Genomic DNA, 57,671 nt, shown 5'->3' on the forward strand with positions numbered 1-57,671 from the left:
TTCTTTTTGCAAAGGCTGCAACTCTTTTTCTTGTGTTAATCCAGTGTACACCTGGCGTATATAAAAGTTTGTAGTGTTGTACATATTCTTAGCGTTATGACAACATTCTTGAAAATAAGAATACATACGATGCCCTTTTTTAATCAAAATTTGAAGAGTTTTATAGTTTGATGAATTTTCCTTTGTCATTTTATTCACCTCCTTGTTAAGGATATTATAGCAAAAGAGAACATACGTTTCTTCTTTTTTCTTGAAAATAAAATATGTCTTTCGATTCACCTCACCACCTTCACTTACGTTTAGAGGTGGGAGTCCTCTCGAAAGACATGATAGAAAAAGGCATGATTTCTCATGCCTTTTCCTTGAAATGAAACGAATTTTTATCTTGTAAACTTTGAACAAATCGAAAACATTGCACCATCGATAATAGAAGGATAACGATCATAATTATACTAACTACTACTATTGCATATATTGTAATCGGTGCACTATTTATCCCTTGTATTCCTGCTATTTTCATAAAGATAATCGTAAATAATTTTAAAAATAACATCCCATTAACTAATCCAAAAACAAACGCCGTTCCATAAATAAATAATTGCTCCTGACATAATAAACATAGCACTTCATTTCTCTTCCTATTCACTGCTACATAAGATTTAACTTCTTCTTTCCTCACTTGCAGAAGAGAATAAGTCATTTTATATGTAATAAACATACATATGAAAATGACTACGATAAACAGCGTGTAAAAACACATTTGAAATACAAGTGTATCCCCTAATTCCCCAACGGCTACTTCATTAAATTGTAGCGATACCATAAAAAATAAAATTATAGTACTCATAGCAATCCACATAAATTGCTTCATCCTTTTGGCAGCAAATGTTCTTATATTTTTTCTCGCTAACCGATATAAAGACATAAATTTCTTCCCCTACCTTATAACATACGCATTCTATACTACTAGTGTATAAAAATATGACATTTTAAACATCGCACTACAATCTGAATCTTTTCTAAGCCTTTAGTCCTAGAAAATAAAATGGTTAAAATTCCATTTATATACTACAATTGTAAAAAGGAGGGGTTATATGCGTGTGAAATTGCTGTTTATTCTTTCTTTATTACTTTTCACTAGTTGTAATCCATTAAAAAATAGTGAAGGTTCCACTGTTAAACCACATAAGTTAACAAAAGAGCAATCTGACATTTTACAAATGACTCCTATAGGTGAAGGAAATAGAATGTTTTATGATGTTACAATCAAAAATAATAAAGATGAACTTCAGGCTAAAATTGAATATTATCAAAATGGTAAAAAAGTAAAAGAAATCGCGAACATAGCTGCATCATATTTTGTAGAAAAGAAAATAAAACTTTCTTTCATAGCACCAAATCTCCAATTGAATAACAATATACATGTAAAAGGTCAATGGTATATTAATATTGACGGTGGTTCCACGCTTGTTCCTGAAGATGAGCCACCAAACGTAAATAGTTCTGCAACTACTACAATTCAATCTGCAAAAAGTTTAAGATACAATCAAAAAACAATTTTAGCTGCTGTAATCCAATCAAGTAAAGAAACTGTAAGCGTAAATGCAATTGATGAAGAAACAGGTATTGACGCACTCTTAAAAGAAAATGAGCACGTTTATCTATTTAGTATTGAGCTAAAAAAAGTACAATAAAGCGGAAATGCAATTTAGTGCATTTCCGCTTTATTGTTTAACAAGGTGTACTTTTATATATCTGAATTAAACCGTTACTGTTATTACGCATCTTCTACTTCTATTCTTTTCTTCTCTCTTGCAATTTTTAAAAACTCTAAAAGCTCTGGATTGCTATTCATTTTTTTGTAAGCCACTGACATTTCTGCCACAAAATTAGAATCATATAGCTCTTTATATACAACTTCTGTTTTATATAATTTATTTGCCGATACAGGTATGACTGTAATTCCAATCCCTGCTGCTACAAGCCCCATAACAGTTTGGTATTCTGTTGCTTCTTGTACAATGCGTGGACTAAATCCAACTTCTCTGCAAAGAGATAAAATTGTATCGTACAATGCTGGCCAGACTGGTCTTGTAATAAATACAAATGGCTCATCTCGTAAATCTTCTATATGTATTTCATCTTTCTCTGCAAGCGGATGTGCCTTTGGTAAACATAAAGTACAAGACAACTTTTGAATTGGTTCTAATTCTAGTAATTGCGTTGAAATTGGTGGACGTAAAAAGCCAATATCAATACGATTATCATGAAGTGCATGAACTTGATCTGGCGTAGACAATTCATGTAATGCAACAGATACTCTCGGAAATTTCTTTCTATACTCCCTAACGATAGATGGTAAAATATCATATATCGCCGCTCCTACAAAACCAATTGAAAGTGATCCTACTTCGCCCCTTTGTGCACTTTGTGCAACTTCTACTGCTTTTTCAATTTGTTCAAACGCTTTTTTCACTTCTTTTAAAAACATTTCTCCTGCTTCTGTTAATTCAACTTTTCTCTTTGTTCTTGAAAATAACATAACTCCCATTTCTTTTTCTAATTGCTGAATTTGCTGACTAAGCGGTGGTTGTGTCATTTGTAAACGAGCAGCCGCTCGTCCAAAGTGCAACTCTTCTGCCACTACAACAAAATATTGCAAATGCCGTAATTCCATTTTGGACACCCTTTTCACTTTCGATTAATACATCTAATATATTAATAACACATAATTTATATATTAGACAAATTTTTTGAATGAACGTATAGTAGAAATTGTTAATTCTTTTTTGCAATTTTTATGTAAAAAAAGAAAGAGGTGGTTACTGTATGAAATGGTGGAAGTTAAGCGGACAAATTTTATTACTATTTTGTTTCGCTTGGACAGGTGAATGGATTGCAAAACAGGCACACCTCCCAGTTCCAGGAAGTATAATCGGGATTTTTCTATTATTAATCTCATTAAAATTTAACATAGTTAAAAAAGAGTGGATACAAGACGGTGCTGATTTTTTATTAAAAGAACTTATTTTATTTTTCATTCCTTCTGCAGTCGCTGTCATACGCTACAAAGATACATTATCACAATATGGAATCGATCTCATTTTGATTATTATGATTAGTACACTTTGCGTTACTCTCGTTACAGGACTTTTAACAGAATTGCTACTTAAGCGGAAAGGATCAACACAATGATCGGCTTTCTTTGTTTACTATTAACACTATTCACATATTGGATATCAAAAAAATTATATCAGCGCTGGAATTGGAGTTTACTTTCTCCTCTTCTTGTTTGTCCCATTATTTTAATTGCTTTATTGCTTGGATTAGATACACCTTATGAAACATATGAATCTGGTGGTCAATGGCTAACAGAATTATTAAAACCTGCAACAGTTGCTTTTGCATGGCCAATCTATAAATACTTTGATTTACTAAAGAAACATGGCGTAGCCATCTTACTTAATGTCATTGTCGGTTCATTTTTATCAGTTATTACTTCAGCACTACTAGCGAATTTTTTTCAAATCGATGCAACACTAGAACATAGTTTAGCCCCACACATTGTAACGACACCGATCGCAATGGCAATCTCAGAAATGATTGGTGGTATGTCACAATTAACAGCAGTATTTGTCGTTTTAACTGCGTTAACAGGAGCATTGCTTGGTCCATCTCTTATACGTATATGCCGCATTAAAACTGCGCTCGCAAAAGGCATTATGTTAGGTACAAGCGCAAATGGAACAGGTACATCAAAAGCGTTTGAAATCGGTCCTGTTGAAGGAACAATTGCCAGTTTATCCATGCTTTTAACAGCAGGAGCTAGTTTAGTTATCGTTCCGCTTTTCTTATCGTGGATACATTAAAAAGCAAGTATTTAAATACTTGCTTTTTTATTTATATATTGGCATATTAACTCATAATCCTCTGGAAAAGCTAACGATAATGTTTCAACTTCACGTATTCCTTTCCAAGCAATTTCATGTATTAACTCATCAGGGTCTTGTATGTTCATATTACCACCTGTTTTTTCTACAAAGTAATAATGAACATAGACGGGAATTCCATATGTAATACCTTCTTTTTCGTATATTTTATTTACAACTTCCACACTATAACCTGTTTCCTCCCAAACTTCTCGGATACAACATTCTTCTAGTGTTTCTCCTTTTTCAAGTCCTCCACTTGGGACAGACCACCTTTTTTCTTCTCCCTTTTGTCCTTGCAATACCATTAAAACTTCATTTCTTTCATTTACACATATAGCTGCTGCACCTATCCATCTCTCCATGTACATCCCTCCCCTACAAAAATTCGCCTTCTTTATCTTTTTCTCCTTGAAAAAAGAGGAAAAAAGTAAACTAATGACGAAAAATCACATTAACTTCATAGACAATCCCTTCTTAGAAATTAAAAACGGAAGGATGAAAATATGATTTCTAAATATGTTGTGGAATGTGTCTTTTGTGAAGAAAATCGAAAACCTCGACAAGCTATCGTCACAGTTCCCGCCACTACTCAGCTACTAGCCATTGAAAAAGTGCGTGCGGAATGTAAACGTCGTTTCGGAAAAGCTTTATTATTGCAAACAGAAATTAAAGAAGAAATAATTTTTGAACAAAAAGAAAGCTGACCATCAACTGGTCAGCTTTCATATCCGATCATATTTTCACATGAAGATTAGGGGCATCCTCTTTAAGGATCGGGATTTTTCCATTATGTACGTTCCATAATGGTCATCGAACAATATATTTCTATACAATTAAATATTGAATAGAATAGGGCAAAACTTGTTCGCATTTTTAGAAAAGGGATAGGGATATAATTCAAGTAGTACTTCGAATACTCGAACTTTACACTCATTATATTAAAGCAAATCTTTTCATATGGGAAATATGAATTACTTACATAATTCAGTCGTAAAACATATTAGTTTGCTATATTATTTTTATTCCATCAATAACATACATCCAGCTAAAACTGGTGTCATAACCATTGATAACTTCAAAAGCATGTGTGGTGCATAATTCGTAAACTTCGCACCGATATACGCTCCTAACATCGTCCCAATTAATACTTGCAATAACAATATAAAATCTAAATACCCTTCTGAACTATATCCAAGCCCGCCTCCAATCGCAATCGGCAATATAACAAGCATAGTCGTTCCTACAGATTGCTGAATCGTTAATCCTAATAGAACCATTAATCCAAGTTGAATAAATGGTGCAGAACCAATCCCGAATGAACCAGCCAGTATTCCAGTGACTAATCCAAGACATATACATTTCATTATGTATTCTTTCGAAAAATCTTTAATTTCTGCTAAAAGTAATTCTTCCCTATTTTGAAACTTAATTAATTTAATACACATAAAAATTGCAGATAAAAATAACATCCCAGCTGTAAACCAATGAAGAAGGTGTGCTGGTATAAGTGAACCAAACTTAGAACCAATATAAGAACCAAACGCCCCAAATCCACCAACAATCCCGCCTATAATAAATACAACATTTCCTTCACGATAATGACTTATAACCCCAGATAATGTCGTAAATGCCATAGCTGTTAAAGATGTTGCAAGAGCAACGTGGATAGGAATATGGAATACTAAAGTGAGTATCGCGATAATAAAACCGGCTCCCCCAGCCCCAACGAACCCTAATAAAATCCCCATCACTAACATCGTTATAATAATTGCCACATGCTCCCCCTCCAGTACCCCAATTATCTACTATACGCTCTCTTGCACACAAATAAAAAGCATCCTAGCCGGATGCTTTTTATACATTTCTATATTGATAGTATGTACTTAATCTTGATTAATCAAAATAACAGCAGGACCCGCTACTACTACTCCAGCTACTTCTATCTTTTCAAATTCCTTTACGGTAATAGATATAACTCCTTCTCTTTCCATCAATTCTTTACTCAGGACATCAGTCGGTATTGCTTTCACCGTCTTACCTCCTTTTCATTTTATAAAGTGCTACAAAAAATAACCCAATGCATCTATATATATGCATCACCTCCGCTTTCATTCCTTATTCCCCTCAAAATTCACATTCCCTTTCTATAGCATATTGAAAAATAAAAAAGAAGTTATACAATTTATAACTTCTTCCTCTCACTATATTAATCTCGCTGCACCTTATATTCTATAACATTCCCATCATTATCAAATTGTAAAACAAGACGTTCACTATCTATTGAAATGAAGCCACGCTCATTTCCAAGATAATACGAAGTGGTAGCTCCCACTTCCTCATTTCTTGTTTCAGTAGGATCTCCTAACAATTTTATAATTTCTTCGTTTGATTTTCCTATTAATTTGTATTTTTGTAATAAGTCATCTACCATATGTACCCGCTTATCCGCATCATTTAACCATCGATTTTGATTAAACTTTGATGTATATTCATTTACACCTAATTGTACGGTACACACTATTAATGGAATAAGCGCTATTATCATTACACTTAACACTTGCTTCTTTTCTTTATTACGATTTACTGAAACATGTATAATAGCCCACTGAATCATAACTAATAAAACAAATGGCATGACTACTACAAGAATACTATTTACGCTTAATGACATATGAACTATATCCATAACAAAAATAAATATAAGATACATTACTACATACAAACAAAAATAAACATACAGAATGCCGCGTAATATAGCGTTCAGAAAAATTTCTCCTTTTAATTCATTTTATAACTCATCCGGCTAATCATTTCTCGAATCATTTCTAATTCTTGTTCTGTATATACTACTTTCCCTGTTAAAATTTCATTTCTGAAGAACGTTACAATTTGCTCCCTATCTTTTAATCTCGGCGTTTCTTCTTCAGAAAGATCTATCAATTCTTTGCCACTTTCATTGTAAAAATATACAACTGGCTTTACATTTTCTTTTACAATATCAACTTGTATTTCTTTCAATCGATTGTATAAAATGTGAGATAATTCCTTCGCTCTACATACTGGATTCCCTTCATTTTTCACTTGTAGCGTTAATGAATCTGCACCTGTAATCCATTCAAACGTCTCTTCTTTCTCAACATCTTGTTGATACTTACCAATTTCATCAATCATAAATGAATATATATTAGCATTTTCTTTCGTTAAACCATGAATTAACTTCCCTGTCCATTCTTTCGTCTCAAGTAGATATATGCCCGTTTTACTTAAGACAAGATGATGAATTCGAAAATCATTTCCTCCACGCTGATTTCTAACAAAAATGTTCGGTATAATATGAAATTCATTATCTACTATTATTCCTTGCTCTACGAATCCTCGTTTCATATAATATAATGTTTCGTGTGTATTCACTTCAGCACCATTTTTAGTATACTCTCGTAAATCCGCAATTAGCTTTTGAAACATATGTATTTCATTACTATGTTTATCTTGCATTTCACTACGTTCTTTACTATGTTGTATAGCTAACTGATTTTTCATCATACGCATATTTTCAAGTTCTCTATTTGCACTTACTTGTAAATCATTGTATTTCTTCTGTTCCATATTTTTCAATGTATTTTGTTGTTCTTTATGTTCTGTAACCGTAGCTGCAATTTCATTTTCATACGTTTCAATTGCTTGCTTCTTTTCAAATTCCACTTGCTGACTCTCTGATTCTAACTGTTTATTTTTATAAAACAGTACGAACACTCCAGCTAATAATAATAAAATTATACCTATTAGCACATAATCCATAGTTCGACTCCTTTTATATACATATTTCTACTATATTATACTATGTTATCGATATATATTTTGTAGAAATTTCACGTGCAATCAAAAGACCTTGTAACTCTACAAGGCCTTTTGTAAACTTCCTTTATTTTGTAGTAAATACATATTATAATACAACCCTTGTTCACTCAGTAACTCTTGATGTGTTCCTCTCTCCACTATCTCTCCATCATGCATAACAAAAATTTGATCCGCATCTTGAATTGTAGATAATCTGTGCGCAATTGCTATCGTCGTTCTCCCTTTTCGCATTTGCTGCAACGCTGTTTGGATAGCCTCTTCTGTTTCTGTATCAATATTAGCTGTTGCCTCATCTAATACTAATACTTTCGGATTCGTTGCTATCGTTCTAGCAAAAGCGATTAATTGTCGTTGCCCACTAGAAAATGCAGCTCCTCTTTCTACTACTTCTGTTTCATACTGCTCTGGTAATTTTTCAATAAACATATTGGCTTGCACAAATCGCGCAGCTTCTTTTACTTCTTCATCCGTAATCTCTTCATTGTACATACGAATATTTTGCTTAATATTTCCCGCAAATAAAAATGCATCTTGCAATACGAGTCCTATTTTCTTTCTAATTTCTTGTTCTCCAAAATTCTCTAAATCCACACCATCTATTACAATATTTCCTGATTTAATATTATAAAATCGCATTAATAAATTCATAATCGTACTTTTCCCGCTACCAGTATGCCCAACAAAAGCAACCGTTTGCCCTTGTTTCACGTGAAAAGAGACATTTTTTAAAACATCACGCTTTCCATCATACGAAAAAGTAACATTTTTAAATTCAATATCCCCATCAACTACTTGAGGGTTCCCATTCCCTTTTTGAACGGGCGCTAAATCTGTCTCATCCATTAAATGAAATACACGTGACGATGAAACAAGTGCCTGTTGGAAAAATGACAATTTCATCATCATCTCATTTACAGGCTGGAAGAAACGATGAATATAATTAACAAAGGCATATAAAACCCCTACTTCAACTGGACTTTTTAAAGCATCAATTCCAAATAAACCAAGTACTAACGCAATTGCTATAATATGAACTAAATCTGTAGCTGGACGTAAAAGTAATGCGTCTAACTTTAACGTACGTCGTCCTGCACTATAATGTTTATTATTCACTTCTTCAAATTCTTTTCTCATCCGCTTTTCTTGCCTAAACACTTGAACAATATTCATTCCTTGAATGGATTCATTTAACTTTGCATTTAAAACACTCAATTGATTACGTACTTCTAAATAAAAAGCAGCACTTTTCCGGCGATATAATACCATAATCGCAAACATTATTGGAATTAACACAAGAGAAAATAGCGCTAGTTTTACATTTAATAAAAACATCGCTACTAAAATACCAATTAAAAAGACTACATTTTTGACAAATGTGGATAATACACTGACATAAAAATCTTTAATTGCTTCCGTATCATTCGTTATGCGCGATACGAGTGTACCGATTGGCGTACGATCAAAGAAACTTAATGACAACTTTTGAACATGTTCGTATACTTCAACACGCATATCTTGAACAATTTTAAAAGCAATATTTTGAAAATATAATAAATCCAAATACGTAAATAATACTTTTAATAAATGGGCAACTATGTATACTACAAATAAAGTAACGAGCGCTGATTGTTCAAAATTCCCCGGTACTAAGTGTTCATCAAGAAATTGTTTAATTAAAAAAGGTCCCATCATTTCAGTTACAGTTGCTCCAACTAGAAATAAAAATGCTAATGCTAATAACCCTTTATATGGTCTCATATAAGAAAGCAATCTTCTTAAATCACTCTGTTTGTTCTTAGCCATCATACGCCTCCTTTCTCGACTAATGCTTCTAACTGCTGGCTTTCATACATCTCTTTATACCAACCGTTTTCCTCCATTAATTGCTCATGTGTACCTCGTTGTACAATTCTACCTTCATCCACAACTAGAATAAGATCGGCATGTTGAATTGCACTTAAACGATGAGCAGTAATAATCGTCGTTTTCCCTGCTCTTTCTCTCTTTAATGCATTTAAAATCGTTTCTTCTGTTTTTGCATCTACCGCAGATAAACAGTCGTCCAAAATCAAAATTTCAGCATTCGTTAATAAAGCACGCGCGATTGAGATTCTCTGTTTTTGACCTCCAGATAAAGAAACGCCTCTTTCCCCTACTACTGTTTCATATCCTTCTGAAAATTGGAGTATGTCATTATGGATACAGGCAATCTCTGCAGCACGATTAATTTCATTATATGTAGCATCCGCCTTTCCGAAGGCAATATTCTCCCCAATACTCGCTGAAAATAAAAAATGATCTTGCGGTACGTATGAAATGGCAGAACGTACACCGTAAAGTGTTACATCTCGAATATCTCGCTCTCCAACCTTTAATTCACCATTAAAATGATCATATTCACGGATTAAACATTTTAATAAAGTCGTTTTTCCTGCACCTGTACGTCCTACAACTCCTAACGTTTCACCCTTCTTCAAATCAAAATGAATATCTGTTAAATGTAACCGTTCATTTTTCTTATATGAAAATGAATCAACCGCAAACGAAACATCACCGCTTGCTATTGTATGTACAGCGTTTTCTCTATTTACTACATCTGATTTTTGAGAAAGGATTTTCTCTACACGGTCATACGAAGCGCGTCCACGCTCCATAATATTAAACAACCATCCAAATGCTAACATCGGCCAAACAAGAGTACCTAAATATGTTGTAAATGTAACTAATTCACCGACTGTCAATTCACCTCTCACAACTAATACTGACCCGTAACATACCGCAATTAAAAAAGAAAAACCAACGATAAGAGCGATTGTTGGATCAAACAACGAATCAATACGTGCGACTAACATATTTTTATGTACGACATCTTCTGACTTTTTTCGGAACGCTTGTAAATCTTCTTTCTCTTGTCCAAGTGAGCGAATTACCTTCATCCCACTCATACTCTCTTGCACCTTGTCATTGATTTCCGAAAACGATTGCTGCGCTTTATGAAACCTTTTATGTAATAAAGTTCCATAATAATTTGTCGAAATTGCTACAATTGGCATAGGAATTAAGCTTAACAATGTTAACTTCCAACTAATTGTAAAGCCCATCGCTACAAGTACACATCCCCCAACCGCTAGTGAATCAACTAATGTTAATACACCCGCTCCAGCAGTTTGCTGAATCGCTTGAATATCATTCGTTGCATGTGCCATTAAATTACCTGTGCGATTTGACTGATAGAAAGATGGACTCATCTTTGTAAAATGTTCATATAAATTTTTTCGTAATTGACGGGCTAGTTTTAAAGAAGATCCAAAAATCATAATACGCCATAAGTAACGCAATACGTACATAGTAATCCCAACAGCTACTAACAAAATAACCCACTTCAACAATTTTTCAGATGTTAATGTTTCATTATTAATTTCATCTACTACAATACCTAGTACTTTCGGAGCTACAAGTTCAAGAAGTGCGACACCAAATAACATAATAATTCCGATTATGTACGCTCGTTTTTCTTGTTTAAAAAACCACGCTAAATTAATAAATACCTTCATTTTTATCCTCCTCCCTTAAAATGAGCGATGTTTTCAGTTTACCAAAAATGCAGAATTTTTAAAAGTTTTAAACTCTATAATCATAAAAAGAAAAGACACTCTTAGCGAGTGTCTTTTAGCGCTTATTTCGTTTGTTGCTTGCTCATCGCGCTCATCATTTGATTGATTTTCTTTTGGGAAGGTTTTTGTCCCATCTGCATCATCATCATTTTTAACATTTGTTCATTAATTGGTGGATTTTTTTCTAAGTAGTTCATCATGTATTTGCGGGCAATGAAAAATCCTAACGCTACGCCTGCTACTAGTGCTACTACGCCCACTAGAATACCTAACCAAATCGGCATATATTTTCCTCCTTCATGTTGTCTACCTTACAGTGTACTAAAACCTTTTCAATAAGACAAGATACAATTCGACATTTTTTACACATATGTTCGTACTTGTTTTAGAGGATTCAGCCATCCATACTTTGTATTTTCATAATCCATAGCTAAAAATGTTAATTCACACTTTCGAAGCACCTCAAAAAACGTCGTTTCCATAGAGACATTTCCAGAAGTGTTCATACGAATATAGTGTGGTTTCACGATTATTTCGCCGTATTCCGCTCCTGTAAAAAGTGTATGTGTATGATGTGTTCTATCATATTTACCAAGAGCACGTAAAGCTTGCTCTAATTTATGATGAATTTTCATTACTTGTAATGGCATCGTTATATACATCATTTGTTTGTATAACACTTTTTTCTCCGAAAGGGACCCAGATTCTGAAAATCGAGCAAATAAATCAAAAAACAAATATTCACGACCAAAATAAGCTTTCGCAATATCCTCTTGAATTAAATACAATTCATACGTTTTCATTTTCAGCCTCCCAATCTGGACAACCTTTTCTCTTCATTATATAGAAGAAAATTTGCAATGATTGTCTGACTGCGGAGAGATAAAAAACTTTTTCTGTCGAAAAAACTCATTTACATAGAAAAATCTCTCCATGCCGGAGAGATTTTTCTAAAATCATTAAAGCATTTCTTTTACTTTACGAACAACGTTCTCTACAGTAAATCCATACTCTTCCATAATCTTCTCACCAGGAGCAGAAGCACCGAATGTATCGATACCTAACACATCTCCTTCAAGACCTACGTAACGGTGCCATCCGAATGTAGCACCCATTTCGATTGCGAAACGTTTCGTTACTGCTTTTGGTAATACAGATTCTTTGTACTCAGCAGTTTGAGCTTCAAAGCGATCCATAGATGGCATGCTGACAACAGCTGCGTCAACGCCGTCTACTGCTAATGCTTTTTGTGCTTCAACAGCTAGGCTTACTTCAGATCCAGTTGCAAGTAAGATAACATCAGCTGTTTCTTTCTTGCTTGCAGAAACTACATATGCACCTTTTGCTACTTTTTCATACGTATCGTCTTTCGCGCCTTCTAATGTTGGAAGGTCTTGACGAGTTAATACTAAAGCAGTTGGTTTGTTTGTAGATTCTAAAGCTAATCTCCAAGCTGCAACAGATTCGTTACCGTCAGCTGGACGAATAACAGAAACGTTTGGCATTGCACGAAGCGCTGCTAATTGCTCAACTGGTTCATGTGTTGGACCATCTTCGCCAACAGCGATACTGTCGTGCGTGAATACATACGTTACTGGCAATTGCATTAATGCTGCAAGACGAATTGCTGGACGTAAGTAGTCAGAGAATACGAAGAACGTACCACCGTAAGTTTTTAAACCGCCATGTAGTGCAATACCGTTCATTGCTGCACCCATTGCGAACTCACGTACACCGTACCAAATGTTTTTACCGCTGTAGTCATCTCTTGTAAAGTCTTTTTCGTTATTCATATATGTTTTGTTAGAACCAGCAAGGTCAGCAGATCCACCGAAGAATGATGGTACAGACTCTGCAATTGCATTAATTACAGCACCTGAAGAATTACGAGTTGCTGCTTTTGATCCTAATTCATAAGTTGGTAAGTTTTGCTCCCAACCTTCTGGAAGAAGACCATTCATTGCTGCTTGCAATTCGTTTGCTAATTCTGGATATGCTTGTGCATATTCGCCTAACATTGTGTTCCAAGCTGCTTGCGCAGTTTCACCAGCATCTTGTACTGTTTTACGGAAGTTGTCATATACTTCTTCTGCAACATGGAAGTCTTGCTCAGCAGTCCAAGCGTATGCTTCTTTCGTTAATTTTGTTTCGTCTACGCCAAGTGGAGAACCATGTGAAGCTGATTTTCCTGATTTGTTTGGAGAACCGAAACCAATTGTCGTTCTTACTTCAATTAGCGTTGGGCGTTTTTCGTCAGCTTTCGCTTCTTCAATTGCTTTCGCGATAGCTTCAATATCGTTTCCATCCTCAACACGGATTACTTGCCATCCGTATGCTTTGTAACGATCTTCTACACTTTCAGAGAATGAACGATTTAAATCGCCATCTAATGAAATATCATTTGAATCGTATAACACAACAAGACGACCTAATTGTAAATGAGCAGCTAATGAAGATGCTTCAGCAGAAACGCCTTCCATTAAATCTCCATCACCACAAATAGCGTATGTATGATGATCTACTACATTATACGCATCACGATTATATTTAGCCGCTAAATGTCTTTCAGCCATTGCCATACCTACAGCTGTTGCAATACCTTGTCCAAGTGGACCAGTAGTTGCATCTACACCTGCTGTATGACCATACTCAGGATGTCCTGGAGTTCTGCTTCCCCATTGACGGAAGTTCTTTAAGTCATCCATTGTTACATCATAACCAGATAGGTGAAGTAGGCTGTATAATAACATTGAACCATGACCTGCAGATAATACGAAACGATCACGGTTAAACCACGTTGGGTTATTTGGATTGTGTTTCATAAATTGAGTCCATAATGTATAAGCCATTGGTGCTGCACCCATTGGCATTCCTGGGTGACCAGAGTTTGCTTTTTCAATCGCATCGATGGATAATGTGCGAATCGTGTTGATAGAAAGTTGTTCGATTGAATGTGACATGCTATTCTTCCCTTCGCTTATATTAGTAAACGTTTTATACATTTATATGATAGCTTCCCACGCAAGATTATACAACATGTATCGACAAATATGTTGATGTTTTTTTGATTTTTTATAAAAAAATCAATGATTTCGGGAATGTATGGGTATTCAATATGACATACTTTTTCATTATTTTTATTTTAAAAAGAAAGGGAATTATCTGTATATTTATACATCATTTTCAAATTCCATAATGTAAGACATATCCTTCCCTATTTTTCACTCTACGAAGCAAACGAATAAAAGACTTTAAATCTTGACATAATTTATCTCGATCAAATACATATCTTTCATATTCTCCATCAATATTAGTATCATTTCCCCATTGACACCGTCCTGTCAGTTCGATTGTTTCTGGACCTAAAGAAAACATACTAACTAGCGAACAAAATAACTGTTCTGCTATCTCTGCCCCTTTCTGTTCAATTTTTGTAATACCATAATAATGAATCCCAAATCCTTCTGCTCTTTTAGCAGGATAATAAACCGGAATCCAATGGATAAAATCTAATAGATACACAATGAGCTCATCACTTAATACGACATATTCCTCTATCATCGCCTCTTCTTTATACAAGAAACAACCCTCAATCCAATTCACACCTTCAAAATCCAATCCCTCTTTTTCAAATGAAACAAATACAAATTCATGCTGTAAAGCCAAAAGACCCCTCCTATTATCCAATAATATCCACATTTTTTATTCTCATTATATAAAAAAAGCACCTTTTATAGGTGCTTCTTTCATAAATCATACAATTTTCTTCCTTATCGAACTTGAAATAAAGTCAATGATAATTACCATTAATATGATGCCTAATAAAATAATTCCTACGCGAGACCAATTCCGTGAGCTTAAAGCAAAAATTAGCGGCGTCCCAATACCACCCGCTCCAATAACACCTAAAATAGCAGCGGATCGTACATTAATTTCAAACCTATATAACGTATAAGATAAAAAGTCCGGTAACACTTGTGGTAATACCGCATACCAAAGAATTTGAAAACGATTTGCTCCTGTAGCAATTAGCGCTTCGGTCGGTCCCTTATCAATATTTTCAATTCCTTCCGAATACAGTTTTCCTAGCATCCCGATAGAATGTAACCCTAAAGCTAGTACGCCCGCGAAAGAACCTGGACCGACAGCTTTTATAAATAAAAGTGCCATTACTAATTCGGGAAATGTACGGACAAAACTAAGTACAAATTTCCCGGTTCCTGAAGTTAATTTTCCACTACTCATATTTGTTGCTGCCCAAAAAGCAAATGGTATAGATAAAAAGGCGGAAATAAATGTGCCTAATACTGCAATAGCCAACGTATCAATTAAACCATGTAATAGATCTTCTCCATCTGGCAAGGATACATACGACCAATCTGGATTAAATACCCCTGTCATAATTGCTTTTGTAATTTCTCCCGCGGTATTCTTTATTCCTTCTAACGGGACTCCTGAAAAGGCCCATACATATATACCTGCAAGTGCTATAAAAATAATCCAGCGATATACACTTGGTTTCTTTCGTTTTGGCATGATCATCGTCGATTCACTCATTATAATTTCTCCCGCAACAACGTACTTATATAATCAATTAACAATACAACAACAAGAGTATAAATAATAATAGAAGCAGTTTGTTGATATTGTAAAAATCCAAGTGTACGATCATAATACAATCCAATGCCACCTGCTCCTACTAACCCTAAAACAGCTGCTGCACGTACATTCACCTCAAATGTATAAAGTACATAGGAGACAAAATGCGCTTTCACTTGTGGTATTACCCCATAAACAATCCACTGCACCTTATTAGCTCCTACAGCAGTCATCGCTTCTAACGGACCAGGGTCAATGGATTCAATGGACTCATATAACAATTTCGCTACGAGCCCAACCGAAAAACAAGTAAGAGCCAAAATACCTGGAAGCGGCCCTATTCCAAAAATCGCCACAAAAATAGCAGCTAATAGTAAATCTGGTATCGTCCGTATAAAATTTAAAATCAAACGAGCTGGACTGTACAAAAACACATTAGTAAATACATTACTTGCCGCAAATAGCGCAAGTGGAATGGCTAAAATGGCCCCTAAAGTCGTCCCAATAATCGCCATACGTATCGTATCTAACATCGCTGTTGTAATAACTTCAAAATAACTCCAATCGGGCGGCACCATTTCCTTCAATAAATCCATCATATTAGGAAAACCAACTACTAGTTTTGCAAATGATGCGTCGACCTGTACACTACTGCCCCATAACAGTACAATAACGAGAATAACCGTTAACATATGTCTCAATTTACTTGGTGGCTTCGGTATCGATTTCGAGTACATCGTCACGTCGTTCATTTAGCTGCCACCTCTAATAATTCACTTTTTCGAGCTACTTCCCCATATATTTCAGCAAACTTTTCATCCGTTGCCTCTTCTACCAATCCATCAAAGACAATTTCACCTGCATGTAATCCAATAATACGAGTAGCATATTGCCTAGCTAAATCAATAGAATGCAAGTTTACAATTGTCGTAATTCCAAAATCTTCATTAATTTTTTTCAAATCATCGAGCACTTGCTTTGTTGTGAGTGGGTCTAACGATGCAACAGGTTCATCCGCCAATATAATTTTCGCTTCTTGCGCCAATGCTCTCGCTATCGATACACGTTGCTGTTGTCCTCCTGATAATTCATCAGCTCGTGCATATGCTTTCTCTAAAATATTCACTCTTTTTAACGCCTGAAATGCAAGCTCCAAATCTTCTTTTGGAAACAACCCTAACGTTGTACGCAGTGTCGAATGATATCCAACACGGCCAGCTAATACATTTTTCAATACCGTTGATCGTTTTACAAGGTTAAAACTTTGAAAAATCATACCTATATCTCGGCGCATGCGTCGTAATCCTTTTCCTTTTGCAGCAGTAATAGACTCGCCTTCAATAATAATTTCACCTTCTGTAATCTCATGAAGACGATTTACTGATCTGAGAAGAGTGGATTTTCCAGCCCCGGATAATCCGACCATTACAACAAACTCACCTTTTTCAATCTTTAAATTTATATTATTCAATCCTTTTGTACCATTCGGATACACTTTGGAGACGTTTTGAAACTCTATCACTCATCTTACCTACCTTCAATGTATTATCAATAACCTAAAAACGGCAAACTAACCGAAATCACACGCCTTCCAGTTAGTCGCCATTTCCATATGTATTATTGTGTTTTTACTTTCTTTCCATATTCACGAACGATATCAAATTTACTATCATCAGATTTAACATATCCTTCATGCGAGTATACTTCTTTAATAATTTTGTGGCCTTCCTCATTCTTTCCAATTTCAATGAAAGCATCTTGTAATTTCTTACTCCACTCTGCATCTAAATCAGAGCGTACCGAAATTGTATCGTTTGGAATTTTCTCTGTAAATTTCACTATTTTCGTTTGATCAAATATATTCGGATAATCTTTTTTTACAATATTGCGCGCATCTTGAAATACAACAGCTGCATCTACGTCACCATTTAAAAGAGCGATAAGAGACTGATCGTGACCTTTTAATGTAACAGGTTTCACATCTTTCAATGGATCAATTCCCTCTTTTAACAACACCGCTGCCGGCCATACATAACCTGCTGATGATGTAACATCTTGATAGCCAATTTTTTTATCTTTTAAATCTTTTACACTATTAATGTTAGAATCTTTCTTAACAACAAATTCAGATTTATAAAAATCTACTAACTCTTTTGTAGGAGCCCCTGTTTCATCCTCTACTCCAAAACGTTGCGCCTGTAAAATTACATTTGCAGCCTTTTTCTCATGCGCTAACACATACGCAGTTGGAGGTAAGAAACCTACATCCACTTGCTTAGATGCCATCGCTTCTACAATTGTATTGTAATTCGTTGAAATACTAACTTTTACCGGGATGTTTAATTTATCACTTAATAACTTTTCCAACGGTTTTGCCTTAGCTTCTAACGTATCTGCATTTTGAGAAGGAACAAATTGAACATTTAACGTCTTCGGTACATACCCTTTTTTTGTATCTTCATTTTTACTTGCACTTGATTCCTTCGTTCCACAGCCACTTAATAATCCCGCTGCTAGTACAACTGTTGTACTCATTGCAAAAACTTTTTTCAACATGTTAATGCCTCCATTTTTTGTTGTTATAAAATAACCTTCCGTAAACATGAAGAAATATATCACACATTTTCACAAATAATTGTCTATTTACAGAATCTTTACACACTCTATACATTCACATTAAAATTCCCTTCATATTTTTGATATGATTAACATGAAGATAACAATAGAAAAGGTGAATGATGTTGAATCAAAATCAAATTGTAACTTTAAACATCTTATTAACAAGTGATATACATGGTACTGTTTATCCAATTCACTACCAAGATAATTCCAAAGCAGAAATTGGTTTAGCTAAAATTTCTACCCTTATAAAAAAAGAACGTTCCAAAAATAAAAACGTTCTTTTAATCGATAATGGGGACTTCATTCAAGGAACACCATTTACTTATCATTACGCTACATACGAAAAAGATAAGAAAAATCCAATGTCCTTATTAGCCAACTATATAAGTTACGATGCTGCAATTATCGGAAATCATGAATTTAATTATGGAATGGATATATTAAATCATGCTGTAGAAACTGCAAACTTCCCGTACTTATCAGCAAACATTTTAGATAAAAACATAAAAGAACCCTATTTCGGGAAACCTTACATCATCAAACATATTGAAGAGAATATAAAAATTGCTATTTTAGGAGTAACAACACATTACATCCCAAACTGGGAACAACCCCTTCATATTCAAGACTTACATTTTGAAGATGCACTGGAAACTACAAAAAAATGGGTTGCTTACATCCACGAACACGAAAAACCAGATTTACTAGTCGTAGCCTATCACGGAGGTTTTGAACGTGATTTACAGACCGGAGTACCAACTGAAGTGTTAACAGGCGAGAACCAAGGATATGCAATATGTCATGAAATTGAAGGTATAGATATTTTATTAACAGGACACCAACACCGAGAAATTTCTCGCACAATGGCTAACGGTGTAACAATTTTACAGACTGGATGTAATGGGCAATCAGTTGGAAAAATAACCGTAACCTTCGAAGGAATGGAACAGAAGTGGATTAAAAAAGAAAGTTATTCAGAGTTGTTGACGGTGCAAGGAATTGAGGCAGATCCAGATGTTCTTTCCTTAGCATCTGATTATGAAGAGAATACACAAAAATGGCTTGATCAACCTATCGGAATCATTCATGGGGACATGCAAATTTCAGATGTTATGCAAACTCGTTTGCAAGATCATCCATTTATTGAATTTATAAATAAAATACAAATGGATATAGCTAACGTTTCCATTTCTTGTACAAGCTTATTCCATAATACATCTCCAGGTTTCCCGAAATATGTAACAATGCGTGACATCGTTTCTAATTATATTTATCCAAATACATTAAAAGTAATTAGAATAACTGGAGCGGATATAAAAGATGCCCTTGAACTCTCTGCTTCTTATTTCACATTAAATGTAGATGGAACCATCATCGTAAATCCTACCTACATAGAACCAAAGCCGCAACACTATAATTACGATATGTGGGAAGGAATTTCGTACGTATTAAACATTTCCAAACCAATTGGCGAGAGAGTAGAATCTTTACAGTATAAAGGCGCTCCTCTAAATATGACGGAAGAATATGACGTCGTTATGAATAATTATCGCGCAAGTGGCGGAGGAAACTTTTTTATGTTTCAAAATAAGCCAGTAATAAAAGACATACCAACAGATATGTCTGAACTTATCGCTAACTATATATTGAAACATAAAAGGATAGAAGCAACGCAAAATAATAACTGGAAAGTTATTAAATAACGAAATTAACAATAAAAAAGATGGGCAGCTACGCCCATCTTTTAGTTTAATTTTGCATTATCTTGCTTTTTTAAAGCTTTTAATTTCGTCGGTGTAACATCTGTACCTTCTTCGTTAACAACTTTAATCCCTTTAAGTTCGTTTAACATATTTTGACGAAATCCTTTTAAATATTGTTCACGTAGCGATTGACGCTCACGTTGTTCTTCTTCAGTTAAACCTTCAGCTTTTGCTTTTTTCGCTAAGAAGTTAATGCGTTCAACGAGTTCGTGATTAATCATCTCGAATCCCCCTTCTAATCAAAACTGATTATTATCATACAATAGTTACTCTTCTTTATCAAGCAATTGCTTTGTATACTCTACATATCTACGATGTACAGTCGCTTTTGAAACATTATGACCAAATCCACGAAGCGTTGCCGCAATTTCCTCGAAAGTAAGTTCACTTTTGCGTAAGCGTACAATTTCTTCAATTGGCACCTCTTTTTTCTCTCGGCCTACGCTTAAATTACGATTTTTTAAATTATTTTCTGGACGATAGCCATTTTCTACTGCGCGTTGCATGCCACGTTTAATTTTCAAGTTATGAATCTTTCTTTGATACTCTTCAACAATCCCAATTATATCTAACACCATCGAATCAGAATCCGAAAGCTGTAATTCACCATTATGAGTATGTGTATACACTTTGATTCCCTCTTTATGTAAACAGTGCATTAATGCAATTTTCGCATTCCCCCTACCGAGGCGCGTTTCATCTTGTATAAGTAGCACATCAATTTGTTCGTCTCGAATTGTATCCAACACTTCTAATATACCGTCACGTTCAATTGTATAACCACTAGCCTGCTCTTCAATTACTTTTATAACATTCATTTGATAGCGCTCAGCTAAATGCAATAATTCATCTTTTTGACGTAATAATGATGTTTCCTGTGCTTCTTTTGTTGTACTCACACGTGCATAAATAATTGCATTCATTATGAACCCCTCTTTCTCACTATTATTTCCCTTCAGTGTAACATAAATTCGCCTTTTGTTCGAACTTATGTTTGTAGAATGTTTTTTCGCATGTTATACTAATTAATAAGAAAAATGAAAGAAAACGAGGTGTTAGAAAACATGGAAAAGTTAACGAAACGCCAGCAAGACATTCTCGACTTTATTAAGCTAAAAGTACAAGAAAAAGGATATCCACCTTCCGTACGTGAAATCGGTCAAGCAGTCGGCCTCGCTTCTAGTTCTACAGTGCACGGACATTTATCACGACTAGAAGAAAAAGGATATATTCGACGCGATCCAACAAAACCACGAGCAATTGAAATTTTAGGTGACGATCGAATGGATGCAGAAACACAATCTGTTATTCAAGTTCCTATCATCGGAAAAGTTACTGCTGGATTACCGATTACAGCAGTTGAGAGTGTAGAAGATCACTTCCCACTTCCAGCTAGCATTGTTGCTGGAGCAGATCAAGTGTTCATGTTACGTATTTCTGGAGATAGTATGATTGACGCTGGTATATTTGATGGTGATTTAGTTGTTGTTCGCCAACAACAGTCTGCATACAACGGTGAAATTGTAGTAGCTTTAACAGAAGACAACGAAGCAACGGTTAAACGCTTTTATAAAGAAAAAGACCACTTCCGTCTACAGCCGGAAAACTCTTCATTAGAGCCTATCATTTTAAAACAAGTATCAGTTATCGGAAAAGTAATTGGTGTATATCGTGATTTACATTAAAAAATAATAAAAAGAAGATAATCACCTTATTTATATAGGTGACTATCTTCTTTTTATATTTTGATAGAATCTAATTCCAAAACGCACATATTATCTATCCTGCATTAACGCACTTCTATAGTCACATCTCCAGCAGCGGTTTTACCATTAATCTTTTTACTGCCATTACCAATCGTTACGTTTTGATTTTCTTCATTAAAAATTGTTACATCTCCGGCAGCGCTTTGCCCACTTATAATTGCATCTTGTGGTTTTTCCAATAAAGTAATCTCTACATCTCCAGCAGTTGAACTTGCCTCTACATCATATTTAGGATCATGATCCATAATATGCACTTCCCCACTAGCCGTTTTCGCCGTTACTTTCCCTATTACCTTTTTAAAACTCAGCTCACCAGCTTTCGTGGATCCTTCCACACTCTTAGCTGTGACATGTTTCAAATCTACTTCTCCAGCAAATGTCTCGACACTTACACGGTCACTTTTCACATCACTGATTTCTATTTGTCCAGCGGATGATTTTACTTTTATTTCTTCATAAAAACGTTCAGGTACAAATAGAGTCAATGTAGGTGTTTGAAATCCGAAGTTGTAAAATGAAAAATCAAACGAATCGCCCTTTTCCCTTCCCCCTATAATTTTTAATGCGTCACCCTCTTCAGCAATACGAATCTCCTGTTTCCGCAAATCCCCTGTTTGCTTCACATAAAAAGAGGAATCCGGAGATTTTTGGATAACAATATCTCCAGCATCTAAATCAACTTCTACGTTTTTTAACGCTTCGTTTTTAATAACCTCTTCCTTATTTCCTTTCTCTACATTTGCTACTGCTTTTTTATATGTTTGCGAAATCCCTATTACTCCAACAACGATACAAGCGATAGCTACGAACAATATTTTTTTCATCATCTACTCCCCTTTTATCATTTTGAAGTTCCACATTACATATCGTACGCATAATCTCTTAAACCACTTCGTACTATAATAAGCGATAATACATAACAACAAACCTACTCCAACAAATGTTATACTAACGAAAAGATCTAACCATATAAAAGTGCCCATAAATACTTTTATAATAACGAAAAATGGCGTCACTACACTCGCAATACCACCGATCCAAAAGGAAAATATAAAAGCAACAATTGCAATTAATGGTCCTAAAACAATAATAAAATTAAACAAACTAAGTCCAATCGCTGCCATAACAGCTCTTGTCACATTTGAAGTTGAGGGATCTTTTTTCATCTCATCAAATCGATACATTGCAAGTAAATCTTTTGCAATTGTTTTCGGAGAACCTAACCCTTTTATTATTTCCGATTCAGTTTTACCTTCTTCTATTCCAAACTGAAAATGCTCTTCATAATCAAACAAAATATCCTGCCGTTCTTCTTCTGGTAGTTTTCTAAGCTGATTCGATAATTCCCTGAGAAACTGTTCTTTATTCATCCCAATTCACCCCTTCAATAATTTCTTGTACACCTCTCGCAAAATCTCGCCACTCTGTTACCAATAACTTAAGTTGCATCTCCCCTTGCTCTGTTAACTGATAATATTTACGAGGCGGTCCCTCGGTAGACTCTTTTAAATACGTTTGAAAATATCCCTCTTTCGTTAAACGACGCAATAATGGATACACAGACCCTTCCGATATTAAAAATTTATTTGAGATTTGCTGAACAAGTTCATAGCCATAACTATCTTTACGTTTCACAAGTGCCAAAACACATAGTTCTAACACACCTTTTTTAAACTGAACGTTCAAGTATAGTCCTCCTTTCTTACCTTAGTACTGTTTAATACACGGTAGCCTCTTTATCCATAATATACCACTAGGTACTGTTTATTGCAAGGTACTCATTTATGTTTATTCCCTAAATTTAGAAAACGCACAAATAAAAGCCCGAATAAAGTCATGATATAACTGAGCATTATTCGGGCTTTTATTCGATTTGAACTGTAAGAATACAAAACTCCCCCCACTCTTTCTCCTCTATGAACCAACTTCCATTTGTGACCCTAATAAATTTCGAAATACACCTTTTCTCTCTTTAGCCAATTGATTAAATTCACCTTTTTGTACAATTTCACCTTTCCCTAACACAATAACTTGATCTACATTGCGTATAGTAGATAAGCGATGTGCAATAACAACGATAGTCATCGTTCCTTTCAATCTTTCTATTGCTGATTGAATTTTCACTTCATTCTCAGTATCTAACGCACTCGTGGCCTCATCTAATACTAAAATCGACGGTTTTCTTAAAATAGCCCGAGCTAATACAAGTCGCTGACGTTCACCACCTGAAAGCCTCACCCCGCGATCTCCAATCAACGTATCAAGCCCATTTGGAAGCATTCGTACAAATTCAGTTGCTGCCGCAAATTCTAATGCAGACCAAATTTGTTCTTCACTTGCATTCGAATCAATCATCAATAAATTTTCTCTTATACTAGCATTAAATAAGAATGGATCTTGTGGTACATAGCTAATAGCCCGCCTTAATGACAATAAATTATCAGTTGTAAGAGGAGTACCATCTATTAATACTTGACCTTTTTCTGGTTGAATTAATCCCATTAACACATCAATTAATGTACTTTTTCCAGCACCAGAATGCCCCACAATGGCCGTCATACTATTTATCGGAATTTGCACATTAATATTTTGAAGTGCATATAAAGATTCTTGCTTATTATAACGAAAGTAAACATCCTTACACTCAATACCTTGTTTTATACAAATCGGCTCTATATGTTTTTGTTGATGTATATCCTGCATTTCAATCGCTTCCTTACATTCCTCTTGCAACTCCCATAATGACTTAAAAGCAGGAATACTTGCAGCCAGTTGTTCTAAATTTGATTGAATTGTCATGAATCTCGGCCATAGTCTGGAAAAGATGAGTATGATTAATAGCAATTGGGTGGATTGCGCTTGAAACATACTTACTGATAATAATAAAAAAAATACAATTAATATAGCCATTGAAACTTTATAAAACAATTGAGAGTTCGATCTTATTCTCATATACTCCATTTGCTCATTACTCATCTTTTCTGTTATAGATTGTAACCAATCTAAACGTGATGATTCCAAAGTATTACTCTTTATATCTTTAATTCCATTAAAATGATCTGTTATACCAGAAAGATAGTCTTTTGCCAATTCTGAGGTCTTACCGCCTAATATTCGTGCTTTTTTTATAAAAACACGAGAAGCTACCAAGAATAATAAGCCAAAGACCAAAACAAATATAGTTATTTGAGGTGATAATAAAAACGCAATCCCCACCTGTATAAATGTAAACAGAATAGCAGCTAACAATTGTAAAATTAAATTAACCCCATAACTTACACGAGCTAATTCTGTAGTTAATATATTTATTAGGTTTGTTTTCCTTTTCTCTAAAAAAAAACTCCACTTTGCTTTTAAAATCATACTATATGTTTCTATTCTTAATTCTCGTACAAAAGCTTGTTGCGTTCTCGCATCCCTTAGCGTTATATTTCTTTGTAGTAAATTTTGACCTAACACTATTAGTATATATATACCTAAAATAGAAGCTAGACTTGTTGTTTTAGGAAAATCCTGCAAAAATCTAGAGACAGGTGCAATAAAAGTAGTCTCCTCGCCTATATTAATTATTCCAGTCATACTTATCATAGGAATTAATAAAATAATACCTATCCCTTCAAGTAAACTTATTAAAACCATACCAAATAGATTCACATACAGTATGTTTCCCGCTGAAGAATATAATTTCTTCATAAAATACATAATATGATTCATCGATGTTCCCCCTATAACAAAGCCAGCTTCTTTGTTTTCCTCCAAAGACATAAAAACGGACGTAAAGGAAAATATAAAAAATGAAGAAATTTAGGTAACGGTAATGTTTTTGCATCAATTGGATAAGGATATAGTTGGCTCATAATATATAAAATTTTTTGCTGATTAGACATTAGTGAAAATAAATATCGACTATGATAGATAAATACTTCTTCAGGGACAGGATCGGTATGCAAGTTTATCATTTGCTTGAAATAAAACAGTGCCTCTTGAGCTAACTGCTTTGAATGTTTTTTCGCTACTAATTCCATCATCCTTTCATCTAGTCGTACACCTAGCAATTGAGCTGCTAAAATTAATGCTTGTCCTCCTAAATGAAGCATTTGATATTTTCTCATTAACTTATGGATCTCACTCCAATTAAGTTCTTGATCGACAATTTTTTTTATATCTACTAACCAGCGTAATCTGGACCAACCATGTCTAGCACCATGAGATACCAAAAATAAAAATAAATCTTCCTTTCCTAACATATATACAGAATTACTCGTAAGGGTACTTTTTCTCTTTCTCCCCCAAAGCTCTTCAAACCCAGGTTCCTTACCCGGTCCGGGGTTTAACCTCCAATGAATTTCAACTTTGATCCGCTTTATTGGATGAAAAAATGTTATATGATGATGCCTCCATTTCCAATCATTTAATATCGTTTGAATATAATCGTCTTTTACATACCCCTGCTCTAAAAGTAGCATTTCTACTTTTTCTAAATTTTGCATCGGAATTAGAACGTCCAAATCACAGGATGTTCGTAAAGAAATATCCCCATATAAGTCCTGAGATAGTACAGGTCCTTTTAGAAAAATCATACGAATCTCATTTTCATTACATAGTTTATTTATTCGTTCCATTTCAGCACTTAAATAAAGCATTTGAAATGTATTTTTTTTATATTTTCTATTCAAGGTTTGTACAATATGTGAAGGAATTAGTTCCTCATCCACCTGTTTAAGTTTTTGATATATCACCGGATAAACGCGATGATGCACAGCTTGCTCAAGAAATACCTTCCAATCAATATCCGAAAACCATTCATTACTGTAAGTTTGTACTGTTTCTTCATCTTGTAACTTCAAAATTGCCAAAAGAAGTTTCAATTCCTTAGACATGAACTCTACATTCAGACCAAAATCTTTCTCCATTTTATTCTCCTTTAATAGTGTCCTCACTTAGCCTCTTTGCAAATGATCCAACGACAGTAAATTTCTCCATTCCTTCTGATCCAGTAACATAAAAAGAACCGCTCCGTAGCCATGCATGCGCAATTAATTCCCCATGACTATCCTTAGCAGTTCCTAAATAAAGAGTACTCTCAATATGACGTTTTTCGAGCATTTTCATCCCAGCTATAGCTTTAACAAGACACTGACTTTCCCAAAAAGTATAACGACTCATAATAGAGATAGCTTCAGACACCTTCTTTAGTGTATCCCCGTGTGGCTGAATTTGGGAAACTGATGTTTCGTTCATGTAATCCCCTAAAGAAGGTGCAACTTTGGAAAAGGTAATACTTTTTAGTACACGCGCCCACCCTAAAAAAATAAAAGCCTCTAAAAATAAAAGCTTTGTTTCCATGTTCAGCGATAAAAATACTCTTAACCTTTTCACAATATTCATTAATCCCTTCCTAACAGTTCTCTTGAAATTACGAATTTATCTATTAGATTGATCTTCTATTTGAATTAAACCTTCTTGAAATAAACACTCTAAAAAGGAAAGAACTTGCTCTTCACAATCGCCCCGTTCAATGTTGTACTTTGACAACAATGTACTGACGAGTTCAGTAACCATAATTGGAGTTTTTATTAGTTCCCAAATTTCTCCCCCTGTTTCTCCCAAATTATAATATTTCCCTTTTTGAACATTTAGCATTACTTTTTCCCCATCCATATCACTCACAATATTCTCTTCACTTTGCACAATCTGACACTCTAGAGAAATTCTCTCTGTATACATCATCTATTACTCACCCTCCGTGTATAGTTTTTAATATAATTGATACAAGTTCATGCGCTGTAAACCTATTATTTGGACGTTTCAAATGAAACATATCTACCTTGTTTATCACACTTGTAGAAGTAGTGAAATGCCACTCTGTCAATTTTAATTGCGTAATTAAAAACTTACGAAATGTGTGAAAGAACAATGCACGCAATCGTTCAAGTCCTTCAATTCGAATCAACTCAACACTCTCATCCTCTGTTTTCGTTAACTCAATAACACCAGCAAGAGGTAATGGTTCAGAGAAAAAATGAGATTGTACAGGCACAGCATACTTTGTTTCTCGCTCAAACAATGGATTATAACTTGCCGTTCCCATTCCAAAAGCATTCAAACTCTCCGCCCATAATTTTTGTTGCGGATAAGATGGAATCACAATTGGAGTCTTATCTGATGAAACTGTCACAGCAATTACATCATCACTCAAAAGTGTATATCCTCTACTTAAAAAGGCTGCTGCTAGTGTTGATTTCCCAGCCCCTGAATTACCTAAAATAGCATACACTTTCCCATCAATATTTATTGCACTTCCGTGCAACGGCAATATTCCTCTCTGCATTAATAAGGCTCCCATGCAAGTTCCAAGTATATAAAGTCGTATCTTATCTTCACATGTGTTCCCCATAGGCGAAACAATGATTTGCTTTCCTTCTTGTATAGAAAATATAGCTGTATCAGGAATACGAATCATAACTACGTTTTTATCAACTACAAAATTTTGTTCTGTGTTAGTAAATTCACTCCATTTCTGAAATAAATCAGCAGTTCGTATTATTACTTCTATCGTTTCTTCTTGTTCATTAATTCTAGGTAATTCTGGCAATTGAATTTCACTCAACACCCTTAGCCCAAAAACTTTATACATATTTTTTTTTGTAGTTTTAATCAACTCTCTCACTCCAAATAATTATCAACGTTGTTTTACAAATACCCCTTATACTCTTAGTGTATAAGGGGGATAGGAAACATGAGATCTAATTGCTACTCGATAAATTAACTATAGTGCACTACTTCATCAATATCTGGTTGAATAGCATCCGGCGTTTTAAGTCCCGGTCCAGCCATTGTCATATTAATATCAAGTACTTCCAGTGTAGGAATGGTCCAATCTTTTTTCATGATGTCACCTCCCTTCAAATAATTTTCTTCATAAATCGATATACTATTAAACTACGCATTAAAATTCGAAAATCCAAATCAAATGCATATTCTGGATGGGGTTCTTCTTTAATCTTAGAAATCGCAGTTCTAATAACATCTATATCCAAGAATTCTGAAATTATAGGATCCTTACTAAGCTGCTCAAGCTCTTCAATAAATCCACTCCATTGATGCGTCATACGATAAACACCATCAGAACCTTGAACACCTCGAGTAAGTTGATTTAATCTTACTTTATCAGGCAAATAATTTTTGGTTGCTCTTCGAATTAGTGCCCGATCTACACCATTTTGAACGTATTGTTCTTCTGGAACAGCTAAACAAAATTGAACAACCCGTAAATCATTCGTTGGATCTCGATCCCATAAAGAATAGCGCAAAGATAATTTAGATCCATATGTACCAGTTATGCTCCAATAATATAACTGTTCAAATTGCCTTTTTTTTATTTCATATACATCTGTTATAGAGGTTCCTGTTATATCAACATCATGCTCTAGAAGCTTATCGAACACATTCATTCTATTTGCAAATTCTGGATTAATAAATCTCGGGAAAACAATTTGATTTTTTGATGAAGATATTCGATTCAAAAACGGAAATGCCTTTTTTTTCACTACTGAAAATACTCGCGATTTCTTTACACCAATACTTTTACTATACGAATATAGCTCTTGCAAAAAGCGACGTAAATTCATCTTTTTCAAAAGCATAGCTTGATAGTCCAATGCCGGGCCCCATGAAACCGTCCAGTTTCCTCTCTGTCCGTTTAAGAGTACTCCAATTCCTTGTAACCGTGCCTCCTCATAGATTCCCCTAAGCCAAAAAGTATTCTCGAAGAATTTATACGGCATCTCTAGAATTTCAAGCCACTCATCTATTTCTGATAGAGGACTTCTTCCTTCAAAATCCAAATAATGCTCCTTAATATTTCCTACATGCTGTACAGTCGATTGAATAAAAGGTCTTTCATCAGCTACTCTACTTCTATGTGTCCAATCTACAAAACCCTTTACTGGGACATAACTATATGTATGTAGAAGTTTATTTGCTGCACTTAAATCTCGTGCAGCAAAGCTGGCTACAGAACCCGAATCAAGTCCTCCACTCAAATGAGCCCCTACTTGATGATGGGTACGTAAACGTGATTTTATCGCATTTTGATACACTTCCAAAAACGCTTCTTCATACTCTTCGTTTGATTTGAGTTGAAGCCTTTCTCCGGCGATTAGTGTATTGTATCTCGATAATTTCACCTTTCCATTTTTCACAGTAACAGAATGGGAAGGTGGAATTTGTTCAACAGTTTTATATACCGTTGAAGAAGGGTCTATTGATTCAAAATTCACAGGTATAGCTAAAAATTCAGCAAGCCACTGCTCATTCAATTTTTTCTCAACATATGGTAGAGTAAATAACGGCTTTATACTAGTACAAAAAGAAAAGTTGTTCTCACTACGATAAAAATAAAGTGTTCGGCTCCCAGAAAAATCTCTAGCTCCAAACAATATTTGTTTTTTCTCATCCCAAATCATAAAGGAAAAATCGCCCACCAAATATTTCGGTGTTGCCTCTCCCCATTTCTCATAAGAGAGTAAAATCAACTCACTATCTGTCATGTTTTTTCTATCCGCATAATCTACTTGTAATTTTTCAAACAACTCATCACGATTATCAATAATAGCATCTGCTGTAATTGCCAGTTGTTTTTCATAATTATAGAAGGGTAATTGTTCACCAACTGACTCTGGTGTAATCCATTGTGCGTGACACCCTAGGAAAACGCTTTCTTTATGCCACATTTGAATATCATCAGCAGGGTACTTTTGTAAGTCACTCATTAATCGTGTGCCATGTTCAATTGATACAGGTTCATTATTAAAGTGAATAATACCAGTTATAGCGCTCATTTTTCCCTCCTAATATATGAAAAGTTAATACAAATACTATTTATATATTAAATTCGTTAAACGTACCCCTTTATCATTCTTTTTAACGAACAAAATCACTTGTTTTATTACCTTCTCAATTATTTACTTTAATTCGCTTGTAGATTAAGGTTTAGATACTTAAAACCTAGCATTATATCCTTTTTATGTCAATTCGAACTGAATACTCTCAAACAACTTTCACAAAAAATTCATTATAAAGAACAGGAAGTGGTACGTATACAAATCTAATTCCACTTTTACTTACTTTTTATTTCTTTCATTTTAGAGCTTTTAACACGCCTTGAATGACCCTTTGTTGATCTTCAACTAACATATTAGATCCTGAAGGCAAACAAATCCCCCTTTGAAATAGATGCTGCGACACATCTTCATTTTTGCTGTGTGGATAATACTTCTTCCTTTTAAAAAGTGACTGTATATGAAGTGGCTTCCACATAGGACGTGCCTCAATATTCTCTTCTGCTAAAGTGCTCAACACTTTTCCAATAGAGATCCCGGATTCCTTTTCATCAATTGTCAATGTAGTGAGCCAACGATTTGAACGAGTATTTTCTAATTCACGCATAAAATAAAATCCTGGTATGAAAGATAGTGCTTCGTAATACCGTTTATATATAGATCTTCTAGCTTTCACCCGGTCTTCTAACACTTCTAGTTGTCCTCTTCCAATACCAGCTAATATATTACTCATTCGATAATTATACCCTACTTCACTATGCTCATAATGCGGTGCTGGATCCTTTGCTTGTGTCGCTAAAAATCTCGCTCTTTCTAATGCTTCCACATCATCAGAAACAAGCATTCCACCGCCCGAAGTTGTAATAATTTTATTTCCATTAAATGAATAAACACCAAACTTTCCGAATGCACCACTTGCTTTACCTTTATATGTAGAACCTAAAGATTCTGCTGCATCCTCAATTATGGGAACATCATAGTAATTACACAGCGAAAGAATTTCATCTAATTTCGCACTCTGACCATATAAATGAACAAGAATGACAGCCTTAGGTAATTTCCCTGCTTTATCAGCATCATGCAACGCAACTGCTAGAGCTTGTGGTGACATGTTCCATGTTTCCGGTTCTGAATCAATAAATACTGGTTCAGCCCCCAAATAAACAATCGGATTTGCACTCGCTATAAAAGTGAGACTTGAACAAAACACAGTATCCCCCTTTTGAACGTTTAATAATCGTAAAGCTAAATGAATGGCCGCAGTACCTGAACTCACCGCAGCCCCACCTTTAACTCCTACAAAAGAAGCAAGTTCTCTTTCAAATTCATCTACATTTGGACCAAGGGGTGCAATCCAATTTGAGTCAAAGGCATCTTTTATATATTTCTGTTCATTTCCACTCATGTGTGGAGAGGAAAGATAGATTCGTTTTTTGTGTTGAACGGTTTGCATGTAAACACATCCTCTATACATATTTAAAATATTATGTATCTAAAAACATATGTTTTAATACAGGTATATCAGGAAGTCTTCTTAAATTATTTATTGTATAATGCGCTTTATAATCTTGCTCAACTATAAGATTACGGTAAATTCCATCTTCTCTATTAATATGAATTGTTATCCAATTTAGTTTCTTCGCAGTTATAAAATCCTTGCTTAAATTATCTCCTATATAAACACATTGCTGATGTGGAACCTGTAGTTCCTTACTTATTTTTTCATAAGGAATTTGGCTCGGCTTCCAATATTCTCTTCCAAGCTTATCAGTAAGAATAATCGAATGAAATCTCTCTTTTAACTTTAATGCATTTACTTTTCTTTCTTGGGCAACTAAATACCCGTCGGAAATTAGTCCTATTTTCACGTTATTAATTAAATTATTTAGCACCCAATCCGCTTCCTCTAATAATTGAATATCCGGTTTATGGCTCCTATACTGTTCTATCAAATTACTAATCAATTTTTCATCATAATCAATATTTAACTTTTCAAGTGTTTTATTAAACACAAACTTTCTTTCCCCCGAATCGAATAATTGAATTGCTATATTATAAAATCCAATTTTCTTATAGTTCTCTTTAATCCAATCATCCACCGCTTTAAAGCCACTTACGACATAATCTTTTTCTTTATACAAAGTATCATCCATGTCAAAAACAATTGCTTTGATCACCATGTTAAATACTCTCCGTAAAAACTGCTTCATCATATCTAAGCATTGTTAAATCTTCTCTCCAATTGAAATCTTGCTCCGTAAACATTTCTCCTTGACACATTTCAATTGTCCATAGTGGAAAGTTCGCTCCCGCTTCAATCGATAACGGAATCCCTCCACCAAAACGAGGATTTATTTCAATAAACGTAATTTGCCCATCTTCCTTTTTAAAACATTGTAAAGTGATGCAACCAATAGGATTAGGGAGGGCTTTTATTACAGTTTCTGCTGCTTTGATAATATCAATATCCTTCTTGGTCATACCTTTACTTACCTCACCTGCTCGTGTCTCTATACGCAATCTAGGAACAATCGTCTTTATATTTCCATAAAAATCTACCATGACATCTATAGTATATTCCTCTCCTGAAACATACTCTTGTATCATAGCGTTAGGTATATATTCCTTAAAGAATTCCAATTCCTTTTCATTCATTATTTTTGTTACACCTTTACTAGAACTGCCATCATAAGGTTTAATTAATAATGGAAATTGATATTCTTTTCTTTCAATCTCCTCATCACTATATACTTTAGGTGTGGGGATATTATTAGAAACAAAGAAGTTATATGTGTATTTTTTGTTATGGGCAATTTTATTTAATTCCATACTAGAAACTAGTACTTTTACACCAATACCCTCAAAAACCTTCGAATTATTAGCCAAAAGGACTAATTCCGTATCAATTAACGGAATTATTAGATTTATCATTTCAGATCTACATATTTTTAATAATTCATCTATATATCCCTTTTCATTTACATGCGGAACAATAAAATGCTTATGGCTAAAGTAAATAGTAGGAGCAGTTTCTTTTAAATCTGCAGTAAAGATGTTACCTTTGATTCCTTCTTGTTTAAGTACATCCTTAAATTGTTTAATTAAGGAAACCCTCCTACCAGAGCTAGTAAACAAAATATTCACTTTATTCTCCCCCATGCTCGATTTCCCCCTTAAAAATTGGCATAGTCACATGCTTATTATTTGTGATCCCTTCCGACTTTAAAACCTTACTAAAAGTTAGATATAATATTTTCAAATCTAAAAGAAAACTTTGATTCTCAACATACCATACATCTAATTTAAATTTCTCTTCCCATGAGATACTATTTCTTCCATTAATTTGAGCCCATCCCGTAATTCCAGGTCTAACATTATGCCTTTTAGCTTGCTCTTGCGAATATAAAGGCAAATATTCCATTAATAATGGTCGAGGACCAACCAAACTTAATTGACCTTTTAGTACATTTATTAATTGTGGTAATTCATCTAAACTATATTTCCGAAGAAATTTTCCAACTTTAGTTAATCTAGCGTAATCAGATAGCAGCTTGCCATTACTATCTCTATCATCAGTCATCGTGCGAAACTTATAAAGATAAAAAGGCTGTCCGTGTATACCTGGGCGTTGTTGTTTAAATAGTATCGGTGAACCTATTTTAAACTTAACTAGAACGGCTACTAAAAGAATAACATAGAAAAAACACACTAATAATAATAAAGAAATAAGTATATCAAAGAGTCTCTTCATTAATAATCATACTCCTTGCTAATATTTTTACGGATGCCTTTTTCAAAGATAAATAAACCAAAAGACATTCGTTACAAACTTACCTCATTTCACTATACATCTTAGAAAAAATTTAAACCTCGTATTTTTTAGTTCCTTTTTATTTATACATTTAGTTTTTCTTTAATTTATTATCAATTTCACCTTTCGAAATTATTTATTCCAGCCACTTATTTATAATTCAATTCATAACAAACAACTACTTCTATTAAATAGATAATTACCCCATTTATTTCAACGAAAAAACTATCCAATCGCTCTTTGATTATCACGTGTAATAAAACTCTTGTTGTCAATCATTCGCGCTATAGGTTTGTATATACAATTGATTACATAAGATGAAGCAATACATAACGTTATCAACCAAATAAAAATTATGATTGGATATCTAGGTGCAAATATAAGCCCTGGAAAAATTGACATATAAAAAAACATATGAGTCAACCATATGTTTGTCGAATGCTCCCCCAAAAAGGATAATGTATGTTGTATAACACTACTCTTATTCATAAGAATAAAGAAACTTATAAATGCAATAGCCGTAAAAGGGGCGATAATCATAGATTCATAAAAAGCATGTAAAACTATTAACATAATAATCCCTATAGCACAAAGTATATTCTTATAGGGCATGTAATAGCATTTATTATATATTTTTGAATAAATTTTTTCTTTCGCAAAAATAGTACCCACAATAAATGGAAGTAAAGATGTACCAACCAATACCACGGCATTTACTGACATACCCAGCATTGTATGATGCCCAACATCCAAAACATTTTTTATACGTTGAATATAACTCACTAAATATATAGCACCAAAAAGCAGTAACAAACTTATTGAATTATATTTTCTCACCAATTTAGTCAATAACGGTGCTAAAAAGACCAGAATAATATATGTCTGTAAAAACCACCATGCACCATTATATGAAGATGATAGTACAAAGACATTGAGAAAAAAACTTATTATACCACCTGAGAAAACCTCTGATTTACCTGCAAAAAAGCCAACAATAATAAATAGAACAAGCACTACCCAATAATTCATTAATAGTTTTAATATACGCATACAATTTCTACTTACATCTAATCTTTGTTCTTTATAAAAAAATACATATAAGCCATAACCACTTACAAAACAATATATAGGTACACACGCATCTCCAAATAATGCCAAATAGTAAATTAACGGTGTCCCATTGATTGTTAAAAAGGTTTCATACATCCCGTTAACTTCTTTCCTACCAAACAGGTGAAGTAACAACATAAGTAATATAGCCGCCCCTTTTAACATTTTTGTATCACTTTTTGAAATTTCCATAAATCCAATCTCCTCCTTTCATATCTGCTGTTTTCTTGTTATACATTCCACATCAGTTATTTTATTTAAATCGCATATATTTAATTTTAGCTGTCGTTATATGACACTTCTTCCTAAAGTTCTAAAAACTCAGCATAAATAAAAAGCCACTATGCTTTGAAAACATGGTAGCCTTTCTTTTTTATATTAATAATTAAGCACATTACGCATTCATTTGTCCGAACATTACAAACATGGCCAATGGACCGATTTCCTTCCATACAATATCGTTATCAGTAATAGTACCGCTGGAAATTGTAGAAAAAGTGGGTGAGATTGTATGTGACGTACCATTATTTAATGCTTCATATACATGGTTATCAAAATTAATTCTACTTCCTTTCACATAACTTTTAGACGCTGTCCACGTTTGATTATTTGCATATCCAGTTCTAGAACAAATCCAACCAATATATCCTCCTGCAATCGGATTTGAATTTCTTATTTCTTGTCCTAATCTATAATATCCTGTTGTTGGGATAGTTGGTATTCGATAGTATGGATCTATCACACCGTTAACAACATTTCCTTGTAGAAATTCTTTTCCTGTAATCATCATTGTTGCATTATTTAACATGTTATTTTGCATTACAACTTGAAGTGTATTACTTGCTGTCCTATTGTCTATTCCAACTTGCGTTAAATTTACTGCGGTTATAGTATTATTTTGGATCACTGCTTGCTTACCTGCAAATTCTCCATCTAAAATAACAATCGTTCTTTGAAGAGTATCATTTGTAATTTTTATAGCATTTCCACTTAACACTATATCATCAGATACATTTTGAACATTTAAGACTGTTCCATTCGGTTTTTCAATATGACAATTAATCATCTTGAATGATTTGAGGTTATTTACTGTAAGTAACGTATTGTATCTATCCTTACTAATGAACTTACAATCTCTTAACTCTAAAGAGGTTGTTTTACTTGTTACACCCAACAAATCAATTTCCTTAAAAAAACAATTCGTATATGTTCCTGCAAATAAGGTTGGGTTTTTAACATTATTAAATAGTGTATTTTCAAATATCCATCCTGGTTTAAATGTTCCTGCTGTTACATAATTTAAATACAACACATCTTGCCCTTCAAACACGCAGTTCGAAATTATTTGCGGCTCATTTTTAACCTCTAAAGTCCATTGATACAATGATGATAAGGAAGATAGTTTATCCGCATCATTAAAAAAACGACAAGAATCAACTTTAACTACATATGGAAAAGGTGTATCAATAATCATCTTACTATTACAAAAAACATTACTTACTATGTTAATAGACCTGTTCGCATATACACCCTGCGTGTTTATTTGTGTTCCATATACGTAATTATTAGAGAAAATAACATCGCCTGACAAAGAGATTTTTGTTAATCGAATATTATTTCCTGCCACTATTATCCTATCGGCGCCACCATTAACTGCTAGCCCAGCATAAGCATTTGATACTGTATTCATAATAGAATTGTCCAATATATAGATGAATTTTCCATTTACAACAATAATATTGTAATTTTTATTATCATGAAAATTATTTCTTTCAATATAGATATATTGGTTTAAGTCATATCCATCTTCAACATCAATTCCACTTTGTGGATTAGTACCTGCAATATGATGAATATTATTATCTCGAATGTATACATTCTTTGCACCACATACACTAATTCCTTGTCTACGGCAGTCATGTAAATTACATTTCTCAATATACGTATATTGAGGGAACGAAGGCACTCGAACATTTATTAAGCAATTTGTAGGAGCAGGAACATTACCTTGATGCAGAACGATCTTAGCGTAACTTGCTCCTTTAGGAACCTCTACTTCATCAAAAAATTGCACATTATTTTTTGATGATATAAATACATCACTTAAAGTATAAAAAATCACATCATAATAATCGCATTTTATATCAGAACCCAATGCTCCGTATCCATTTCCATACAAACCGAAGTAACCATACTTTACAATAGCCACTTGAGTCATATCAATTCGCAAATTGGACCGTATCTTTGTTGTACTACTTACTAATGAACCATCTGTTGTATTAATTGCTCCCTGTTCAAATGAACTTGCTAATGATGTAGGAAAAGGTGAAATCTGACCAAAAGTACTGTTCAGTGTAATGGCATCTCCTGTACAATCTAAAATATCTAGATTATCTAAAGATATAAACCTTGTATTGTTCCCCCCATCAGCAGGTGGAGTAAAACTCCCCACTGCAATTCCGTACCCTCCCTCATGTGTTCCTCCGCTTGAATAATCATGTGTATCTCTATCCCCTTGGATAATACCATTTGTAATCCTAGAGTAGATCTGATTTTTCCGAAAACTTACAATTGCATATCCTGTCAATTTATTCGTTTCCATTTTTAAGATTGAACCATTTAAATTCAGTGTAAGATAGCTTTGAGGTTCAATAGGATTTTGTTTATCAATTAAATATATACCTTTTGGTAACACAACTTCTGTATACCCTTGTTGCGATGCCCAAACTAAAGCATTATTAATCCCTTGAGAAGTATTAACAGCATCAGTTCCATCATTCTTAACATTCCACCTATCTAATTCTAATGTATATATACTTAAAGAATTTGTAATCCCTAATGATTTTGGAATCCATTTTGATTGATTACTATCATAAGCCAAAATATCGTCATTAGAAGGGGGCTTGCTTACAAAATTCAAATCACTCAAACTTCCAAGGCTAGCCTTTCTAATCCACATCAATTTACACCTCTTTTTCACTTTTCTATATATTATGTACAACATGGTAAATTGATTGGATATAGTAGAATTAATTGCACTTTATAAATATCAATGCAGGAATTCACTATTTAGAAAGAAATTTTATAAGCCCTTTCTTCTTTCCTGAAAGATTTTCTCCTACTCATTATTTTTGGTCCACTTACCAAATAGTTGGAGTAGACGATATAATTTTGAAAAGTAGTTTGGTCCAAAGGTAATTTTTATTGAAATCCCTTTTGTATTTTCATAACTAATCACAATAAGTTAGATTACAGGAAACTTAGCAATAATATTTTTAATACCCCTTTTAATTTTCCCCTTTCTATACACTTTTTCACCAAGTACGTACAAATATTCTATATTTTTAGATTTGATAGCCTCTAAATATTCCTTTGAAAAATAGTCCCTAGAACCTTCGTTATGCAAACATTCTATTACCTTTTCATTCGAAACATACTCTTCTATTAATTCTCTAATGTGCACTTCACTCAGGTTACTATTAAACAAATTATATAGACATGTTTTAAATGTATTTAGCAACATTATACTAATTCCATTGTATTGCTTTTGTTTAGTATCTAAATAATATTTATTAATAACTTCTTTTTGTATTTGATAACCATTGACCATATCCTCAAATAGATACGGCATATATTTACTTGTTAGTCCGCCCATCCTATAATAATATAAAGTCTCATCAATAATTGTTACCCTATTTGATTTCACGAACATTTCCAAATTATAAAAAAGATCATCCCCTAAAAAATGTATTTCTTCTAAATATCCCCCACAACTTTCGAGTATCTTCCTTTTATATAACTTTGCACATAACGAAGATGGGAATGGGTGCCCCCAAAAGTATGCTACTACTAATTCTTGTCTTATTTCCTCCTTATCATAAATTCTATTATTATCGAAGTATTCACTTTTATTTTTTTTCTTAATCAACATACCATTACCTAGAACTTTATACGTATTACAAACTGTAATATCCGCAGAACTTTCAATAGAGTGTTTATATAGTATTTCAACCATTCTCCTGTCAATCCAGTCATCTGCATCAACGAACATGACATAATCAGAACTCGAAACTTCTATTCCTTTTTTTCGAGTTGGAATACTTCCCTCATTATTCTTATTTATTACAATGATTCTTCTATCTAGCTTTTCATATTTCCTACATATATTCAAACTACCATCTGAGGATCCATCATTCACTAAAATCAATTCCAAATCCTCAAATGTCTGGTTAAGAATAGAATTTATACATTTATCAAGTTTTTTCTCTGCATTATAGATAGGTACTACTACACTTATCCGACTCATACACTTCACCGTCCTTTATACAAATAGTCATAGTAAACTGAATCCTATCGTTATTTTTAGATTTTATGGTATATCATTTAAACTCACAATGCTCTAACTGTTAAACATCTAGATGTATATAATTAAAAGCCGCTATGCTTTTATACATAACGCCCTTTCTCTTCTAGAATAATATCATTCTTAATATATTTACTTATAATACACCTTCTCTTCATTTTATTGTGCACATCAGAATCTTTATCTTCTTATTCTAAGCATAACTTCTATCGATTGAATTAACACAACATATAACATTTTTAGAGTTCTATTCGTTCTCCCCACTTATGATCTGTTCGAATAATCTAATGTTTTTTTTATAGGAAAAAAACTCCTTTCGTTCTTTACTTTTTAATTTATAATACTCTATTAATTTAGGAGACGAGAGTATCTTTTTTAACCCTTCATAGATACCATCTTCACTATTTTCAACTAATAATCCGTACTCTCCATTATCTAATATCTCAACAGGTCCATTGCAATACGTGCTTAAAACTGGTAACTCCAAAATAATCGCTTCTGCTACAGCTAAAGAAAATCCCTCGGTTAATGAGGATGAGACATATATACTACACCTACTCATATATTTATATGGATTATCCTTAAACCCCAAAATATCTACTTTCCTACTTAAAATGGGGGTATGAAAAATCATTTCATTTAATTTCTCTCTTTCAGGACCATCTCCTAAAATTATCAAATTAAAATCATAACCTTCACTTAATAATCTTTTACATGAACGTATTAACCTATCAATACCCTTTTCAGCACTTAATCTACAAGAACATACGATGTTTATACCATCCTTGAATTCATAGTCCAATACCGCTTCATGAGATAGTTTCATTATCTCATTATTATTAATCGGATTAAACAACACTTGACATCGTTCGTTCAAGTCATATTTATTACCAAATCGTTTTCGTGCAGCATTTGTTAACGTAATTATTGTATCGAATTTTCTGTAAGCTCGTCTTTGAATCCATCTTTTATAATTAACAAATGTAGTTGATTCCTCAGTTTCAAGATGTTCCAACCCTCCATGAATCCACATAACTTTATAACACTTGTTAATACTAATTGGGTATGAAAAAAAATCTTTAGTAGTTACAATAATGTCATAATTTTCTTTAACTATGAATTTATTCACAAATATATGAGGAAAAAATATAAATAAGTAATACAATAATCTTTTATAAATACCTTTAACAGGTTTATAAAAAAGATATTGTATTCTAACATTTTTCGGGATTTTTTTAATATTCTCCTTCTCTCCTTCAGTTCTATACATAATAAGCAGAGTCACATCAAATTTAGTATAATCCACCCCATTCAAAGTATTTACTATAACTTTTTCAACCCCACCTATTGACATTACATCCGTGACTAGCAAAAGTTTTTTTTCAATCAAAAACACCCCCTCAGAAAATGACATAAATAGTATTTTAATTACTATATTATGCGACTTGGTGAAATTCAAAAACTTATTCATAGATAGGTTTTACTTGAATTTTTATATGCTAATCGTCTAGATATTATTTTATTGGTTAATGTTTTAAACAAATTGATTAAATATTCAAATTCTTCACTTTTCCTAAACACCACTAAGAAGATTGTATTTGGAATAACTAAGCATAAGATGCTACGTATTACCATGTTACTAACAATAGAATTATTAAAGAGATTGCCCAGAATATCCGTTATAATAACAGCGACTAAAACCAGCACTACATACAATCCATATTTAGCAAAATATAATTTCACTGATTTTTCAAAAACTAAATTAAATATAATATAAGGATCGTACCAGAAGTAAGTGCACAATCTACTGATAATAGTCCCCAAAAATACACCTGCAATCCCTATATATTTCGCGAGAATTATAGAAACTACAATGTTGATGACAGCCGCTATAATAGGCCTATACTTTCCTTTTTTAAATAAACCAGTGGTTTCTCTAAAAGTTGTGGCCGTATTTTGCATTCCAGCAGTAAAAAAATTCAGGATTATAGCAAATATTATGTATTTATTAAACACATAATCCTCACCTAACCATAGAGTTATAAATGGATTCATTAAATTCCAAAGACAAACAGTACAAAAACCATATATCCAAAAATTAGCGAAATTTAGCACACGAAAAATAAAATACTTTTTTTCCGCATCTTCTTTAGCATTTAAATTCCCGACACTGGCAGTAACAGAATAAAAAAAATACCCCAACAAGGTATTCAATGTATTTAAAATCAATAAATAGTTCGAATACACACCAACCCAAATAATTCCAATGAATTTAGAGATAACAATATTATCAGTTCCGTTAATTACTACACCACTAATTTTATATAATAATAAAGCATACAAATTTTCAAAAAATAGCTTTCTATCTTCTTTGGATAGTTTTGCATTATTTTTCCCTTGTAGATATGGATATAATTTATTTGCCGTATTTGCAATATATATATTTTCAATTACTCTCAATGCTAATTGAACTATTAGTACCAAAATATAATTACTTATAACTACCAATAAAAAAATTTGTAACGAATGGGATATGATTGTGAATATACTATGTATTTTGGAAATAACATGATTACGTTGATCAGCAATAATAATTGATTGCTTATACACAAAATAATATGATGAAACTGAACTTACTAAAAATAAGAGATAAATCATGTTAATATTTTCAATTGTATTATGGGCACTCGTTATATAAGGAAGAAATGGTAATAGTAATAACCCTAGTAACAAAACTATTAATCCTATTAATCTGTATGCTTTTTGATATAAGTTCATTAATGCCTGTATTTTATAAATATCATTTTCAGCTAAAGGCTTATATAAACTATAAATTATAGCAGTATCAAAACCCAAATTAGCTAGTGAAAACATAATTAATATACTTGTAAAAAGTCCATCCACACCTAAATATTCTATGCCTAGTGTATAAATAAAAACCGTTCTAACAACAAAGCCCATACCGATACTAAGTAATTGTCCAGACAAACCAAATAATATATTTTTCAGGGAATTTTGTATTCTCATAATAATACCCTCTATTTTTAATTATTTTGTTTAAGTATTGCATTTACTTTAATACTAATTTTCCTTTTTAAAATCGGAAAAAATTTCATTATTCTGTATTTTAGTAATGCTTTTCTTCGCTGCGCTTTAAAATCATAATTCAAAAACCACTCTAGTAATTCTTTATCTAATATATAGGCGTAGTTCTGCTTCATCCGAATTTGAATTAAATTCCAATACATAACAATGAACGTATTTGTAAAAAACTTCACCTCATTATTTAAAGATTTTTTGACGTACTGAAAAAGATTATTCGGGATATTGAATCCATAATCCCGAGGATCTTTCCCTTCAGCAATAATTCCCATAATAGTTCTTAAACATTTTTCACATTTACAACAATTTTCTTCATTTTTAAAACATACCCTGATATTAACCGATTCCTTATTAATTGAATAATGGTCAACAACCACTTTAACCTTATCCTGCCTAGTAAGCTCATATCCATCATGATAAACTTCACCCGATGCATATTTTATTTCATTGTCCACTGTTGGATCAGATGCACAAGTAACTTGAAATAAAGGAGAATTAGAACTTGCAATATATATGCATTTTATCTTAAGTTTGAAAGCTATAGGAATAGCTGCGGATATTATTGCTAGTCCATGATGCAATCCATGCCACCATGTATCGTCTAATTTGTCTCTAAAGTCATGATCAACATTCCCTGCAATTATAAAAGTCCCATAATTAGATTGAATAAGAATATTTTCTAATCCATTCTCTTTTGCAAAACTTATAACATTTTCTTTATCTGCTTCCCAAACATTACTATCCTCTATATCATCTTCATGCCATCCATATTCCGTAACCAATAATGGCTTTTTATCCTTTATTCTTATAAAAGTAGTAAGTGCATCAAGCCCCCCACTAAATAGAGATGCTGCTTCAAGTTTAGGAATGTAAGAATTATCAACAATTTCATCTACTACAATAGAACCCATAAATTTAACACTAGGAAACATATTTTGATATGCACTCTTTATATTATTTAGACAGACATAAAAGGATTTATCTAATTCTTTTATCACTATTGTTGAATCAGTAATCCATATAAGAGGGACTACATTCGCAACAAATGGAATAGCTAAAATGCTATTGGGAATATCCGATACATTATAGTTGTATTCAAGAAACATATGATTACTTGGTTTAAAATACTTTTGTAAATCCCCCTTGATACTAAAAAAGTAATCCACCCTGTTATTTTTTATAATAATTTTATCGAGAATTATACTATTCATTTTTACCTCCTAATAAATCGCCTCATTTATCACATTCACATTGTTCTGGTTAATTGGCGAATTGTCTTAACCATTGATTTACCACATCAAAATCCACCTTAACATCTGTGATTATTTCTGAATTAATCATTTTTTCAAGATTATTAAAATCACTTCTATCGATTAAATTTAAATTATATGTCTCACCCATTCCCTTGGCTCTTTCATCTATAGATATAATTATTGTACGTTTTTTATTTCGCATCGCAAATATACCGCCATGTAAACGTGTTCCAATATAATCTACTTCTCTATGCAATATTTTTTCGTACTCTTCTATAGTAGGGGGTACAATTTTTATTTCTTGTACACCTTTTAATTCTTTCAAATATTCAAGATCTCCCGCATCTTGTATCCAAAAATAAACATTTTTATAATTTTTATTAAGTATATCTATTAATAATTGGTCCTTTATACGGTCCTTAGAATGATGAGTAAGTGTAAAAACAACTGATTCTGATTTTTCAGTCGGAATTCCCTTACAAAACTCCGGTGTAAGGGACCACAATGTTGCACAACCTGTATTTAAAGCTTTAAACCCCATTTCTTCTAAAAATTTTTTTGTCCTTTCGTCTCTAACACTATGTATATATTCATGTGATAAAACTTTTTTATATAACAACTTTGTATACATATTTATCTTATTACCTTTCCCTGCACCAACACCAACTAGAATACTCCCTTTTAAAGGACCACAATTAAACATATTAATATTCCATTGAGGAAAATGGGTAAACATGTCCATCGCTAGCAAGTTTGAACCACCTACAAACTTATATTTAGCATTACTATAAATCTGTACTCGATGTGATTTTCTTGCCACTTGATACCAATGAAACGGCGAAACATGAGTGGGTAATGTTAAAACATATGCATTTTTAGTTATATCAGATAGCTGGTACTTTACACATTGCATTATTATGTCATCACCCTTATTTAGAGAACCTACCGACGTATCTAACACTAAAACATTATCCATGAAAGCAATTCCTCCAAGTATCTTTTATAAATAATAAAAGATTTTTTAGTTTTATACCTTAATCAATTATCACTCAATTAATCTATATATCTTTTCCACTTCTGTTTCATTACCATAATTCCGTTGACTAATATTTTTCACGATTTCATTTCTGAATTCAACCTTATCAATCAGTTTTTTTATTCCCCCTATAATTCCCTCAACACCCATTGGACAAATCCATCCATCTACACCATTCTCTAACTGGCTTTTTGCAGTTGGAAAATTAGTTATAAGTACTGGTTTCTTTAGGATTTGTGCCTCACGTACTGTCACAGCTTTTCCTTCATATCTGGATGGTTGCACATATATATCACACGCTTTTATATATGGATAGGGATTAATCTTCTTGCCTAGCAGAATAAATTTATCTTGAATCTCTAGTTTATCTATCAATTTTTTAAGTTCACTCTCTTGAGGTCCATATCCAACAATGTACCACTCAATATCATATCCTTGATCCAATAGTTTCCGAAAGGCATGTACAGCGTCATCAATTCCCTTAGCATGTGAAAGTCTACCTACAGTAACTAGTTTTATCCGCCCAAGATTAACTGGTATTTCATGAGTAACATCCTGATTAGATTGCTCACGTATAAACTCAGGAGATATTATATTTTCAATAACCTGTACTTTTTTATTAAGATAAGGAATGCTACTAATAAATGTATCTCTACAACTTTCAGAAACAGCCACGATATCATCTATTTCTTTCCACATTTTATACTCCATACCTTTATTAAGTTGTATGTTAGAATAATCTGTATGAATCCATCCGATTTTTCTTTTCGCCCTAACTTTATTACCTATGAAATAATGCGGCCACAAAAAACTAATCGCAACATCGTAATCTTTTTCTAGCCTCGGAAGAAATGGAAGAGACATTCTCCATCCATATTGAATGACAAAGTATCCTGGTTCTTCACTCTTCATATACCCTCCATGCACAGTTCCCATAACTTTTCCTATCAACCTTGTTATCCCAATAGAAATATGTCCTTCTTGTATTATTTGTTTAATTGATTTCCTAAATGTAGTGTATTGTTTCAATTCTTGTAACAAATTCGGTTCTTTAGGTAATAAAGAAAAGAACTCTCCCTCATGTTTAAATAACATTAAATCTATATCATATTTACTGTAATCAATTGTATTTAACAAACCAATTAAGCTTCGTTCTACTCCACCAATTGCCAAATCAAAAGATGCAATCAATATTTTTTTCTTTTTCATCATCAAATCCCTCACAAAATCTATCATGGGTTTCTTTTATTTCATATGGTGATTTTGTGCTATCTTCTACCAAAAAAATCACCATATGACTCAAGTATGCAAATTGATAATAAACTAAATTTCACCTTATAGATTCCTTACACTCTATTCCATATAACGTTAACCACTCAAGAATGTTATTATTGATATCAAAACCTAATCTTGAAATGTTGTTAATTATAATTCCTTTTTCAGGTCTTTCTTTTAATAGAGCTTTATAAATTTCTGTGGACCATAGTTCAATTTTTTCATCTAAGCCAACAAACGAAACAATACCTAATCCCATATCAGTATTTTTAGGTATTGTATCCGCTACAACACAAGGTACACCTGCACATTGTGCTTCCAGTGTTACAATACCAAAACCCTCAAATAAAGAAGGAAATATAAAAACATCGATAATATTCATAATTATCGGAATGTCATTTCTCACTCCCAAAAATCTAATATTTTCATAAATACCTAGTTCTTTTGCTTTCAATTCAATAGAAGCTTTTAACGGACCATCCCCTGCTAAAATGGCGATAAAATTTGTATCCTTCTTTAAAATCTCCTTTAAAACTTGTAGTATAAAAATATGATTCTTTGATTCTGAAAAACGACCTATATGTCCAATTAATTTCGCAGCATCCGGTATACAAAGTTCTTTTCTTACACTAGAAATCTCCTCTATATCCACATCAATAAATTGTTTTACATCTATTCCATTTTTAATCAATTCCACCTTATTATTGTGAAGCATCTTTTCACCAAATAAAAAACGCGCCGCTTCAGAACTGCACGCACAATAGTCTGTTCCAGCATATTTAATAATAGATCGCAGAATCTTTAGGGTAACTCTTGCTGTGACTCCAGATCCTTGTGGCCAATTGTTACTGTGAGAATGGCAAATTCGCTTTTTTATACCAGCCTTTTTTGCAGCCACAGCTACAAAACCACCTTGATAATCCGTATGCGCATGTACAGCTACATATTGACTACCAGACATTATTTTTGTAAGTTCTTTAATATATGCCAAAGGCCCTACTTGTCCTAGACTTGGTATTCTATATACTCTCCCTCCTAATGCTGTTATTTCATCATCGTAATCACACTTCCCGCTTCCATGAGATACAAAATCAAATTGGATTTTCTTTCTATTTATTTTTCTGTATATATTCATTAACAAAGTCTCGGCACCGCCCCGATTCATCGCACTAACAATGTGCAAAATTCTTTTGGTTTTTTTCGTCTTAAGCATTGAAATCTACCCCAATCTTACAATCAGTCCCCTATATTTAACCCTTTATTATCCAAGTAAATTGCTCTTATAGATAATCCCCAGAGTAATGATATGTTCATAAACAAAATAGATAAAATAGCATACCAGGATACTATAATAAATCAATTTCTGATCCTTCTTTGTAAATAGCTTTACAACCCAAGAAATTAATATTAATTGATATAATCCAAAATAAATCGAAAACCTTGCAAAAATCCAATTTTGAGTTGAAATAATCATAAAAACTAGACCTAATAATGCCATGTTTACTATATAATCACTTTGTGGAAACAGTTCTCTTAATTTATGCCTTCCAATAAAAGCAAGAACGAGCGGCGTTGCATCCACAGCAACCCGAAGAATATTAGCTCCACCTTCTTGAAAATCCTTATAGTGACCATATTGTGTATCCCCTATAGTTGCGAAGAAAATTTCTGCAAACTGATTAAATCCTATTACTATAAGTACCGCAATAAAGAGTAATATAAATGTTATGGCCGACCAAGCTCTTCTTCGAATTACAAAATAAATTGGAATCAATACAAGGGCGCTTTGATGAAAAGTAGATGCAAACAAAACTATTAAAAAATATTTTTTCCAATTCCCATCTAAAATATATTTTGTGGCAGCAAAAATAATAGCTGCCGTTAAATACTGTCTCACTCCATTCATTGAAACTAAGTACATACCGGATGCTATATATACATATAAACTTAACTCAATCATTCGTGAGTATTTATATAGAACTGCTACTATTAATATATTTGTTATTAGCGCTGTTATAAAAATTAGAACTTGAGGATCATTCGTATACATTTTTAAAATCATTTGCAAAATACTAAACCCAATATTCTTGCTATCTTGAACATTCTCCCAGCTAAAATCCGTAACTTTATAAGCATGCATATAAAAATACGTATCACCAATATTATTTCTAAAACCAGATACTAGTACAAGAGAGGTCGCTGCCATTAAAATCAATAGTCGATTCGGCTTTAACATCACAATTTCTGAAGTTACTGGTATAGCAAAATACCTTGCAAAAAACGCTAGTATGAACACTATAAAGAAATTCATCCAAAGTATAGTCATTATTCTTCCCTCTTATCAGTCCTAAGTAAATCCCTATATATTTATTTTTATTCTTGTTTTCAATGTAATGTAACTATATAGAATAGCCCCAAATGGCACTGCGCAAAGGGTAAGCACTTTGCAGGGTGACTCTTTTATAAATCTTTTATTTTTCGCTATAAAGCTACTTGATACATAATGTACAGCTTGTCTATATTTAAATAACCTATTTGCAAATGGTAGCTTCATCAATTCCTTACGATAAAAAGCAAAACCTTTTGGATTTTTATGATACTGGCTTAACATATTCATCGAAGAACCATCAGGCATATATTCAACATAACAAAGGGCTTCGTTCATGAGTAACATCTCATATTTTTGATCCAACATATAATATTTATATGCCAAACCTACATACTTTTCATTTTGAAAAATCGGATAAGGATACTTCCTAGTTAGTTCTGTGCGATATACTAATTTCTTATCTCCAGTTACACCATGTTTATTGTAAAGATTAAAAAGTGTAGAACGTTTAAGATTCAATGGTAACTTTGAACCAATTACTGTCCCATCTTTATATAAATCAAGAGCAATGATTCCACTTACTTGATCACTTCCATTTTCATTCCAAAATGAAATAATTTTCTCTACGGCATCACTAGGCATTGAATCATCTGAATCAATACAAACATTGAGTTCTGTATCAATCATCTCGTAAGCTGTATTATGAGCACCATGCATCCCTTGATTCTCTTGCCAATAATACCGTATACTTATGCAATCTTCAGAAATCCAAGATTGTACTAATTCCTTTGTACAATCATCAGACCCATCATCTATAATTAACCATATAAATTCTTTACACGTTTGCTGCTTCAAACTTTCATAACACCCCTGAAGACAATATGCTCTATTATATGTAGGGGTAAAAATCGTTAGCTTTTTCAATACGCTCACCTCGATACTGCTACATACAAATTTTGGGCAAATCCTGTAATTTTTTTTATATCATATCCCTTTTCAGCTAGTACATATTGTGTAACGTTTCTTGATACCTGCTTATCCGCTATATTTTGCAATTCCTCTACCCATTTTCTTACATCTAACAAAGGACACTGTTCAACTAAATTCAAACCTAAATCCACGTCTTGTGTAATAGTTTCCGATATAATACACGGTAAACCCGCCCCTTGTGCTTCAATAAGAGTGACTGGCAAACCTTCATAAATAGATGGAAATATAAATGTATCAAATGCTTGTAATAAACGATTAATATCACCACGTATTCCTAAAAATTTAACCTTATCTGTTAGATTCAGTTTCTCTACTTTTTTCTCCATGTCTAATCGAAGCGGTCCATCTCCAACTAATAGAAGAATAGAGTTCGGCCTATACTCTATTAATTGAGCAAAAATATCAATTAAAAAAGTATGATTTTTGGGATATGCAAATCTGCCTACATGTCCAAGCACAAAAACACCCTCATGAAGTTTCAGTTCTTTTCTTACCTGCTCTCTAATATCTGAATTAAATGTAAATTCATCGCATTCTATTCCATTTTTTAATATTTTTGTTGCACTTTCTCTATTAGCAAACAACCATTGCGCTGCAGCTATTGAACACGCTAAAAAATGTGTAGCACACGGCGTAATAAATGCTCCTGCATACCATTTATATATTTTTGCTATAGCCCCACCCTCACTGCTTGTACTATGACTATGTGCAATCCTAACTGGAACCCTTGCTTTTTTAGCTGAACGAAGTACAAATCCACTCATTTTATCCATATGTGAATGAACGATTTTATATTGTGGATGAGAGTTAAAGAAGGTATCTAGTGCCTTTATATATCCCCTATGACCAACATCTGTAACGTATGGAATTCGATGAATTTTTCCGCCTAATTTTACTACCTCTTCATCAAATACCCCTTCTTTACAAGTTAAAAAATCAAATTGTACTTTTGAGCGGTCTATATTACGATACAAATTCATAATTAAAGTTTCGGCTCCGCCTCTATTCATATTTACGACTACATGTAATACTCTTAATGGAGTGCCCACTTTAAATCCTCCATTTCATCCATATATGCTGTATAAATTTCTTGTTTCTCTTTCAACACTTCATTAACTGAATATTCATTTGTAATAATAGTACGTCCATATTGTCCAAACTGAGCTTGTAATTTAATATTTTTAGAAATAGAATTTATTCTTTCATACATCGTCTTAATGTCATCTCGATCTATAATCCAGCCATTATTATTATTAACAATTAATTCTCTATGCCCCCGGTTATCAGTAGCTACAACAGGAAGTCCACAAGCCATAGCTTCCATAATATTAACTGGCAAGCCTTCCCGGTGACTGGATGCAACTGCAAGATCACACATTTGTAGTAAAGAGGCTATATCATTTCTATAACCAAGAAAGTGCACCATATTACTCACCCCAAGTTGAGTAGCTAGTTTTTTGCATTCTTCCATTAACGCCCCTTCACCAGCAAGTAAAAGCTTCGCATGCGGAATTTCATTTTTCAATTGTGCTAATACACGAATTAAAAAACTTTGGTTTTTATTCTTATTAAATTCAGCAGCATAAAACATTAAAAAATCTTGTGGATTATAGTTAAATTTTAGCTTTAATGCTTGTTTTTCCGTTTCAGTTACTGGGGTAAATCTTTCTATATCTACTCCTACACCATGAACGTGTTTAATATCTTTCGCTTGAAACCGATGTTTAACTGCTAAATTGTAATCTTCTTGGTTAATTGTTATAAGACAATCTGTATTAATTGCCAAACTTCTTTCAATTGGATAATATAAAAGCCAATTTATAAACGGTGATCCTTTACAAAAATGAAATCCATGTGCCGTATAGATGACCTTCGTCCCTTCCCTCCGTGCTTTCCGAGCAGCTAGACGAGCAATTGCTCCTCCCATAGGCGTATGACAATGAATGATTTTATATTTATTTTGATGAATAATTGATTTTAGTTTTTTATATGCATGAAGGTTTTGTATGCTAAGAGGTGATCTTTGAATAGGAATATTATATTTTTGAGTAACGTACGGAAGATGTATATTTCCATTCGCTGCAACATGTACTTCCCATCCTTGGTCTGCAAACCATTTCAAATATGGTAAATGAAAAGCCTTAAAATGATAATCTACAGTTGCACAAAACAGAACTTTTTTAGACACCATCCCACGCACCCGTCTTATAATAATTTTTTGTTATTAACCTGATACTGGTATTAATAATTTTAAAGTTTTACGCTGATTCACTAAATGTAACAATCGCTTTCTTAACTCTAATTCACTTAATTCTGTATATTCAGAAATCATTTTCTCTATTTCTTCTATACGAACATTCATTTCTTTCCCTACATAAATTCTCGGGTGAACTTGTTTCTCATTCATTTCATCTTCTTTTAGTAATTCTTCAAAAAGTTTTTCTCCTGGGCGTATACCAGTAAATTCTATCCCTATTTCATCCACAGAGTTTCCTGATAATCGAATGAGATTTTTAGCAAGATCAACTATTTTTACTGGTTCTCCCATGTCCAGTACAAAAATTTCTCCACCTTTAGCTAATGCACCAGCTTGTACTACAAGTCTAGATGCCTCCGGAATTGTCATAAAATAACGAACCATATCTGGATGCGTAACTGTAACTGGTCCACCCTTTTGAATTTGCTTCTTAAATAACGGGATAACACTCCCTCTACTTCCTAACACGTTTCCAAATCGTACAGTAACAAACTTTGTATGACTTGTTTTATCTTTATGCTGTATTACCATCTCAGCTATTTTCTTTGTCGCCCCCATAACACTCGTCGGATTCACTGCTTTATCCGACGAAATCATAACAAACGTTCCTACTCCATTTGTTCTCGCTGCCTCTGCTATATTCATAGTCCCAATTACATTATTTTTAACAGCCTCTTCAGGATTGTTTTCCATTAATGGTACATGTTTATGTGCAGCTGCATGATATACAACATCCGGACGATGTTTATTCATTATTAAAAACATCTTCTTTTTATCTTGAATATCTGCGATTTCTGGAATAAATACACCTTTTCTATCATTGTATTTCTCATTTAATTCCATTTCTATTGAATAAATACTGTTTTCTCCATGTCCTAATAAAACCAATTTTTTTGGCTTAAATTTCGCAACTTGTCTACAAATTTCAGAGCCAATTGATCCTCCTGCACCAGTAACTAAAATGACTTTATCCGTTATATAATCTGAAATGATATCCACATTTAGCTCTACAGGGTCTCGTCCTAATAAATCTTCTACTTGAACATCTCTGAATTCATTTACTGAAACTTTACCTGTTACTAAGTCTTCTAACATTGGAAGAATTTGAGTTTTCACATTTGTTTTTAAACAATCTTTCAAAATAACATTTCTATCTCTCTTATTTAACGAAGGAATCGCTAAAATTATCATTTCAATATTCAGTTTTTTTATAGCGTAATCAATTTGATTCATACCACCAATTACCGGAATCCCCCATATATCAAGATTATGTTTTTTAACATTATCATCAATAAACGCAACCGGCATTAATTCTGTGGCACTATTCTTCAACAACTGTCTTGCAACCATTGTCCCAGCTGATCCAGCACCAACAATTAACGTTCGTTTCTTATCACCCTTTTTCACATAATAAATATCTCTGTACATTCTCCAAATAAAGCGAGAACCACCAATTAATAAAATATGAATCATCCAAGTTACAACTAGCAATCGAAAATACATTTTTTGCATAATCAGTTGTTGCACAACTGCGGTGGTAAGTATAGAAAATGTAACGACCTTGCATATAATTAACAACTCTCCTACACTCGCATATTCCAAAGCTTTTTTATACAGTTTATAAATAAAAGCAAACAGATGATGACTAACTAATAAAGTGATAGAGCTAACAACTGATGATAAAGTGATAACACTGAAGCTAGCATTTACAAAAAAATAACTAAAAAAAATAGCACTTAATACAATCAGTGAATCCATTAAAAGCAATAACGATATCCTCCGACGATACGTCATATAACTTCCTCCTTTAATCAATTCCTTACTTAACTCTTTCAAATTTAAAGTTTCTAACTATGTTCTCTTTATTAAAAACACATAGTTAGAAACTTTAATAAAACATGGGCATCTAACCCTCCCTCACATTACACTTTTGATGACTGGCATCTAAGGTTGTTTTCACAACCCACAGCATAATCGAGTGCCTCCATTGATAGCGGTTAGGAGACATCACCACATCACAGTTCTATCACTATTCTTTATAACGAACATTTATATGTACAACCGTTAAATCAAATACTCTAAATTACGTTTATACTTTCCCATTCAAAATCGCACCCAATATTCTACTCTTCGTAAAACTTAGTGCTCTTTTCGTTTCAAGCGCATCTTCGTTCACAGTACGATTATATCGGATCACCAATAATACTCCTTCACACTTATCGGCTAATACACTCGTGTCCGTCACTTCTAATACAGGTGAAGAATCAAATAATACAATATCATACCGTCCCATAGCCTTTTGAATTAACATATCCATCGCATCGGAACTAAGTATTTCAGATGGATTAAACGGTACTGGACCGCTAGTTAATACATCCAGACTTTCCATCTCTGTTTTTTTCACAACACCTTCTAGATTTGTTGTTCCGTTCAATATATCAGTTAGTCCAATTGTATTTTCTACTCCAAACATTTCATGAATCGTTGGTGTTCGTAAATTCGCATCTATTACCAATACTTTTTCACCTTTTTGCGCTATTGAGACTGCTAAATTTACTGTAATCGTTGATTTTCCTTCACCGTACCTCGGAGAAGTAACAACTATCGTTCTGCTTTTGTGATTAGATGAAGATAATTGAATGTTTGTTCGAAGCGAACGATACTGCTCCGAAATTTTCGATCTTGGGGCGGTATACGAAATTATACTTTCTCCTTTAACTTCATTTGTTTTTCGTCTATTTTTGTATGCCACTCCGTTCCCTCCCTCAATAACACTGTATTTTTCCCACTAAATTTATCTCTCGTATTCTTCTTATTCATTTTAGAAATCCCACCCAAAACAGGGATATCTAACAATTGTTCAATGCGTCGTTCTGATTTGATTCTTTCATCAAGTGAATCCAATAAAAAAATAAAACCGATACTGAGCACCATACCTAACGTGAATGCAATTAGTATCGTCTTAAAGTGATTTATATTTATAGGCATAGAATATTTTTGAACTGGATCCTCTGGTAATATACTCACATTATTAAAATTCAGTATATTTGCTACTTCTTGTTTATAAACAGCCGCTGTGGTATTTGCAATTTTATGTGCAAGCACAGGATCCACATCCACTACATTTATCCTCATAATCTGAGAGCCTTGTACACTTTCTGTACTTATTTGTCCACTTAATGCACCTGCTGATCTATTTATATTCAATTCAGCAGCTACTTTTTCTAATATTACAGGCTCATTTACCATCGCTTTCAATGTATTCATCGTTTCGGCGTTAGCTTGAACAATAATCCTTGCTGAGGAGGAATACAAAGGCGTTTTCATATACATACTATACATGGCTCCTCCTACCGTCGTAAGAGTCGTAAACAATAGTAGTATCCACAACCTTTTCCATATTACATTAAATAGATTTTTCAAATTTATTTCCTTATTCATTACTTCTCCTCCTCATTTAATACCAATGAGATTTCAGTTAAAATTCCCATAAAAACCATAAATAAAACTCATGTTTTTTATTTTTCAAATATATAAACATTACTAATTACTGTCATTTTAGTTCTTTATATAGAACGAGTCAATATAAATTATTTTTGTTTAATCGCTTCTTAATTTCGCCTCAAAAATTACGACAATATTCTTCATATTTCACTGTAGATAAATGACGAAAACACCCTATTATTGCAGTATCAGGGTGTTTTTCTTTGTATTGAAACGGATTTCAGCAAGAGATTTTACCCCATATTAAATAGGGCTATATATTAAATAACTCACTTTTTCAAATAATATTCATTTCGCATAGGTATTAACAAGTACATTTTTGAATTTGTTCGCCCCTTTATATTCCTCCTATAAAAATACCCGATAAATAAAAAACCCTCAACACATTATGTGTCAAGGGTTTAAGTCTCTTAGTATAGAGACATATATTGATCGCGTTCCCATTGGTGAACTTGCGTACGGAAGATATCCCACTCAATCTCTTTCGCTTCGATGAAGTGCTCAAGTAAATGATCTCCTAGTGCACCACATACTACTTCGTTAGATTGTAATGTAACTAATGCTTGCGCTAATGTTGCTGGTAAGTCAACGATACCTGCTTCTTCGCGCTCTTCTTTTGTCATTACGTAGATGTTACGGTCTACTGCAGCTGGTGGAGTTAATTTGTTTTTAATTCCGTCAAGACCTGCCGCTAATAATGTAGCCATTACTAAATATGGGTTTGCAGCCGGGTCAACACTACGTACTTCTACGCGTGTACTAATACCACGAGATGCAGGAATACGTACTAATGGGCTACGGTTTTGTGCAGACCATGCTACGTAACAAGGAGCTTCGTATCCAGGTACTAAACGCTTGTAAGAGTTTACAGTTGGGTTTGCTACCGCTGTAAATGCTGGTGCGTGTTTTAAAATACCTGCGATGAAGTGACGAGCATCATCACTTAATTGTAAATCACCGTTTTGATCAAAGAATACGTTCTCACCATTTTTGAATAGTGATAAGTTACAGTGCATACCTGAACCGTTCACACCGTATAATGGTTTCGGCATAAATGTTGCGTGTAAACCGTGTTTACGAGCAATTGTTTTTACAACAAGTTTGAATGTTTGAATGTCATCACATGAGCGAATTGCATTTGCATATTTGAAATCAATTTCGTGTTGCCCTGGAGCAACCTCATGGTGAGATGCTTCAATTTCAAAGCCCATTTCTTCAAGTTCAAGAACGATATCACGACGACAGTTTTCCCCTAGATCCATCGGCGCAAGGTCGAAGTATCCACCGTTATCGTTTAATTCTAATGTTGGATTTCCTTTTTCATCTACTTTGAATAGGAAGAATTCTGGCTCTGGTCCAAGATTGAAATCTGAGAATCCTAAAGCTTCCATTTCTTTTAATACACGTTTTAAATTGTTACGTGGATCTCCTTCAAATGGAGCACCATCTGCAGTGTAGATATCACAGATTAAACGAGCTACTTTACCTTTTTCAGCTGTCCAAGGGAAAATTACCCAAGTGTCTAAGTCTGGATATAAATACATATCAGATTCTTCAATACGTACGAAACCTTCAATAGAAGATCCATCAAACATCATTTTGTTATCAAGAGCTTTTGTTAATTGGCTCACTGGAATTTCTACG

56 protein-coding genes and 1 pseudogene (1 of these 57 running past the window's edge) are annotated in these 57,671 nt (G+C 33.3%); 6 read left to right on the forward strand and 51 right to left on the reverse strand.

Annotated elements, in window-relative coordinates; genetic code table 11:
- Positions 1-189: pseudogene (locus tag BAQ48_RS01050) on the reverse strand (RNA-guided endonuclease InsQ/TnpB family protein); the annotation flags it as partial.
- A gap of 160 nt (positions 190-349) precedes the next feature.
- The gene (locus BAQ48_RS01055) at positions 350-925 is read right to left on the reverse strand and encodes an FtsX-like permease family protein (RefSeq protein ID WP_071709666.1); all 576 of its coding nucleotides are present in this window, start codon (positions 923-925) and stop codon (positions 350-352) included.
- A 169-nt stretch (positions 926-1,094) separates the two neighbouring features.
- On the opposite strand from BAQ48_RS01055, the gene BAQ48_RS01060 reads away from it, so the two are divergent.
- Complete coding sequence (locus BAQ48_RS01060) at positions 1,095-1,694, forward strand: histidine kinase (protein WP_071709667.1); 600 nt, start codon at positions 1,095-1,097, stop codon at positions 1,692-1,694.
- Positions 1,695-1,777: 83 nt separating this feature from the next.
- On the opposite strand, the gene alsR is transcribed toward BAQ48_RS01060, so the two are convergent.
- Positions 1,778-2,677, reverse strand: coding sequence for an acetoin biosynthesis transcriptional regulator AlsR (gene alsR, locus BAQ48_RS01065; RefSeq protein ID WP_000423232.1), 900 nt, complete (start codon positions 2,675-2,677; stop codon positions 1,778-1,780).
- Positions 2,678-2,829: 152 nt separating this feature from the next.
- Between alsR and BAQ48_RS01070 the strand changes: the two genes are divergently transcribed.
- On the forward strand, positions 2,830-3,195 hold the full coding sequence (locus BAQ48_RS01070) for a CidA/LrgA family holin-like protein (RefSeq protein WP_071709668.1): 366 nt from the start codon (positions 2,830-2,832) through the stop codon (positions 3,193-3,195).
- Complete coding sequence (locus BAQ48_RS01075; RefSeq protein ID WP_000578950.1) at positions 3,192-3,869, forward strand: LrgB family protein; 678 nt, start codon at positions 3,192-3,194, stop codon at positions 3,867-3,869. The genes BAQ48_RS01070 and BAQ48_RS01075 overlap by 4 nt, the downstream gene beginning before the upstream one ends.
- 11 nt (positions 3,870-3,880) lie before the next feature.
- Here BAQ48_RS01075 and BAQ48_RS01080 read toward each other — a convergent pair whose 3' ends face one another.
- Positions 3,881-4,300 carry an NUDIX hydrolase gene (locus BAQ48_RS01080; protein WP_116758444.1) on the reverse strand — a complete coding sequence of 140 codons (420 nt, stop codon included), beginning with the start codon at positions 4,298-4,300 and terminating at the stop codon, positions 3,881-3,883.
- A 135-nt stretch (positions 4,301-4,435) separates the two neighbouring features.
- Between BAQ48_RS01080 and BAQ48_RS01085 the strand changes: the two genes are divergently transcribed.
- A complete protein-coding gene (locus BAQ48_RS01085; RefSeq protein WP_071709670.1) occupies positions 4,436-4,636 on the forward strand; it encodes a DUF3903 domain-containing protein in 201 nt (66 codons plus the stop codon).
- A gap of 315 nt (positions 4,637-4,951) precedes the next feature.
- Here BAQ48_RS01085 and BAQ48_RS01090 read toward each other — a convergent pair whose 3' ends face one another.
- The 14 genes from BAQ48_RS01090 to BAQ48_RS01155 all read right to left on the reverse strand — a co-directional run bounded on the left by BAQ48_RS01090 (position 4,952) and on the right by BAQ48_RS01155 (position 18,559).
- Entirely contained in the window at positions 4,952-5,707 is a 756-nt protein-coding gene (locus BAQ48_RS01090) for a sulfite exporter TauE/SafE family protein (RefSeq protein WP_071709671.1), read from the reverse strand.
- Between the two features lie 108 nt (positions 5,708-5,815).
- Positions 5,816-5,962 (reverse strand): BC1881 family protein, encoded by a 147-nt coding sequence (locus tag BAQ48_RS01095; RefSeq protein WP_000644411.1) that lies wholly within the window; start codon positions 5,960-5,962, stop codon positions 5,816-5,818.
- Between the two features lie 176 nt (positions 5,963-6,138).
- Entirely contained in the window at positions 6,139-6,642 is a 504-nt protein-coding gene (locus tag BAQ48_RS01100; protein WP_242660426.1) for a hypothetical protein, read from the reverse strand.
- 68 nt (positions 6,643-6,710) lie between these two features.
- Complete coding sequence (locus tag BAQ48_RS01105; RefSeq protein WP_071709673.1) at positions 6,711-7,730, reverse strand: nuclease-related domain-containing protein; 1,020 nt, start codon at positions 7,728-7,730, stop codon at positions 6,711-6,713.
- 99 nt (positions 7,731-7,829) lie between these two features.
- On the reverse strand, positions 7,830-9,593 hold the full coding sequence (locus BAQ48_RS01110) for an ABC transporter ATP-binding protein (RefSeq protein ID WP_071709674.1): 1,764 nt from the start codon (positions 9,591-9,593) through the stop codon (positions 7,830-7,832).
- Positions 9,593-11,344 carry an ABC transporter ATP-binding protein gene (locus tag BAQ48_RS01115; RefSeq protein ID WP_071709675.1) on the reverse strand — a complete coding sequence of 584 codons (1,752 nt, stop codon included), beginning with the start codon at positions 11,342-11,344 and terminating at the stop codon, positions 9,593-9,595. The genes BAQ48_RS01110 and BAQ48_RS01115 overlap by 1 nt, the downstream gene beginning before the upstream one ends.
- Positions 11,345-11,466: 122 nt before the next feature.
- Positions 11,467-11,688 carry a YneF family protein gene (locus tag BAQ48_RS01120; protein ID WP_001123316.1) on the reverse strand — a complete coding sequence of 74 codons (222 nt, stop codon included), beginning with the start codon at positions 11,686-11,688 and terminating at the stop codon, positions 11,467-11,469.
- A 78-nt stretch (positions 11,689-11,766) separates the two neighbouring features.
- Positions 11,767-12,207: a sporulation inhibitor of replication protein SirA gene (gene sirA / locus BAQ48_RS01125; protein ID WP_000860633.1), complete on the reverse strand. Its 441-nt coding sequence runs from the start codon at positions 12,205-12,207 to the stop codon at positions 11,767-11,769.
- A 156-nt stretch (positions 12,208-12,363) separates the two neighbouring features.
- Positions 12,364-14,364 carry a transketolase gene (gene tkt, locus BAQ48_RS01130; protein ID WP_071709676.1) on the reverse strand — a complete coding sequence of 667 codons (2,001 nt, stop codon included), beginning with the start codon at positions 14,362-14,364 and terminating at the stop codon, positions 12,364-12,366.
- A 223-nt stretch (positions 14,365-14,587) separates the two neighbouring features.
- Positions 14,588-15,070: a coproporphyrinogen III oxidase gene (locus tag BAQ48_RS01135; RefSeq protein ID WP_071709677.1), complete on the reverse strand. Its 483-nt coding sequence runs from the start codon at positions 15,068-15,070 to the stop codon at positions 14,588-14,590.
- 87 nt (positions 15,071-15,157) lie between these two features.
- Positions 15,158-15,961 (reverse strand): phosphonate ABC transporter, permease protein PhnE, encoded by an 804-nt coding sequence (gene phnE / locus BAQ48_RS01140; RefSeq protein ID WP_071709678.1) that lies wholly within the window; start codon positions 15,959-15,961, stop codon positions 15,158-15,160.
- Positions 15,961-16,755, reverse strand: a complete 795-nt coding sequence (phnE, locus tag BAQ48_RS01145) for a phosphonate ABC transporter, permease protein PhnE (RefSeq protein WP_071709679.1) — start codon at positions 16,753-16,755, stop codon at positions 15,961-15,963. The genes phnE (BAQ48_RS01140) and phnE (BAQ48_RS01145) overlap by 1 nt, the downstream gene beginning before the upstream one ends.
- Positions 16,752-17,525, reverse strand: a complete 774-nt coding sequence (phnC, locus tag BAQ48_RS01150; RefSeq protein ID WP_071709680.1) for a phosphonate ABC transporter ATP-binding protein — start codon at positions 17,523-17,525, stop codon at positions 16,752-16,754. The genes phnE (BAQ48_RS01145) and phnC overlap by 4 nt, the downstream gene beginning before the upstream one ends.
- Positions 17,526-17,620: 95 nt before the next feature.
- Positions 17,621-18,559 (reverse strand): phosphate/phosphite/phosphonate ABC transporter substrate-binding protein, encoded by a 939-nt coding sequence (locus tag BAQ48_RS01155; RefSeq protein ID WP_000915067.1) that lies wholly within the window; start codon positions 18,557-18,559, stop codon positions 17,621-17,623.
- A gap of 185 nt (positions 18,560-18,744) precedes the next feature.
- Here BAQ48_RS01155 and BAQ48_RS01160 point away from each other — a divergent pair, with 185 nt between their 5' ends.
- Complete coding sequence (locus BAQ48_RS01160) at positions 18,745-20,328, forward strand: bifunctional metallophosphatase/5'-nucleotidase (protein WP_071709681.1); 1,584 nt, start codon at positions 18,745-18,747, stop codon at positions 20,326-20,328.
- A gap of 41 nt (positions 20,329-20,369) precedes the next feature.
- Here BAQ48_RS01160 and BAQ48_RS01165 read toward each other — a convergent pair whose 3' ends face one another.
- The gene (locus BAQ48_RS01165; protein WP_000607015.1) at positions 20,370-20,609 is read right to left on the reverse strand and encodes a DUF896 domain-containing protein; all 240 of its coding nucleotides are present in this window, start codon (positions 20,607-20,609) and stop codon (positions 20,370-20,372) included.
- Positions 20,610-20,654: 45 nt separating this feature from the next.
- Positions 20,655-21,311 (reverse strand): YneB family resolvase-like protein, encoded by a 657-nt coding sequence (locus BAQ48_RS01170; protein WP_071709682.1) that lies wholly within the window; start codon positions 21,309-21,311, stop codon positions 20,655-20,657.
- 141 nt (positions 21,312-21,452) lie between these two features.
- Here BAQ48_RS01170 and lexA point away from each other — a divergent pair, with 141 nt between their 5' ends.
- Entirely contained in the window at positions 21,453-22,073 is a 621-nt protein-coding gene (gene lexA, locus BAQ48_RS01175; RefSeq protein WP_000413735.1) for a transcriptional repressor LexA, read from the forward strand.
- Positions 22,074-22,177: 104 nt separating this feature from the next.
- Here the strand turns inward: lexA and BAQ48_RS01180 are convergent, their stop codons facing one another.
- The 31 genes from BAQ48_RS01180 to glnA all read right to left on the reverse strand — a co-directional run.
- Positions 22,178-22,978, reverse strand: a complete 801-nt coding sequence (locus tag BAQ48_RS01180) for a DUF4097 family beta strand repeat-containing protein (protein WP_071709714.1) — start codon at positions 22,976-22,978, stop codon at positions 22,178-22,180.
- Between the two features lie 3 nt (positions 22,979-22,981).
- A complete protein-coding gene (locus BAQ48_RS01185; RefSeq protein WP_071709683.1) occupies positions 22,982-23,524 on the reverse strand; it encodes a DUF1700 domain-containing protein in 543 nt (180 codons plus the stop codon).
- The gene (locus tag BAQ48_RS01190) at positions 23,517-23,840 is read right to left on the reverse strand and encodes a PadR family transcriptional regulator (RefSeq protein ID WP_071709684.1); all 324 of its coding nucleotides are present in this window, start codon (positions 23,838-23,840) and stop codon (positions 23,517-23,519) included. The genes BAQ48_RS01185 and BAQ48_RS01190 overlap by 8 nt, the downstream gene beginning before the upstream one ends.
- 228 nt (positions 23,841-24,068) lie before the next feature.
- The gene (locus tag BAQ48_RS01195) at positions 24,069-25,868 is read right to left on the reverse strand and encodes an ABC transporter ATP-binding protein (RefSeq protein ID WP_071709685.1); all 1,800 of its coding nucleotides are present in this window, start codon (positions 25,866-25,868) and stop codon (positions 24,069-24,071) included.
- Positions 25,869-25,879: 11 nt separating this feature from the next.
- On the reverse strand, positions 25,880-27,067 hold the full coding sequence (locus tag BAQ48_RS01200) for a nucleotidyltransferase domain-containing protein (RefSeq protein ID WP_071709686.1): 1,188 nt from the start codon (positions 27,065-27,067) through the stop codon (positions 25,880-25,882).
- 1 nt (position 27,068) lies between these two features.
- Positions 27,069-27,542 carry a lasso peptide biosynthesis B2 protein gene (locus BAQ48_RS01205; protein WP_071709687.1) on the reverse strand — a complete coding sequence of 158 codons (474 nt, stop codon included), beginning with the start codon at positions 27,540-27,542 and terminating at the stop codon, positions 27,069-27,071.
- A gap of 36 nt (positions 27,543-27,578) precedes the next feature.
- The gene (locus BAQ48_RS01210) at positions 27,579-27,884 is read right to left on the reverse strand and encodes a lasso peptide biosynthesis PqqD family chaperone (RefSeq protein WP_071709688.1); all 306 of its coding nucleotides are present in this window, start codon (positions 27,882-27,884) and stop codon (positions 27,579-27,581) included.
- A 7-nt stretch (positions 27,885-27,891) separates the two neighbouring features.
- Entirely contained in the window at positions 27,892-28,815 is a 924-nt protein-coding gene (locus tag BAQ48_RS01215) for an aldolase (protein WP_071709689.1), read from the reverse strand.
- A 104-nt stretch (positions 28,816-28,919) separates the two neighbouring features.
- Positions 28,920-29,045 carry a paeninodin family lasso peptide gene (locus BAQ48_RS27415; RefSeq protein WP_116758446.1) on the reverse strand — a complete coding sequence of 42 codons (126 nt, stop codon included), beginning with the start codon at positions 29,043-29,045 and terminating at the stop codon, positions 28,920-28,922.
- A gap of 14 nt (positions 29,046-29,059) precedes the next feature.
- Positions 29,060-30,997, reverse strand: coding sequence for a lasso peptide isopeptide bond-forming cyclase (locus BAQ48_RS01220; protein WP_071709690.1), 1,938 nt, complete (start codon positions 30,995-30,997; stop codon positions 29,060-29,062).
- Positions 30,998-31,295: 298 nt separating this feature from the next.
- Entirely contained in the window at positions 31,296-32,450 is a 1,155-nt protein-coding gene (locus BAQ48_RS01225; RefSeq protein ID WP_071709691.1) for an aminotransferase class I/II-fold pyridoxal phosphate-dependent enzyme, read from the reverse strand.
- A gap of 31 nt (positions 32,451-32,481) precedes the next feature.
- Entirely contained in the window at positions 32,482-33,177 is a 696-nt protein-coding gene (locus BAQ48_RS01230) for an HAD family hydrolase (protein ID WP_071709692.1), read from the reverse strand.
- Position 33,178: 1 nt separating this feature from the next.
- On the reverse strand, positions 33,179-34,156 hold the full coding sequence (locus tag BAQ48_RS01235; protein ID WP_071709693.1) for an ATP-grasp domain-containing protein: 978 nt from the start codon (positions 34,154-34,156) through the stop codon (positions 33,179-33,181).
- Positions 34,143-34,748: a sugar transferase gene (locus BAQ48_RS01240; protein WP_071709694.1), complete on the reverse strand. Its 606-nt coding sequence runs from the start codon at positions 34,746-34,748 to the stop codon at positions 34,143-34,145. The genes BAQ48_RS01235 and BAQ48_RS01240 overlap by 14 nt, the downstream gene beginning before the upstream one ends.
- Before the next feature lie 285 nt (positions 34,749-35,033).
- Positions 35,034-36,110: an acyltransferase family protein gene (locus BAQ48_RS01245; protein ID WP_071709695.1), complete on the reverse strand. Its 1,077-nt coding sequence runs from the start codon at positions 36,108-36,110 to the stop codon at positions 35,034-35,036.
- A gap of 202 nt (positions 36,111-36,312) precedes the next feature.
- Positions 36,313-38,877, reverse strand: coding sequence for a right-handed parallel beta-helix repeat-containing protein (locus tag BAQ48_RS01250; RefSeq protein WP_071709696.1), 2,565 nt, complete (start codon positions 38,875-38,877; stop codon positions 36,313-36,315).
- Between the two features lie 285 nt (positions 38,878-39,162).
- Positions 39,163-40,224: a glycosyltransferase family 2 protein gene (locus BAQ48_RS01255; RefSeq protein WP_071709697.1), complete on the reverse strand. Its 1,062-nt coding sequence runs from the start codon at positions 40,222-40,224 to the stop codon at positions 39,163-39,165.
- A gap of 304 nt (positions 40,225-40,528) precedes the next feature.
- On the reverse strand, positions 40,529-41,671 hold the full coding sequence (locus tag BAQ48_RS01260; RefSeq protein ID WP_242660427.1) for a glycosyltransferase: 1,143 nt from the start codon (positions 41,669-41,671) through the stop codon (positions 40,529-40,531).
- 77 nt (positions 41,672-41,748) lie between these two features.
- The gene (locus BAQ48_RS01265) at positions 41,749-43,308 is read right to left on the reverse strand and encodes a lipopolysaccharide biosynthesis protein (RefSeq protein ID WP_071709698.1); all 1,560 of its coding nucleotides are present in this window, start codon (positions 43,306-43,308) and stop codon (positions 41,749-41,751) included.
- Positions 43,309-43,325: 17 nt separating this feature from the next.
- The gene (locus BAQ48_RS01270) at positions 43,326-44,594 is read right to left on the reverse strand and encodes a peptidase (protein ID WP_071709699.1); all 1,269 of its coding nucleotides are present in this window, start codon (positions 44,592-44,594) and stop codon (positions 43,326-43,328) included.
- Between the two features lie 49 nt (positions 44,595-44,643).
- Positions 44,644-45,612, reverse strand: a complete 969-nt coding sequence (locus BAQ48_RS01275) for a polysaccharide pyruvyl transferase family protein (protein WP_071709700.1) — start codon at positions 45,610-45,612, stop codon at positions 44,644-44,646.
- Positions 45,613-45,681: 69 nt separating this feature from the next.
- Positions 45,682-46,881 (reverse strand): glycosyltransferase, encoded by a 1,200-nt coding sequence (locus tag BAQ48_RS01280; protein WP_071709716.1) that lies wholly within the window; start codon positions 46,879-46,881, stop codon positions 45,682-45,684.
- Positions 46,882-47,002: 121 nt separating this feature from the next.
- On the reverse strand, positions 47,003-48,160 hold the full coding sequence (locus BAQ48_RS01285) for a glycosyltransferase family 1 protein (RefSeq protein ID WP_071709701.1): 1,158 nt from the start codon (positions 48,158-48,160) through the stop codon (positions 47,003-47,005).
- 48 nt (positions 48,161-48,208) lie between these two features.
- Positions 48,209-49,273, reverse strand: a complete 1,065-nt coding sequence (locus BAQ48_RS01290; protein ID WP_071709702.1) for an EpsG family protein — start codon at positions 49,271-49,273, stop codon at positions 48,209-48,211.
- A 33-nt stretch (positions 49,274-49,306) separates the two neighbouring features.
- Positions 49,307-50,200: a glycosyltransferase family 2 protein gene (locus BAQ48_RS01295; RefSeq protein ID WP_071709703.1), complete on the reverse strand. Its 894-nt coding sequence runs from the start codon at positions 50,198-50,200 to the stop codon at positions 49,307-49,309.
- Positions 50,201-50,205: 5 nt separating this feature from the next.
- Positions 50,206-51,315, reverse strand: coding sequence for a glycosyltransferase family 1 protein (locus tag BAQ48_RS01300; RefSeq protein ID WP_071709704.1), 1,110 nt, complete (start codon positions 51,313-51,315; stop codon positions 50,206-50,208).
- Entirely contained in the window at positions 51,300-52,457 is a 1,158-nt protein-coding gene (locus tag BAQ48_RS01305; protein WP_071709705.1) for a glycosyltransferase family 4 protein, read from the reverse strand. The genes BAQ48_RS01300 and BAQ48_RS01305 overlap by 16 nt, the downstream gene beginning before the upstream one ends.
- 33 nt (positions 52,458-52,490) lie before the next feature.
- On the reverse strand, positions 52,491-54,317 hold the full coding sequence (locus tag BAQ48_RS01310) for a polysaccharide biosynthesis protein (RefSeq protein ID WP_071709706.1): 1,827 nt from the start codon (positions 54,315-54,317) through the stop codon (positions 52,491-52,493).
- Positions 54,318-54,612: 295 nt separating this feature from the next.
- Complete coding sequence (locus BAQ48_RS01315; RefSeq protein ID WP_071709707.1) at positions 54,613-55,275, reverse strand: CpsD/CapB family tyrosine-protein kinase; 663 nt, start codon at positions 55,273-55,275, stop codon at positions 54,613-54,615.
- Positions 55,224-55,964, reverse strand: a complete 741-nt coding sequence (locus BAQ48_RS01320) for a YveK family protein (protein ID WP_071709708.1) — start codon at positions 55,962-55,964, stop codon at positions 55,224-55,226. Before BAQ48_RS01320 ends, BAQ48_RS01315 begins: the two co-directional genes overlap by 52 nt.
- A 473-nt stretch (positions 55,965-56,437) precedes the next feature.
- Positions 56,438-57,671 carry the 3' portion of a type I glutamate--ammonia ligase gene (gene glnA / locus BAQ48_RS01325; protein WP_071709709.1) on the reverse strand. The gene runs 101 nt beyond the window's last position, so only the last 1,234 of its 1,335 coding nucleotides appear in the window; its start codon lies off the right edge, out of view — the gene reads right to left on this strand; its stop codon occupies positions 56,438-56,440.

Origin of the sequence: Bacillus luti (assembly GCF_001884105.1) — a bacterium.
In the GTDB taxonomy this organism is placed as follows: domain Bacteria; phylum Bacillota; class Bacilli; order Bacillales; family Bacillaceae_G; genus Bacillus_A; species Bacillus_A luti.

Bases quoted from the DNA above. Each gene is read 5' to 3' on its own strand.
- BAQ48_RS01055 (WP_071709666.1), bottom strand. From the start codon at position 925: ATGTCTTTATATCGGTTAGCGAGAAAAAATATAAGAACATTTGCTGCC.
- BAQ48_RS01060 (WP_071709667.1), top strand. From the start codon at position 1,095: ATGCGTGTGAAATTGCTGTTTATTCTTTCTTTATTACTTTTCACTAGT.
- alsR (WP_000423232.1), bottom strand. From the start codon at position 2,677: ATGGAATTACGGCATTTGCAATATTTTGTTGTAGTGGCAGAAGAGTTG.
- BAQ48_RS01070 (WP_071709668.1), top strand. From the start codon at position 2,830: ATGAAATGGTGGAAGTTAAGCGGACAAATTTTATTACTATTTTGTTTC.
- BAQ48_RS01075 (WP_000578950.1), top strand. From the start codon at position 3,192: ATGATCGGCTTTCTTTGTTTACTATTAACACTATTCACATATTGGATA.
- BAQ48_RS01080 (WP_116758444.1), bottom strand. From the start codon at position 4,300: ATGTACATGGAGAGATGGATAGGTGCAGCAGCTATATGTGTAAATGAA.
- BAQ48_RS01085 (WP_071709670.1), top strand. From the start codon at position 4,436: ATGATTTCTAAATATGTTGTGGAATGTGTCTTTTGTGAAGAAAATCGA.
- BAQ48_RS01100 (WP_242660426.1), bottom strand. From the start codon at position 6,642: ATGTATCTTATATTTATTTTTGTTATGGATATAGTTCATATGTCATTA.
- BAQ48_RS01105 (WP_071709673.1), bottom strand. From the start codon at position 7,730: ATGGATTATGTGCTAATAGGTATAATTTTATTATTATTAGCTGGAGTG.
- BAQ48_RS01110 (WP_071709674.1), bottom strand. From the start codon at position 9,593: ATGGCTAAGAACAAACAGAGTGATTTAAGAAGATTGCTTTCTTATATG.
- BAQ48_RS01115 (WP_071709675.1), bottom strand. From the start codon at position 11,344: ATGAAGGTATTTATTAATTTAGCGTGGTTTTTTAAACAAGAAAAACGA.
- BAQ48_RS01120 (WP_001123316.1), bottom strand. From the start codon at position 11,688: ATGCCGATTTGGTTAGGTATTCTAGTGGGCGTAGTAGCACTAGTAGCA.
- sirA (WP_000860633.1), bottom strand. From the start codon at position 12,207: ATGAAAACGTATGAATTGTATTTAATTCAAGAGGATATTGCGAAAGCT.
- tkt (WP_071709676.1), bottom strand. From the start codon at position 14,364: ATGTCACATTCAATCGAACAACTTTCTATCAACACGATTCGCACATTA.
- phnE (WP_071709678.1), bottom strand. From the start codon at position 15,961: ATGAGTGAATCGACGATGATCATGCCAAAACGAAAGAAACCAAGTGTA.
- phnE (WP_071709679.1), bottom strand. From the start codon at position 16,755: ATGAACGACGTGACGATGTACTCGAAATCGATACCGAAGCCACCAAGT.
- BAQ48_RS01155 (WP_000915067.1), bottom strand. From the start codon at position 18,559: ATGTTGAAAAAAGTTTTTGCAATGAGTACAACAGTTGTACTAGCAGCG.
- BAQ48_RS01165 (WP_000607015.1), bottom strand. From the start codon at position 20,609: ATGATTAATCACGAACTCGTTGAACGCATTAACTTCTTAGCGAAAAAA.
- BAQ48_RS01170 (WP_071709682.1), bottom strand. From the start codon at position 21,311: ATGAATGCAATTATTTATGCACGTGTGAGTACAACAAAAGAAGCACAG.
- lexA (WP_000413735.1), top strand. From the start codon at position 21,453: ATGGAAAAGTTAACGAAACGCCAGCAAGACATTCTCGACTTTATTAAG.
- BAQ48_RS01180 (WP_071709714.1), bottom strand. From the start codon at position 22,978: ATGAAAAAAATATTGTTCGTAGCTATCGCTTGTATCGTTGTTGGAGTA.
- BAQ48_RS01185 (WP_071709683.1), bottom strand. From the start codon at position 23,524: ATGAATAAAGAACAGTTTCTCAGGGAATTATCGAATCAGCTTAGAAAA.
- BAQ48_RS01195 (WP_071709685.1), bottom strand. From the start codon at position 25,868: ATGAATCATATTATGTATTTTATGAAGAAATTATATTCTTCAGCGGGA.
- BAQ48_RS01200 (WP_071709686.1), bottom strand. From the start codon at position 27,067: ATGGAGAAAGATTTTGGTCTGAATGTAGAGTTCATGTCTAAGGAATTG.
- BAQ48_RS01205 (WP_071709687.1), bottom strand. From the start codon at position 27,542: ATGAATATTGTGAAAAGGTTAAGAGTATTTTTATCGCTGAACATGGAA.
- BAQ48_RS01210 (WP_071709688.1), bottom strand. From the start codon at position 27,884: ATGATGTATACAGAGAGAATTTCTCTAGAGTGTCAGATTGTGCAAAGT.
- BAQ48_RS27415 (WP_116758446.1), bottom strand. From the start codon at position 29,045: ATGAAAAAAGATTGGACCATTCCTACACTGGAAGTACTTGATATTAAT.
- BAQ48_RS01220 (WP_071709690.1), bottom strand. From the start codon at position 30,997: ATGAGCGCTATAACTGGTATTATTCACTTTAATAATGAACCTGTATCA.
- BAQ48_RS01225 (WP_071709691.1), bottom strand. From the start codon at position 32,450: ATGCAAACCGTTCAACACAAAAAACGAATCTATCTTTCCTCTCCACAC.
- BAQ48_RS01230 (WP_071709692.1), bottom strand. From the start codon at position 33,177: ATGGTGATCAAAGCAATTGTTTTTGACATGGATGATACTTTGTATAAA.
- BAQ48_RS01235 (WP_071709693.1), bottom strand. From the start codon at position 34,156: ATGGGGGAGAATAAAGTGAATATTTTGTTTACTAGCTCTGGTAGGAGG.
- BAQ48_RS01240 (WP_071709694.1), bottom strand. From the start codon at position 34,748: ATGAAGAGACTCTTTGATATACTTATTTCTTTATTATTATTAGTGTGT.
- BAQ48_RS01245 (WP_071709695.1), bottom strand. From the start codon at position 36,110: ATGGAAATTTCAAAAAGTGATACAAAAATGTTAAAAGGGGCGGCTATA.
- BAQ48_RS01250 (WP_071709696.1), bottom strand. From the start codon at position 38,877: ATGTGGATTAGAAAGGCTAGCCTTGGAAGTTTGAGTGATTTGAATTTT.
- BAQ48_RS01255 (WP_071709697.1), bottom strand. From the start codon at position 40,224: ATGAGTCGGATAAGTGTAGTAGTACCTATCTATAATGCAGAGAAAAAA.
- BAQ48_RS01265 (WP_071709698.1), bottom strand. From the start codon at position 43,308: ATGAGAATACAAAATTCCCTGAAAAATATATTATTTGGTTTGTCTGGA.
- BAQ48_RS01270 (WP_071709699.1), bottom strand. From the start codon at position 44,594: ATGAATAGTATAATTCTCGATAAAATTATTATAAAAAATAACAGGGTG.
- BAQ48_RS01275 (WP_071709700.1), bottom strand. From the start codon at position 45,612: ATGGATAATGTTTTAGTGTTAGATACGTCGGTAGGTTCTCTAAATAAG.
- BAQ48_RS01280 (WP_071709716.1), bottom strand. From the start codon at position 46,881: ATGAAAAAGAAAAAAATATTGATTGCATCTTTTGATTTGGCAATTGGT.
- BAQ48_RS01285 (WP_071709701.1), bottom strand. From the start codon at position 48,160: ATGCTTAAGACGAAAAAAACCAAAAGAATTTTGCACATTGTTAGTGCG.
- BAQ48_RS01290 (WP_071709702.1), bottom strand. From the start codon at position 49,273: ATGACTATACTTTGGATGAATTTCTTTATAGTGTTCATACTAGCGTTT.
- BAQ48_RS01305 (WP_071709705.1), bottom strand. From the start codon at position 52,457: ATGGTGTCTAAAAAAGTTCTGTTTTGTGCAACTGTAGATTATCATTTT.
- BAQ48_RS01310 (WP_071709706.1), bottom strand. From the start codon at position 54,317: ATGACGTATCGTCGGAGGATATCGTTATTGCTTTTAATGGATTCACTG.
- BAQ48_RS01320 (WP_071709708.1), bottom strand. From the start codon at position 55,964: ATGAATAAGGAAATAAATTTGAAAAATCTATTTAATGTAATATGGAAA.